Annotated in this window: 48 protein-coding genes; 30 read left to right on the top strand and 18 right to left on the bottom strand. The window is 63.3% G+C overall.

What is annotated here, in order from left to right; genetic code table 11:
* Window positions 1-186: 186 nt before the first annotated feature.
* Window positions 187-3,597, bottom strand: coding sequence for an aminotransferase class V-fold PLP-dependent enzyme (locus G3480_RS09545; RefSeq protein ID WP_164653644.1), 3,411 nt, complete (start codon window positions 3,595-3,597; stop codon window positions 187-189).
* Window positions 3,598-3,820: 223 nt separating this feature from the next.
* Between G3480_RS09545 and aspS the strand changes: the two genes are divergently transcribed.
* The 18 genes from aspS to G3480_RS09455 all read left to right on the top strand — a co-directional run bounded on the left by aspS (window position 3,821) and on the right by G3480_RS09455 (window position 25,603).
* Window positions 3,821-5,599 carry an aspartate--tRNA ligase gene (aspS, locus tag G3480_RS09540; protein ID WP_164653643.1) on the top strand — a complete coding sequence of 593 codons (1,779 nt, stop codon included), beginning with the start codon at window positions 3,821-3,823 and terminating at the stop codon, window positions 5,597-5,599.
* Between the two features lie 7 nt (window positions 5,600-5,606).
* Window positions 5,607-6,254, top strand: a complete 648-nt coding sequence (gene nudB / locus G3480_RS29235; RefSeq protein WP_338114104.1) for a dihydroneopterin triphosphate diphosphatase — start codon at window positions 5,607-5,609, stop codon at window positions 6,252-6,254.
* 198 nt (window positions 6,255-6,452) lie between these two features.
* Window positions 6,453-7,856 carry a 3-isopropylmalate dehydratase large subunit gene (gene leuC / locus G3480_RS09530; RefSeq protein WP_164653642.1) on the top strand — a complete coding sequence of 468 codons (1,404 nt, stop codon included), beginning with the start codon at window positions 6,453-6,455 and terminating at the stop codon, window positions 7,854-7,856.
* Window positions 7,856-8,494, top strand: a complete 639-nt coding sequence (gene leuD, locus G3480_RS09525; protein WP_164653641.1) for a 3-isopropylmalate dehydratase small subunit — start codon at window positions 7,856-7,858, stop codon at window positions 8,492-8,494. The genes leuC and leuD overlap by 1 nt, the downstream gene beginning before the upstream one ends.
* A gap of 52 nt (window positions 8,495-8,546) precedes the next feature.
* Window positions 8,547-9,623, top strand: coding sequence for a 3-isopropylmalate dehydrogenase (gene leuB, locus G3480_RS09520; protein WP_164653640.1), 1,077 nt, complete (start codon window positions 8,547-8,549; stop codon window positions 9,621-9,623).
* Window positions 9,624-9,750: 127 nt separating this feature from the next.
* Window positions 9,751-10,872 carry an aspartate-semialdehyde dehydrogenase gene (gene asd / locus G3480_RS09515; protein WP_164653649.1) on the top strand — a complete coding sequence of 374 codons (1,122 nt, stop codon included), beginning with the start codon at window positions 9,751-9,753 and terminating at the stop codon, window positions 10,870-10,872.
* Window positions 10,873-11,248: 376 nt separating this feature from the next.
* A complete protein-coding gene (locus G3480_RS09510; protein ID WP_164653639.1) occupies window positions 11,249-14,092 on the top strand; it encodes a FimV/HubP family polar landmark protein in 2,844 nt (947 codons plus the stop codon).
* A gap of 136 nt (window positions 14,093-14,228) precedes the next feature.
* A complete protein-coding gene (gene truA / locus G3480_RS09505) occupies window positions 14,229-15,011 on the top strand; it encodes a tRNA pseudouridine(38-40) synthase TruA (protein ID WP_164653638.1) in 783 nt (260 codons plus the stop codon).
* Window positions 15,012-15,038: 27 nt separating this feature from the next.
* Window positions 15,039-15,671, top strand: a complete 633-nt coding sequence (locus tag G3480_RS09500) for a phosphoribosylanthranilate isomerase (RefSeq protein WP_164653637.1) — start codon at window positions 15,039-15,041, stop codon at window positions 15,669-15,671.
* Complete coding sequence (gene trpB / locus G3480_RS09495) at window positions 15,652-16,902, top strand: tryptophan synthase subunit beta (protein WP_164653636.1); 1,251 nt, start codon at window positions 15,652-15,654, stop codon at window positions 16,900-16,902. Before G3480_RS09500 ends, trpB begins: the two co-directional genes overlap by 20 nt.
* A complete protein-coding gene (gene trpA / locus G3480_RS09490) occupies window positions 16,899-17,705 on the top strand; it encodes a tryptophan synthase subunit alpha (protein WP_164653635.1) in 807 nt (268 codons plus the stop codon). The genes trpB and trpA overlap by 4 nt, the downstream gene beginning before the upstream one ends.
* A gap of 162 nt (window positions 17,706-17,867) precedes the next feature.
* Window positions 17,868-18,761 (top strand): acetyl-CoA carboxylase, carboxyltransferase subunit beta, encoded by an 894-nt coding sequence (accD, locus tag G3480_RS09485; RefSeq protein ID WP_164653634.1) that lies wholly within the window; start codon window positions 17,868-17,870, stop codon window positions 18,759-18,761.
* An 81-nt stretch (window positions 18,762-18,842) separates the two neighbouring features.
* On the top strand, window positions 18,843-20,117 hold the full coding sequence (gene folC, locus G3480_RS09480) for a bifunctional tetrahydrofolate synthase/dihydrofolate synthase (RefSeq protein ID WP_164653633.1): 1,275 nt from the start codon (window positions 18,843-18,845) through the stop codon (window positions 20,115-20,117).
* 100 nt (window positions 20,118-20,217) lie between these two features.
* On the top strand, window positions 20,218-20,940 hold the full coding sequence (locus G3480_RS09475) for an SPOR domain-containing protein (RefSeq protein WP_164653632.1): 723 nt from the start codon (window positions 20,218-20,220) through the stop codon (window positions 20,938-20,940).
* 133 nt (window positions 20,941-21,073) lie between these two features.
* Window positions 21,074-21,565, top strand: coding sequence for a CvpA family protein (locus tag G3480_RS09470; protein ID WP_164653631.1), 492 nt, complete (start codon window positions 21,074-21,076; stop codon window positions 21,563-21,565).
* A gap of 252 nt (window positions 21,566-21,817) precedes the next feature.
* The gene (gene purF / locus G3480_RS09465) at window positions 21,818-23,332 is read left to right on the top strand and encodes an amidophosphoribosyltransferase (protein WP_164653630.1); all 1,515 of its coding nucleotides are present in this window, start codon (window positions 21,818-21,820) and stop codon (window positions 23,330-23,332) included.
* A complete protein-coding gene (locus tag G3480_RS09460; protein WP_420824616.1) occupies window positions 23,310-24,539 on the top strand; it encodes an O-succinylhomoserine sulfhydrylase in 1,230 nt (409 codons plus the stop codon). Before purF ends, G3480_RS09460 begins: the two co-directional genes overlap by 23 nt.
* A gap of 8 nt (window positions 24,540-24,547) precedes the next feature.
* Window positions 24,548-25,603, top strand: coding sequence for a phosphoglycerate mutase (locus tag G3480_RS09455; protein WP_164653629.1), 1,056 nt, complete (start codon window positions 24,548-24,550; stop codon window positions 25,601-25,603).
* A 70-nt stretch (window positions 25,604-25,673) separates the two neighbouring features.
* On the opposite strand, the gene ybaK is transcribed toward G3480_RS09455, so the two are convergent.
* The 8 genes from ybaK to G3480_RS09415 all read right to left on the bottom strand — a co-directional run bounded on the left by ybaK (window position 25,674) and on the right by G3480_RS09415 (window position 31,450).
* Complete coding sequence (gene ybaK / locus G3480_RS09450; RefSeq protein WP_164653628.1) at window positions 25,674-26,156, bottom strand: Cys-tRNA(Pro) deacylase; 483 nt, start codon at window positions 26,154-26,156, stop codon at window positions 25,674-25,676.
* A gap of 34 nt (window positions 26,157-26,190) precedes the next feature.
* The gene (locus G3480_RS09445; RefSeq protein WP_164653627.1) at window positions 26,191-26,574 is read right to left on the bottom strand and encodes a DnaJ family domain-containing protein; all 384 of its coding nucleotides are present in this window, start codon (window positions 26,572-26,574) and stop codon (window positions 26,191-26,193) included.
* 204 nt (window positions 26,575-26,778) lie between these two features.
* Window positions 26,779-27,237 (bottom strand): hypothetical protein, encoded by a 459-nt coding sequence (locus G3480_RS09440; RefSeq protein WP_164653626.1) that lies wholly within the window; start codon window positions 27,235-27,237, stop codon window positions 26,779-26,781.
* 6 nt (window positions 27,238-27,243) lie between these two features.
* Window positions 27,244-28,662 carry a PhoH family protein gene (locus tag G3480_RS09435; RefSeq protein WP_164653625.1) on the bottom strand — a complete coding sequence of 473 codons (1,419 nt, stop codon included), beginning with the start codon at window positions 28,660-28,662 and terminating at the stop codon, window positions 27,244-27,246.
* A gap of 82 nt (window positions 28,663-28,744) precedes the next feature.
* Window positions 28,745-29,218 (bottom strand): peroxiredoxin, encoded by a 474-nt coding sequence (locus G3480_RS09430; RefSeq protein WP_164653624.1) that lies wholly within the window; start codon window positions 29,216-29,218, stop codon window positions 28,745-28,747.
* 110 nt (window positions 29,219-29,328) lie between these two features.
* A complete protein-coding gene (locus tag G3480_RS09425; RefSeq protein WP_164653623.1) occupies window positions 29,329-29,868 on the bottom strand; it encodes a glycine cleavage system transcriptional repressor in 540 nt (179 codons plus the stop codon).
* Between the two features lie 110 nt (window positions 29,869-29,978).
* On the bottom strand, window positions 29,979-30,539 hold the full coding sequence (locus G3480_RS09420) for an FmdB family zinc ribbon protein (RefSeq protein WP_164653622.1): 561 nt from the start codon (window positions 30,537-30,539) through the stop codon (window positions 29,979-29,981).
* 236 nt (window positions 30,540-30,775) lie between these two features.
* Window positions 30,776-31,450 carry a Fe2+-dependent dioxygenase gene (locus G3480_RS09415; RefSeq protein ID WP_164653621.1) on the bottom strand — a complete coding sequence of 225 codons (675 nt, stop codon included), beginning with the start codon at window positions 31,448-31,450 and terminating at the stop codon, window positions 30,776-30,778.
* 194 nt (window positions 31,451-31,644) lie between these two features.
* Between G3480_RS09415 and G3480_RS09410 the strand changes: the two genes are divergently transcribed.
* Window positions 31,645-32,223: a hypothetical protein gene (locus G3480_RS09410; RefSeq protein ID WP_164653620.1), complete on the top strand. Its 579-nt coding sequence runs from the start codon at window positions 31,645-31,647 to the stop codon at window positions 32,221-32,223.
* A 73-nt stretch (window positions 32,224-32,296) separates the two neighbouring features.
* On the opposite strand, the gene G3480_RS09405 is transcribed toward G3480_RS09410, so the two are convergent.
* The gene (locus G3480_RS09405) at window positions 32,297-32,509 is read right to left on the bottom strand and encodes a YgaP family membrane protein (RefSeq protein ID WP_164653619.1); all 213 of its coding nucleotides are present in this window, start codon (window positions 32,507-32,509) and stop codon (window positions 32,297-32,299) included.
* 202 nt (window positions 32,510-32,711) lie between these two features.
* On the opposite strand from G3480_RS09405, the gene G3480_RS09400 reads away from it, so the two are divergent.
* Window positions 32,712-33,200 (top strand): hypothetical protein, encoded by a 489-nt coding sequence (locus G3480_RS09400; RefSeq protein ID WP_164653618.1) that lies wholly within the window; start codon window positions 32,712-32,714, stop codon window positions 33,198-33,200.
* Between the two features lie 349 nt (window positions 33,201-33,549).
* On the opposite strand, the gene G3480_RS09395 is transcribed toward G3480_RS09400, so the two are convergent.
* Complete coding sequence (locus tag G3480_RS09395; RefSeq protein ID WP_164653617.1) at window positions 33,550-34,035, bottom strand: cyclic nucleotide-binding domain-containing protein; 486 nt, start codon at window positions 34,033-34,035, stop codon at window positions 33,550-33,552.
* A gap of 205 nt (window positions 34,036-34,240) precedes the next feature.
* Here G3480_RS09395 and rpsF point away from each other — a divergent pair, with 205 nt between their 5' ends.
* The 8 genes from rpsF to G3480_RS09355 all read left to right on the top strand — a co-directional run bounded on the left by rpsF (window position 34,241) and on the right by G3480_RS09355 (window position 42,618).
* Window positions 34,241-34,639, top strand: a complete 399-nt coding sequence (gene rpsF / locus G3480_RS09390; protein ID WP_164653616.1) for a 30S ribosomal protein S6 — start codon at window positions 34,241-34,243, stop codon at window positions 34,637-34,639.
* Between the two features lie 50 nt (window positions 34,640-34,689).
* Complete coding sequence (rpsR, locus tag G3480_RS09385) at window positions 34,690-34,914, top strand: 30S ribosomal protein S18 (protein ID WP_164653615.1); 225 nt, start codon at window positions 34,690-34,692, stop codon at window positions 34,912-34,914.
* A gap of 76 nt (window positions 34,915-34,990) precedes the next feature.
* Window positions 34,991-35,902 (top strand): YybS family protein, encoded by a 912-nt coding sequence (locus G3480_RS09380; RefSeq protein ID WP_164653614.1) that lies wholly within the window; start codon window positions 34,991-34,993, stop codon window positions 35,900-35,902.
* Window positions 35,903-35,949: 47 nt separating this feature from the next.
* Window positions 35,950-36,399, top strand: a complete 450-nt coding sequence (gene rplI / locus G3480_RS09375) for a 50S ribosomal protein L9 (protein ID WP_164653613.1) — start codon at window positions 35,950-35,952, stop codon at window positions 36,397-36,399.
* A 466-nt stretch (window positions 36,400-36,865) separates the two neighbouring features.
* Window positions 36,866-38,272, top strand: a complete 1,407-nt coding sequence (dnaB, locus tag G3480_RS09370; RefSeq protein ID WP_206171629.1) for a replicative DNA helicase — start codon at window positions 36,866-36,868, stop codon at window positions 38,270-38,272.
* Window positions 38,273-39,296: 1,024 nt separating this feature from the next.
* Window positions 39,297-40,769 (top strand): circularly permuted type 2 ATP-grasp protein, encoded by a 1,473-nt coding sequence (locus tag G3480_RS09365; protein WP_164653612.1) that lies wholly within the window; start codon window positions 39,297-39,299, stop codon window positions 40,767-40,769.
* Window positions 40,769-41,731 (top strand): alpha-E domain-containing protein, encoded by a 963-nt coding sequence (locus tag G3480_RS09360; RefSeq protein WP_164653611.1) that lies wholly within the window; start codon window positions 40,769-40,771, stop codon window positions 41,729-41,731. The genes G3480_RS09365 and G3480_RS09360 overlap by 1 nt, the downstream gene beginning before the upstream one ends.
* A complete protein-coding gene (locus tag G3480_RS09355; protein ID WP_164653610.1) occupies window positions 41,728-42,618 on the top strand; it encodes a transglutaminase domain-containing protein in 891 nt (296 codons plus the stop codon). Before G3480_RS09360 ends, G3480_RS09355 begins: the two co-directional genes overlap by 4 nt.
* Window positions 42,619-43,033: 415 nt before the next feature.
* Here the strand turns inward: G3480_RS09355 and G3480_RS28940 are convergent, their stop codons facing one another.
* The gene (locus G3480_RS28940) at window positions 43,034-43,594 is read right to left on the bottom strand and encodes a hypothetical protein (protein WP_276611689.1); all 561 of its coding nucleotides are present in this window, start codon (window positions 43,592-43,594) and stop codon (window positions 43,034-43,036) included.
* Between the two features lie 490 nt (window positions 43,595-44,084).
* Window positions 44,085-44,258: a hypothetical protein gene (locus tag G3480_RS27640; RefSeq protein WP_167752462.1), complete on the bottom strand. Its 174-nt coding sequence runs from the start codon at window positions 44,256-44,258 to the stop codon at window positions 44,085-44,087.
* Between the two features lie 505 nt (window positions 44,259-44,763).
* Here G3480_RS27640 and G3480_RS09345 point away from each other — a divergent pair.
* Together G3480_RS09345 and G3480_RS09340 are read left to right on the top strand one after the other, a co-directional pair.
* Window positions 44,764-46,452 (top strand): ATP-binding protein, encoded by a 1,689-nt coding sequence (locus G3480_RS09345; RefSeq protein WP_164653609.1) that lies wholly within the window; start codon window positions 44,764-44,766, stop codon window positions 46,450-46,452.
* 175 nt (window positions 46,453-46,627) lie between these two features.
* Window positions 46,628-47,119, top strand: coding sequence for a hypothetical protein (locus G3480_RS09340; RefSeq protein WP_164653608.1), 492 nt, complete (start codon window positions 46,628-46,630; stop codon window positions 47,117-47,119).
* Between the two features lie 73 nt (window positions 47,120-47,192).
* Here the strand turns inward: G3480_RS09340 and G3480_RS09335 are convergent, their stop codons facing one another.
* The 5 genes from G3480_RS09335 to G3480_RS09315 form a co-directional block, all read right to left on the bottom strand.
* Window positions 47,193-47,966 (bottom strand): energy-coupling factor ABC transporter ATP-binding protein, encoded by a 774-nt coding sequence (locus G3480_RS09335; protein ID WP_164653607.1) that lies wholly within the window; start codon window positions 47,964-47,966, stop codon window positions 47,193-47,195.
* Complete coding sequence (gene cbiQ, locus G3480_RS09330) at window positions 47,963-48,721, bottom strand: cobalt ECF transporter T component CbiQ (RefSeq protein WP_338114102.1); 759 nt, start codon at window positions 48,719-48,721, stop codon at window positions 47,963-47,965. The genes G3480_RS09335 and cbiQ overlap by 4 nt, the downstream gene beginning before the upstream one ends.
* Window positions 48,718-49,419: a carboxypeptidase-like regulatory domain-containing protein gene (locus G3480_RS09325; RefSeq protein ID WP_164653606.1), complete on the bottom strand. Its 702-nt coding sequence runs from the start codon at window positions 49,417-49,419 to the stop codon at window positions 48,718-48,720. The genes cbiQ and G3480_RS09325 overlap by 4 nt, the downstream gene beginning before the upstream one ends.
* Before the next feature lie 157 nt (window positions 49,420-49,576).
* A complete protein-coding gene (cbiM, locus tag G3480_RS09320) occupies window positions 49,577-50,206 on the bottom strand; it encodes a cobalt transporter CbiM (RefSeq protein ID WP_164653605.1) in 630 nt (209 codons plus the stop codon).
* A gap of 13 nt (window positions 50,207-50,219) precedes the next feature.
* Window positions 50,220-51,002, bottom strand: coding sequence for a DUF4198 domain-containing protein (locus G3480_RS09315; RefSeq protein ID WP_164653604.1), 783 nt, complete (start codon window positions 51,000-51,002; stop codon window positions 50,220-50,222).
* Window positions 51,003-51,446 lie beyond the last annotated feature (444 nt).

The raw sequence follows: 51,446 nt of genomic DNA, 5'->3' as shown, positions 1-51,446 counted from the left end.
GACCTTCACATAAACGCGGTTATGTGAAGGTTCACATAACCGCGTGATGCCGTCGCAGAGATTCCAAGGCCGGGCGGACGGTTCTGACCGGCTGCTGCAACTGCGAAGACCCAAGAAGGGCATCGTCGTGGCTCACAAGCCTCGACAACAGCGCTGCGCCCGAACCCATGATCGATGCCACACCGCCTAGCGACAGGCTACGAAGCGAATCCCCTCGGCCCCACCGGTCGCGACCTGACCGAAGCGCTCGATCGCCTGATCGATGTCGGCGGCGGTTGTCTCCGGGCTCAGCGAGAGACGAATCGAGCAATGGGCGTCCGCCGGGCTCAACCCCATCGCCAGGAGTGCGTGCGAAGGCTCGGGCGAGCCGGAGCGGCAGGCCGATCCGGACGAGAAGGCGACGCCGAGACGGTCCATCGCGAGCACCAGCGATTCGCCGCGCACGCCCGGAACACAGAGGTTGAGCGTATTGGTTAGGCGCTCGCTCGGGTGGCCGTTCAACCGCGCCTCTGGGAAGACCTTCGCCAGACCCGCGCCTAGCCGGTCACGCAGGGCGCGGATCTCATCGGCATGCTCCAGCCCGCTCGCGGCCAGCTCGGCCGCTGCTCCGAGCCCGACGATGCCGACGGTGTTCTCAGTGCCCGCCCGCAGCCCATGCTCCTGATGGCCGCCGTGAATCAGCGGGTCCAGCTCGACGCCCTTGCCGAGATAGAGCGCGCCCACGCCCTTGGGGCCCCGGATCTTGTGTGCGGAGAGCGTTAGCAGGTCCACCCCGAGGGCCTCGACATCGAGCGGTCGCTTGCCCAGCGCCTGCACGGCGTCCGTATGGAAGAAGGCCCCGCGCCCATGGGCGATGGCGGCGAGTTCCGCGATGGGCTGCAGGCTGCCCGTCTCGTTGTTGGCGGTCATGATGCTGACCAGCAAGGTGTCGTCGCTCAGCGCGTCCGCCAGATCATCCGGGTTGACCAGGCCCTGTGAATCCACTGGCAGAGAGGTCAGGCGCCGGCCCATGCGCGCTTCGAGCCAGCGACAGGTCGCCAGCACCGACGGATGCTCGATGCTGCTCGTGATGATGTGGCCGCGCTCGGGATGGGCGAAGGCGAGTCCCTTGATGGCGAGGTTGTTCGCCTCGCTCCCGCCGCCGGTGAAGTGGATGCGCCGCGCGGTGCAGTTCAGCAGACTGGCGAGCTTGCGCCTGGCCTCTTCGATGGCCTGGCGGGCGGCCTTGCCCTCGCGATGGATGCTGGAGGCGTTGCCGTCGAGTCCATCGAGTGCGTCGCGCATGGCGTTGCGCACCGGCGCTGCGATCGGCGTGGTGGCGTTGGCGTCGAGATCGATGCGGCGGCTGGAACTGCCGGTCACGGCTTCTCGCTGACTTGCCGCCGAGGCGCGCTCGCCGCTGTCGATCTCGACTCGGTCCGTCACGCCGGCTGCCAGCTCGACCTCGCACAGCAGCGTCTTGTAGATCGGGAAGCCGCTGATGGGGTCGTGGCGGCTGATGTCGGTCAGCACGTTGATGTTGGCGTTGCGCCAGGCATCCGGCCCCACCGGCGTGCCGCCGCCCATGTTGGCGTCGATGGCGCCTTGCACCATGTCGTCCGTGACCAGGGCACGCATCTCGACGGCGCCGCGTGGCGAGCGGATGCGCACCTTGTCACCCTTGGCGATGCCGCGTGCGGCGGCGTCGCGGCTGTTGATGGTCACGGTCGGCTCGGGGCGCTTCTTGATCAGTCCAGGGATGCCGCGGTGCTGGGAGCGGAAGTCGGTGGTGACGCGCGCGCCCGAATTGAAGACCAACGGGAAGCGCTCGGCCAGGTCCGGGCGGGCCAGCGGGCCTTCGGCGGGCTCGGTGTAGACGGGCAGGGCGTCGTAGCCGTGCTCGGCGAGGATGCTTGAGGCGATTTCGAGCTTGCCGGAGGGGGTGTCGAAGCCCGGCTTGCCGTCCGGCCTGAGGAGCCCCTTCTCCCATTTCTTGTATTCCATCATGGCCGTGTCGCGCTCCACCCAGCCGCCCGCGTCGCGTACCTCTTCCAGGCTGTAGCCGCTGCCCTGGAGCGCGAAGCGCTGGATCGACTCCTCGTCCTGTGGGAAGCGCTCGCCATAGCCGAGCCGCTGGGCCAGTTCGGCGAGAATGAGGAAGTCGTTGCGGGCCTCGCCGACCGGCTCGATCACCCGATCGCGCAGCCGGAAGATGGGGCCGTAGTGCATATAGCTGTCGATCTCGAAGCCGGTGGTCGCCGGCAGCACCAGGTCGGCGTAGGCGCAGTCGGCGGTCAACTGACGGTCGATGCAGACCAGGAAATCGAGCGCGCCGAGCGTCTCTTTCCAGATTTCGGGCTGCGGCCAGGCGGTGATGAGGGAGCCGCCGAGGACGATGAGGCCGCGAATCCGGTAGGGCTTGCCCTCCAGGATCGACTCCGGCAGGGCGATGGCGTGGGATTCGCCGCGATACTGGCTGTAGACGGGGAAGCGGTCGCGGCCGAGCGCCTTGTTGAGATCCGGATTGGCGATGAGCCCGCTGCGGTTGATCGGGAAGTCAGTGTTCGGCATCGCGAAGCAGCGCCCGCCCGGCACATCGAGCTGGCCCGCCAGCGCCCAAAGCACCATGGTGGCGCGGATCGCCTGCACGCCGGAGTCGCTGTATTCCAGCCCGGTGTACATGACCGGGCTGGCGCCGTCGGCCCCGGCGATGCGGCGCGCCAGTCGGCGGATGGTCTCCGCCGGAACGCCCGTGATCGCCGCCGCTTCCTCGGCGCGGAAGTGCTGGACGTACTGGCTGAAGTCGTCGAAGCCGAGCGTCCAGTCGCGCACGAATGTCTCGTCGTAGAGCTCCTCTTCGATGATGACGTTGGCCATCGCCAGGGCCAGCGCACCGTCCGTACCGGGCCGGATCGGCACCCATTCGGCCTCGGCGAGCTTGGCGGTGCGCGTGCGGCGCGGATCGATCACCACGACCTCAGCCCCGCGTCGCCGAGCCGCGAGAATGCGTTCCAGATCGCGCGGCGGGCAGTCTGTGGCCGGGTTGGCGCCCCAGACGACGATGAGATCCGCGTTCTCCAGATCCGAGAACATGTTGATGAACATGCCGCCCATGGTGACGTGCGGCGCGATCATAGCCATGGAGACATAGCAGAGGGCGCCAACGCCCAGGGTGTTGGGCGAGCCGAAGGGGAAGAGCACGCTGGAGGCGGAGGAGACCGCGACGCCCTTGGGCTGGTAGAGGTCGCACATCGCCAGCTCGAAGCTGCCGCGCCCGGTGTAGATGGCGGTGGCCTCGGGGCCGGACTCGGCCTTGATCGACGTCAACCGCTCGGTCATCAGGGCGAAGGCTGCGTCCCAGCTGATGGGCTCGAAGTCGAGTGTCCCTTTCGGTCCCTTGCGGCGCATCGGCTGCTTGAGCCGATGCTCGGAATAGACGATCTCCTTGGCGTGCTCGCCCAGGGTGCAGATGGCGCCCAGCGGATGGTCCCTGTCCGGGCGCAGCCGGTCCAGGCGGCCCTCGGCGTCGTAGTCGACCTCGACCCAACAGCCGGCCGGGCAGATCCCGCAGATGGCCTTGCGTCCGGTTCGTGCTTTTGTTGTGTCTTCGACCGACATTGGATCTCCTTCCTGTCCAGGTGGGCGGCGTTGGTCCAGTTGACTCGACCGCGGATTGTACAGGCAGGCGCGCGCTCCGCCGCCCGTCGTCGCGCCGAGATTTCGGCTCCATCCACTTGCGGCGATGAGAGACAGCACGTTAAGCTTGCTGGCTTTTTCATGACGGACCCAGCCCGCCGCGAAGGCAGGTCCATCTACCGCTAAACGATGGGGCTAGACACCGATGCGCACGCATTACTGTGGAGACTTGAACGACAGCCATGATGGCCAGGAGGTCGTGCTCTGCGGCTGGGTACAACGGCGACGTGACCATGGCGGCGTGATCTTCATCGATCTGCGCGATCGCGAGGGGCTGGTGCAGGTCGTGTTCGATCCCGACCGCGCCGAGGTCTTCTCGCGCGCGGAGCAGGTTCGCAGTGAGTACGTTCTCAGGATTCAGGGCCGGGTGCGTCCGCGTCCCGAGGGCACGGTCAATCCCGATCTGCCGACCGGCATGGTCGAGGTGCTCGGGCTGGAACTCGAAATCCTCAACGCCTCCGAGACGCCGCCGATCCAGCTCGACACCCATTCGGCCGACGCCTCCGAGGAGATCCGGCTGCGCTACCGCTACCTCGACCTGCGCCGCCCCGAGATGCAGGCCCGTCTGCGGGTCCGCAGCCAGGTGACCCAGGCCATGCGCACCTTCCTCGATGGACAGGGCTTCCTGGACATCGAGACGCCCATCCTCACCAAGTCCACGCCCGAGGGCGCGCGCGACTACCTGGTTCCCAGCCGCACCCATCCGGGCGAGTTCTTCGCCCTGCCGCAGTCGCCGCAGCTCTTCAAACAGCTGCTGATGATGTCCGGCATGGACCGCTACTATCAGATCGCCCGCTGCTTCCGCGACGAGGACCTGCGCGCCGACCGTCAGCCCGAGTTCACCCAGCTCGACATCGAGGTCTCCTTTATGTCGGAGGACGAACTCATGGGGCTGATGGAGGAGATGATCCGCGCGCTCTTCCAAGAGGTGAGCGGCGTCGAGCTGCCGAACTCCTTCCCGCGCCTGTCCTATGCCGAGTCCATGCGTCGCTTCGGCTCCGACCGCCCGGACCTGCGCGTGCCGCTTGAGCTGATCGATGTCGCGGATCTCATGGACGAGGTCGACTTCAAGGTGTTTGCCGGTCCGGCCAAGGATCCGGAAGGCCGCGTGGTCGCGCTGCGCCTGCCCAAGGGCAGCGAGCTGACCCGCAAGGAGATCGACGGCTACACCCAGTTCGTCGGCATCTACGGTGCCAAGGGGCTGGCCTACATCAAGGTCAACGAGTGGTCCGCCAAGGGCCGCGAGGGGCTACAGTCGCCCATCCTCAAGTTCCTGCCGGACTCTGCGGTGCAGGGGATCATGGAGCGCACCGGGGCTGAGGACGGCGACCTGGTCTTCTTCGGCGCCGACAAGGCCACTGTGGTCAACGAGTCGATCGGCGCGCTGCGGGTCAAGCTGGGTCAGGATCTCAATCTCATGGAAGAGGGCTGGCGTCCGCTGTGGGTCGTCGATTTCCCCATGTTCGAGCACGATCCCAACAGCAACCGCTGGGTCGCGCTGCATCACCCCTTCACCGCCCCCAAGGAGGAGCAACTGGACACCTTGGAGCAGGATCCCGGTGCCTGTCTCTCGCGTGCCTACGACATGGTCCTCAACGGCACCGAGATCGGCGGCGGCTCCATCCGTATCCATCGCGAGGCGGTCCAGCGCCGCGTCTTCAAGCTGCTGAACATCAGCGACGAACAGGCCGAGGACCGCTTTGGCTTCCTGCTCAAGGCGCTCAAGTTCGGCTGCCCGCCGCACGGCGGTATCGCCTTCGGTCTGGATCGCCTGGTCATGCTCATGACGGGTGCGACCTCTATCCGTGATGTCATGGCCTTCCCCAAGACCCAAACGGCGGCCTGTCTGCTCACGGACGCGCCATCCGCGGTCGACGAGAATCAGCTCAAGGAACTGGCGCTGCGGATTCGGCCGCGGGCCTGATCGGCCGATGCCGACCCCCGAGGGTCGCGACGGTCTGGCGGCTCCGGGACCCGAGCAGCCGCAGTTGACGGCTGGCGGAGATGCGGTGGTTCAAGAACGCGAGGGGCCGATGTCCAAAGGCGAACTCAAACGGCCTCAGTCGGTCCTGGTGGTTGTCTGTACCCGCCAGGGCGAGTTTCTGCTGATGCAGCGGACGCGCCCGAAGGGTTTCTGGCAATCTGTGACCGGGAGCCTAGATCCGGGCGAGACACCGCGGCTGGCTGCGGCCCGTGAGGTCTTCGAAGAGACGGGCATCCGCGCCGGAGGCGGGCTGATCGACCTGCACCAGTCCGTCCTCTTCCCCATCATCCCCGCTTGGCGTAGGCGCTATGCGCTCAATGTTTGCTTCAACCGGGAATACTGGTTCGCGCTGGTGCTGGATTCACGGCGGCACGTTCGGCTGAGCCAGCGGGAGCACCTGACGAGCCGTTGGCTCTCAGCCCCAGAGGCCGTTGAGCTGACTGGCTCCTGGACCAATCGAGACGCGATTCAGCGGGTTGCCTGCGTGCTCGATCCCATGGGCGGATGCGGTACGACGGGGCAGGGCGGGCGATCGATCCGGCGCACGTCGCGCGTCATCGACTCGCGCTTTCGGCGGGCTTTGTCCAAGACCTAGCGAGGCTTCGCCTCAGACCGACGAGTCATGCCATCGGGATCGGGATCGCTATCGTCGGTTCGATCCCGATCCCGACGGCCTTGGATGGTCGGGCGCCTTCGGGCAGTCGTCGAAGCGCTGGACGCCCGCGGCTGGAATTGCAACTCCCAGGCGCGCGGACTATTCTACGCGATTGTATTTTTTTAGCTGAGGTGGGCCATGGTCGCCAAGACCCTCTACGACAAACTCTGGGACGAGCACGTCGTCCGTGTCGACGACGATGGCACGGCTTTACTCTATATCGATCGGCAGCTGATCCATGAGGTGACTTCGCCGCAAGCCTTCGAGGGTCTGCGCCTGGCGGGCCGCAAGCCGTGGCGAACGAGCGCGAACCTTGCGGTCCCGGATCACAACGTCCCGACGACAGATCGCGCCAAGGGCATCGCGGACCCCGTGTCCCGGATCCAGGTGGAAGCGCTTGGTACCAACTGTCTGACCTTTGGCATCACTGAGCTTGGGATGGGCGACAAGCGTCAGGGCGTGGTCCACGTCATCGGCCCCGAGCAGGGTTTTACCCTGCCGGGCAGCACCGTTGTGTGCGGCGATTCTCACACGGCGACGCATGGCGCCTTCGGCGCTTTGGCATTCGGCATCGGTACCTCCGAGGTCGAGCATGTGCTGGCGACTCAGACGCTGATCCAGCGTAAGTCCAAGTCGATGCTGGTCAGCGTCGATGGCAACCTGGGTGCTGGCGTGACCGCCAAAGATGTCGTGCTCGCGATCATCGGCGAGATCGGCACGGCGGGCGGTACTGGCTACGTCATCGAGTTCGGCGGTGAGGCGATGCGCGATCTCAGCATGGAGGGCCGGATGACCGTCTGCAACATGGCGATCGAGGCCGGTGCCCGCGCTGGGTTGGTCGCCGTCGACGAGAAGACGGTCGACTACATGCGCGGACGCCCGCTCGCACCTGCGGGTGAGATGTTCGACCGCGCCGCCGCGCACTGGCGCACCCTGGTGAGTGACGAGGGTGCCCAGTTCGATAAGGTGATCCGCATCGACGCGGCCAGCATCAAGCCGCAGATGACCTGGGGCACCTCGCCCGAGATGGTGCTGCCGGTGGACGGTCGAGTCCCGACCCCGGATGACGCAGGCGATGAGGTCAAGGCGAATGGCATCCGCCGCGCGCTCGAATACATGGGGCTAACCGCTGGTACGCCGCTGACCGAGATCCGTCCGGACAAGGTCTTCATCGGCTCTTGCACCAATTCCCGGATCGAGGATCTGCGCGCCGCGGCCGAGATCGCCAAGGGCCGCAAGGTCGCTGACAGCATTAAGCTCGCCATGGTCGTCCCAGGCTCCGGCCTGGTGAAGGAGCAAGCCGAGGCCGAGGGGCTCGATAAGATCTTCGTCGAGGCCGGCTTCGAGTGGCGCGAGCCTGGCTGCTCCATGTGTTTGGCCATGAACGCCGATCGACTCGAGCCCGGCGAGCGCTGCGCCTCGACCTCGAACCGCAACTTCGAGGGTCGTCAGGGGCAGGGTGGGCGCACCCATCTGGTCAGCCCCGCGATGGCTGCCGCCGCGGCGGTGACTGGGCATTTCGTCGACGTGAGGGAGCTGTGATGGACGCGTTCAAGAAGGTTAGCGGTGTGGTCGCCCCGCTCGACCGGGCAAATATCGACACCGACGCCATTATTCCCAAGCAGTTCCTCAAGAGCATTAAGCGGACCGGCTTCGGTCCCTTCCTGTTCGACGAATGGCGCTATCTGGACCATGGTGAGCCGGATATGGACTGCACCAATCGTCCGCGCAATCAGGGTTTCGTCCTGAACGATCCACGCTATGCCAAGGCGCAGATCCTGCTGACGCGCGAAAATTTCGGCTGCGGCTCCTCGCGCGAGCATGCCCCTTGGGCGCTTGCCGACTTTGGCTTCAAGGTGATCCTGGCGCCGAGCTTCGCCGATATCTTCTTCAACAACTGTTTCAAGAACGGCCTGCTGCCGATCGTGCTCGAAAAGACCAGGATCGACACCCTCTTCGCCAAGGCCGTGGGTGAGACGCCACTGAGCATGAGCGTGGATCTTGCCGCACAGACGCTGTCGCTCCCCGATGGGACCCTGATCACCTTTGACGTCGACTCTGGCAGCAAGCACCGCCTGCTCGAGGGGCTGGATGACATCGGACTGACGCTGCAAGAGACCGACGTTATTCGCGCCTACGAGGAGCGTCGCCGCCAAGAGGCGCCTTGGCTGTTCATCTAGGCCTGAGCGGCCTGTGGACGCCAATCGCGCCAATGCATTTGGAGACTGAGATTTGAGCAAGAAGATTCTGGTCGTTGCTGGTGACGGCATCGGCCCCGAGATCGTCGCCGAGGCAATGAAGGTGCTGCAGGCCTTGCAGGCGGACGGCAGCATTGATGTGAGTATCGAGGACGCCTTGATCGGCGGCGCGGCCTATGATGCCGCCGGTGATCCGCTCCCGGCCGAGACCTTGGAGGCAGCCAAGGCCTCCGATGCAGTCCTGCTCGGCGCGGTCGGCGGTCCCAAGTGGGAGCCCTTGCACATCTCCAAGCGTCCGGAAAAAGGCCTGCTCGGACTCCGCGCCGGTCTAGGGCTTTTCGCCAATCTGCGTCCGGCCATTCTCTATCCCCAGCTCGCCGACGCCTCGACGCTGAAGCCCGAGGTCGTTGCAGGGCTCGACATCATGATCGTGCGTGAGCTGACCGGTGGCATCTATTTCGGCCAGCCGCGCGGCATCGAGACGCTGCCCTCCGGTGAGCGCAAGGGTGTCAATACGCTTGTCTATACTGAGTCCGAGGTCGATCGCATTTGCCGCGTCGCCTTCGATATCGCCATGAAGCGTGGCAAGAAGGTCTGCTCGGTGGACAAGGCGAACGTGCTGGAGTGCACCGAGATGTGGCGCGAGGTCGCCGTCAAGGCCGTTGCCGACTATCCTGAGATTGAGCTGAGTCACATGTATGTCGACAACGCGGCCATGCAGCTGGTGCGCGCGCCCAAACAGTTCGATGTCATGGTGACCACCAACATGTTCGGCGACATCCTCTCGGATTGCGCCGCCATGCTGACCGGATCCATCGGCATGCTACCCTCCGCATCGCTGAACGCGGACGGCCAAGGCATGTATGAGCCGATCCATGGCTCTGCGCCTGATATCGCCGGCCGTGGCGTCGCCAACCCCTTGGCGACCATCCTCTCGGTGGCGATGATGCTGCGCTATTCGCTGGATGCGCCGGCGGCGGCCGAGCGCATCGAAAAGGCGGTTTCGCAGGTCTTGGATCAGGGGCTGCGTACTGCCGACATCATGTCGGAGGGCATGCGGCAGGTCGGCACTGCCGAGATGGGCGATGCCGTGGTCGCAGCCCTAACGTGAGGCTGAGTGGCTGTCATCATGGCAGCGATGCGGGCGGAGCGTCCCTGGCTTGGCGGGAAGCGCTGTGAGTGAAGGTTCTCCTGAGCCTGTGCTGCTGAACGACGACTGGACTTTGTGGGGTTAGATGATGACGCGGGTGGGATTCGTCGGTTGGCGAGGCATGGTGGGCTCCGTGCTCATGGAGCGGATGCGCGCAGAAAATGATTTTGCGCGGATCGCCGATCCCGTCTTCTTTTCGACCTCACAGGCCGGTCAGCCCGGTCCGGATGTTGGGCGCGGGGCCAGCCCCTTGCTGGATGCGGAATCCGTCGAGGCGCTTGGCGAGATGGATGTCATCCTTACCTGCCAAGGGGGCAGCTACACGAAGGCTGTCTACCCCGAACTCCGGGCCGCTGGTTGGGATGGCTACTGGATCGATGCAGCATCCGCGTTGCGCATGGACCCTGATGCGACCATCGTGCTGGATCCGGTCAATCGCCCGGTCATCGATGCCGCCCTCGATGCCGGCAAGCGCGACTTCATCGGTGGAAATTGCACCGTGAGCCTGATGCTCATGGCGATCGGTGGGCTCTTCAACGCGGGGCTCGTCGAATGGGTCAGCGCCATGACCTATCAGGCGGCCTCGGGCGCCGGGGCCAAGAACATGCGCGAGCTGCTGTCCCAGATGGGTGCGCTGCACGGATCGGTTGCGGGGCTGCTGGCGGATCCTGCGGCGGCGATTCTCGAGATCGATCGTCAGGTGACCGACTGCATGCGGGCACCTGCCTTCCCGACGGCGAATTTCGGCGCGCCCTTGGCCGGCAGTCTCATTCCTTGGATCGATACGCAGCTTGAGAACGGTCAAAGCCGCGAAGAATGGAAGGGCTATGCCGAGACCAACAAGATCTTGGGGTTGAGCGATGCGCCGATTCCGATCGATGGCATCTGCGCACGGGTCGGAGCCATGCGCTGCCATAGTCAGGGGTTGACGATCAAGCTCACCGAGGACGTCGCGATCGCTGAGATCGAGCGCATCATCACAAGCTCCAATGATTGGGTGAGGCTGATTCCCAATGAGCGCGAGCAGACGATTCGCGCGCTTTCTCCCGCTGCCGCGACCGGCATGCTGCAGGTTCCGGTGGGGCGTTTACGGAAGATGAATTTGGGTAATTCCTACGTTTCCGCCTTCACTGTGGGTGATCAGCTCCTCTGGGGTGCGGCAGAGCCGCTGAGGCGCATGCTTGCAATCCTTGATGAGCGCTCGTCTTAGGCGCAATGCGTGCCCGCTGCCTTGGTGAAAGCATGCCAATCGGCTATAGTCTTCTACCGCTTGAGGTGATCCGCGAACGAAATTATGGTGACCCAAGGCTCAAAGTTGGCGATCCGGATCGAGTAGGATGCGGGACGAAACCGGCTCGATGACTGGGGCTGGTGACAGGATCACGGGCTGAGGAATAGCTGATCGATCCCTTTTTCTGGCGATTGATGAGTGCGGTTCTGCGCCAAGGCAAGCGATCAAAGGCGAGGTTCCTGTGCTCTCCAGAACAGCTTGAACGGCCTGAGGGAATAACGAGCTTACTCTCAATGAGGCGAGCTCCCAGGACTTGGTTGGAATCATGTCATTGCGTTGTGCACGAGGGAGGAGGATGTCTCGCAAGCTCATTTTAGCGTCGACCATCACCATGGTCTTGGCCGGCACCGATGTTTCCGCCCTGGGTCTGGGTGGCCTGCGTCCTCAATCAGCCCTCAATCAGCCATTCGTTGGCGAGATCGAGCTAAGGGATGTGCGTGCCGACGAGCTAGACTCGGTCAGCGCCTCGCTCGGCTCGCAGGTTGCCTTCTCCAAGGCGGGTATCGAGCGCTACTACTACCTCACCCGCCTCCAATTCACTCCTGATATCAATGCTCAGGGCAAGCCTGTCGTGCGGATTTCCAGCACGGATCCGATCCGCGAGCCCTACATGGATTTCTTGGTGGAGGTGGTTTGGCCTTCGGGTAAGCTCCTGAAGGAGTACACCGTTCTGCTCGATCCGCCGGGCATGTCTCAGCGCACAGCCTCGCCTTCCGTGCGCGCTGCCCGCGCCGGCAGTGCGGCGGCTGGCGCTGACAGGGCGGCTTCCGTTGCCGCCTCGAGCGGTCGCTCCAACTACATTTCCGGTCCAGGCGATGGCTTCCCTGTCTACGTCGGCCCCGTTGGTAACGGCAATGGGCTCTGGGTCTTGGCACGCAGCCAGGCCCCAGCGGGGGCGACTGTCGCTCAGACTGCGATGGCGCTCTACCGCAATAACCAAAACGCCTTCATTCGCGGCAACATCAATCGGCTGATTGCGGGGAAAACACTCGTCATCCCGAGCAAGGCGGAGCTGTTCGCCCTGGATCCCGCAACAGCGGAGCGCGAGTATGCCGCTGCCTTGCGTGGTCGGGCCCAATATCGCGCGCCCCTGACGGATGTGTCTCAAGCCATGGCCGCCTCGCAGTTGCGCGTGACGGGGGCAACCCAGCCAACCGCTGCGGCAGCTGCAGCTGCGCCGGCGGCAGGGACTCAGGCGCCTCCTCCAACGACTTCGCCAAAGGTCCAGCAAGACGTCATGCTGGCGCTGGAGACCTCTGAGAGCACCCGCCAAGAGACGGTCGAGTTACGTGATCGTATTCGCGAGCTTGAGACTCAGCTCGCGGACATTCAGACCCTGTTGCAGCTGCGCAACGCCGAGCTTTCTCGGCTGCAAGACGTCAAGGACGTCCCCGGCACCCTCGGCGAGCCCAGGCCCCCAGTTGCGACGGAGACAGTCACCACGGAGACAGTCTCGGCGGAGCAGTTGCCGACCGAAGGCGAGGCGACGCTTGAGCCGGTGGTTGAAGAGGTCGCGACCGAGGAGGTTGCGGTCGTGCCGGAGGAGGCGGGTGTCGAGCCCGCACTCGAAGAAGCGGTTGAAGTGGCCGAGACAGCGGGGGAAGCGCTGGATGCCGCGCTCGCCGAGGAAGAGGAGTCGGTTTCGGAGGAGCTGGGCTTGATTCCTGTCCCGACACCGACGGAGCCGCTGGTGGTCGAAGAGACGGCGGAAGCAGTGGTCGAGCCGCCACAGCCTCCGGCTGCGGACCAGTTGCCAACGCCGGTTGCGGAGCAAGAAGAGTCCTCGACCTGGCACGCGCTGCTGCTGCCGCTGGCGGGACTCGCAGGCCTGACTGCCGTCGGCATTATGGTCTTCTCGTGGATCACGATGCGCCGCCGTCGCGAGGAAGAAGAAGCCTTCGACGAGGATGAAATCGGTCTCGAAGACGCGCGCGACGACACCTTGGATGTGACGACCGAGCCGCGCTCCTCCGTCGTCGGTGACGATGACGAGACCATTGCCGCGACCTCGCGGGCCGCCAATGAGCCGCTTTCCGAGCAGGCGTCGCTGCAGACGAACGAGGGCGATGGCGAGTCGGGCGTGACCATGATGTCCTCGTTGAGCAACTTCGACGCGGAGACCGACGAGGCCGATGTCCTCTCCGAGGCCGACATCTACATCGCGTACGGCCGTTACAGTGAGGCGCAGGATCTTCTCAAGAATGAGCTGGGGCGTTTTCCGGAGCGGTTGGATATCAAGTACAAGCTCGCGGAAGCGTTTGCCGCGTCGCGGGATCTCAACTCCCTGGCGGCGATCATGGAGGAGATCCAGTCGGCGGGCGGTGATCAGCAGGATGCGGCGCAGTGGAATAAGCTGCAGAGCCAGCGCGAGCAGCTGCAGTCGAGCGGCGGTGCCGGTGCCGTTCCGGTGGCGCCGACGCCAGGCAAGGAGCTTTCTTGGGGGCGCGAGGACTCCTTGGATCTCGGCTTGGAAGATTCGCTCTCGCTGGATCTCAGCGACGTCCAAGGTTCCTCGGGGCAGGACGACGATAGCTCAGACTTGCTCGACGAGCTGGAGTTCGAGCAGGAGGGTGAGTCGGACCAGGCGAGCGGGGCGAAGCGTGCCGTCATCGACGTTGGACTCGACGACTCCGAGCTGGACATCGACGCCTTCGGCGATGCCATGACGGTCGCCGTGAATCAGGCTGACAAAGACCAGCATGACACTGGCGCGGACACTGACGACACGGAGATCGAACTCAGCCTCGAAGAACATCGGGTCGAAGACGTCGACGACCTGGACTCTATCTTCGACACCGAGACGATCGACGAACCAACGCTCGCACGCGATGAGATGGAGGGTGCGCGGCCTAAGGATGTTGACCTCGGCCTGCTTGGCCAGTCGACGAGTGGATCCTCGGAATCCTCCGGGCCGGGCCTGCCGCCCGATCAGGAGAGCGTTCCGAGTGATCTGCTCTCTTCTCAATGGCAGATCGACTCAGGTATCTGGGACGAGACTGCGACCAAACTCGATCTGGCCCGCGCCTACATCGAGATGGACGACAAGGAGGCCGCGCGCGAGATCTTGCAAGAGGTTATGTCAGAGGGGCGTGATGAGCAGAAGGGCGAGGCGAAGTCGATGCTCGAAGGTTTGGGCTGAGACGAGACTCAAGCGATGATAGCGGGGCGAGTTCGAGCGACTGTTCGGGCTGGTGCTGCCGCCTGAAGCCGGGCCGCGAAGCGGCCCGGCTGCCTTTACCTGAGGTGGTGCTGATTTGAGGCCAGGCAGGATTGCCATGGGTGTCGAGTATGACGGTACCGACTTCCATGGGTGGCAGCGACAAGTGGACACGCGCACGGTTCAGGCCAGCCTTGAAGAGGCGGTGGGCCGTGTTGCCAATCACCCGGTGACCTTGCATTGCGCAGGACGAACGGACACAGGCGTTCACGCGCTTGAGCAGGTCGTCCATTTCGACACGACCGCGACGCGCAGTGAGCGCTCTTGGGTGCTCGGCGCCAACGTCAATCTGCCGCCGGATGTTGCGGTGCGCTGGGCGCATCCGGTCGACGAAAGCTTCCACGCGCGTTTTAGCGCCTTCGCGCGGCACTACCGTTATCAGATCATGGTGCGCCGAACACGCTCTCCCTTGCAGCGCAACCGCGCGGTTTGGGTTCATGAAGCCCTTGATCTCGAGCGCATGCGGAGCGCGGCGCAGCACCTCGTCGGCGAGCATGATTTCTCCAGTTTCCGGGCCATCGGCTGTCAGGCCAAGAGCCCAGTTCGCCGCGTTCACTACTTGGACGTCGCTGAGCGGGATGAACTCATCACCCTCGGCATCGGGGCCAACGGCTTTCTCCATCACATGGTCCGCAATATCGCGGGTGTTCTCATCGCGATCGGTCGCCGCGAGGCCGAGTCTGATTGGACCCTGGAACTGCTGCGGGTCAGGGACCGCACCCTTGGGGGCGTTACCGCGCAGCCTCATGGCCTGTCTTTCTTGCGGGCTGACTATCCTGAGACCTTCCATCTTCCGCAGGTCGCCCATGTCGATCCCTTGCAGCCATTGGCTGCCGATTGAGCGATCTCAGTCTAAGTGCGCTCGCCTATGACTCGAACCCGGGTTAAGATCTGCGGTCTGACCACTGCGTCCGATATCCAGGCCGCTGTGGCGGCTGGAGCAGACGCCGTTGGCTTCGTGCTCTATCCGCCCAGCCCGCGCGCCGTGACTGCGGAGCAGGCCGCCGCGCTCTGCAAGCTGTTACCACCTTTCGTGACCGCCGTGGGCCTCTTCGTCGATGAGGACCCGAGCGTCGTCGAAGCTGTGCTCGAGCAGGTCCCGCTTGATCTGCTGCAGTTCCACGGAGACGAGGATCCGCGCGCTTGCGCCGCCTTTGGCAGGCGCTGGATCAAGGCGTTGCGAATGCGGCCGGGGATCGATCTGCGCGCGCAGCGCGAGCGTTACGTCGGCGCCGATGGGCTCTTGTTGGATACCTTTCAGCCTGGCCGCGCTGGCGGTACGGGTGCGCGCTTCGATTGGGAACGCATCCCTTCCGATCTGGCGCCGGAGATCGTCTTGGCTGGGGGCCTCGACGCCGCCAATGTCGCCTGTGCGATTGAACGGGTCAAGCCCTATGGTGTCGACGTTAGTGGCGGCGTCGAGGCGACCAAGGGCGTCAAGGACGCAGCTCTCATTTTTGGCTTCATGCAAGGGGTAAGAGATGGCGACAAGCGCCGATAACAGCCATGCCGAGCGCATGGGGTCGGGTCGGGAGGCGGCCTACAGTCTGCCGGATGCGGTTGGGCATTTCGGGCCATACGGAGGCATGTTCGTTCCCGAGACGCTGATGCATCCGCTCGATGAACTCAAGCAGGCCTATGAGCGCTGCAAGTCCGATCCTGAATTCCTGTCTGAGCTGGATGCGGATCTGCGCGACTATGTCGGCCGTCCCTCGCCGATCTATCACGCCGAACGCTGGAGTCGCGAGGTCGGCGGCGCCCAGATCTTCCTCAAGCGTGAAGATCTCAATCATACGGGTGCGCACAAGGTCAATAACACCATCGGCCAGGCGCTGCTTGCACGCCGCATGGGCAAGACGCGCATCATTGCCGAGACGGGTGCCGGTCAGCATGGTGTCGCCTCGGCCACCGTGGCCGCGAGGCTGGGGCTGGAGTGTGTCGTCTATATGGGCGAGGTAGACGTCGCTCGGCAAGAGGCGAATGTTTACCGTATGCGTCTGCTGGGCGCCGAGGTGGTGGCGGTCAAGTCGGGCTCGCGGACCCTCAAGGACGCCCTCAATGAGGCGATGCGTGACTGGGTCACCAACATCGACAACACCTTCTACATCATTGGCACGGTGGCGGGACCCCACCCCTATCCCATGATGGTGCGCGACTTCCAGACCGTGATCGGTCGCGAGGCGCGCGCGCAGATGTTGGAGCGTACTGGGCGGTTGCCGGATGCGCTGGTCGCCTGCGTCGGCGGCGGCTCGAACGCCATTGGACTCTTCTATCCCTTCCTCGACGACGCCGATGTTGCCATCTACGGGGTCGAGGCCGGTGGCGAGGGTTTGCAGACCGGCCATCACGCCGCGCCGCTTTGCGCCGGCAAGCCGGGCGTTTTGCACGGGAACCGCACCTATCTCATGGAGGACGCGAACGGCCAGATCATCGAGACCCATTCCATCTCGGCCGGTCTCGACTATCCCGGTGTCGGCCCCGAGCACGCTTGGCTGAAGGACAGCAAGCGGGCGCGTTACGACTCGGTCACCGACGACGAGGCGCTTGCGGCCTTTCACCACCTCACGCGCACGGAGGGCATCATCCCGGCGCTGGAGTCGAGCCACGCCTTGGCCTATGCCCACAAGCTGGCGCCGACGATGCGTAAGGATCAGAGCATCCTGGTCAACCTCTCGGGACGTGGCGACAAGGATATGCACACGGTTGCGAGTCACGATGGACTGGTCCTATGAGCCGTATCGCCAAGAGATTCGAGCAACTGAAGGCGCAGGGCCGCACCGCGCTCGTCCCCTTCGTGACGGCGGGTGATCCGGAGCCGACGACGACAGTGCCCTTAATGCACGCCATGGTGACCGCGGGCGCGGACATCATCGAGCTTGGCGTGCCCTTTTCCGATCCCATGGCCGACGGCCCGGTGATTCAGCGTGCCACCGAGCGCGCCCTCGCCAAGGGCGTGCGGCTTGCCGACGTCCTCGACATGGTGCGCGAGTTCCGCACGCAGGACGCGGAGACGCCCGTGGTGCTCATGGGATATCTCAATCCTATCGAGATCATGGGCTATGACGCCTTCTCCGAGCGGGCTCGGGACGCGGGTGTCGACGGCGCCCTCATCGTCGACGTCCCGCCGGAGGAGGGCCACGACCTGGTCGCGACCATGAAGGCGCAGGGTCTCGATCTCGTCTATCTGCTTGCGCCGACCTCGACGCAGGACCGCATCGCGCGTATTGGTGAGGTTGCCTCGGGCTTCGTCTATTACGTCTCGGTCAAGGGCGTGACCGGAGCGGCCAATCTGGATGCTGGGGATGTGGCAGAGCACGTCGAGGCGATCCGACGCACCATTGCGTTGCCCGTCGGCGTGGGCTTTGGGATCAAGGATCCCGAGACGGCGGCCAAGGTGTCCAAGGTCGCCGACGCTGTGATCGTCGGTAGCGCAATCGTGAGTCGCATCGAAGCGCTTGCGGAGCGCCCGGCGGAGATCCCTGCGACCATCGGGGACTTTCTCTCCAGTCTCCGCGCCGCGATCGACGCGGCCTGAACGCGGGGCGTCGTTAGAAAGGCGGAGAGCCTTCAGAAGGACGAGACCCAATGCCGACCTGGCATTCAGTGAGTTCATCACTCCAGTGCGGCCTTTCCGCCGACGCGCGGAACTCAGATATAACAAGACCAGACCCAAGCAGGTGGCACATTGAAACAGGCGATGGACAAGGGTAAGAGTTGGTTCGAGAAGCTCATCCCGAGCCGCATTCGAATCGAGGCCAGCACCAAGCGGGCTGTCCCAGAGGGCGTTTGGGCCAAGTGCCCGGGCTGCCACGCCATCCTCTATCGCGCCGAACTCGAGCGGAATCTCGAAGTCTGCCCGAAGTGTGGCCACCATAGTCGGCTGACCGCGCGCAAGCGTCTTGAGGCCTTCCTTGATCCCGAAGGGCGCCAGGAGATCGGCGAGAGCCTCGAATCGCTAGACCCGCTCAAGTTCAAGGATCTCAAGAAGTACAAGGACCGGATCAGCCAGGCGCAGAAACAGTCCTCCGAAAAGGAGGCTATGGTCGTGATGCGCGGTGCGCTCAAGGAGACTCCCATCGTAGCCGCGGCCTTCGAGTTCAGCTTCATGGGCGGCTCCATGGGCTCCGTCGTCGGTGAGCGCTTCGTGCGCGGCGTGGAGGCCGCATTGGAGCAGAATTCGGCCTATGTGTGCTTCTCGGCCAGCGGTGGTGCGCGCATGCAAGAGAGCCTCTTCTCCCTGATGCAGATGGCCAAGACCAGTGCGGCGCTCGGCAAGATGCGCGAGCGGTCGCTGCCCTTCGTCTCGGTGATGACGGACCCGACCATGGGCGGCGTCTCCGCGAGTCTCGCCATGCTCGGCGACATCAACATCGCCGAGCCCAATGCACTGATCGGCTTCGCCGGTCCGCGAGTGATCGAGCAGACGGTGCGCGAGAAGCTTCCCGAAGGCTTCCAGCGCAGCGAGTTCCTTCTGGAAAAGGGCGCGCTCGACATGATCATCGATCGCCGCGATCTTCGCGAGCGTATCGCCGACCTGCTGGCGATCCTCTCCGCGCGGCCGCGCTATTGCCGCACGGTCGTTCCGGTCTGACCGCGAGGCATGGTGAGCAGGGGGCAGGGCGATTCCGACAGCCAGGGCGCCGGATCCGACGGAGACCCTGAACGGGTGCCCATGAGGGCAGGCCCGGTCGGTTTGCAGGCTTGGTTGGAGTGGCAGCTTTGCATCCACCCGCAGCACACAGCCCTTGGGCTGGAGCGCGTCAGCCAGGTCTGGCGGCGGCTCAGGCCGGAGCCGCTCGGGTTTCCCGTCATCACCGTCGGGGGCACCAACGGCAAAGGTTCCTGCGTTGCGATGATCGAGGCCATGGCGCTCGCCGCCGGCTATCGCTGCGGCAGCTACAGCTCGCCCCATTTGGTCGATTACAACGAGCGCGTCAAGCTCGCGGGCAAGCCCGTCTCTGACGAAGTCCTTTGCAGTGCCTTCGAGCGTGTTGAGGCAGCGCGCGAAGCCGTGGCGCTGACCTATTTCGAGTTCGGCACAGTCGCGGCATTGGACATTTTCGCGCGCGAGCAACCGGACCTTGTGGTGCTCGAGGTTGGACTCGGGGGGCGCCTGGACGCGGTCAACATCAGCGATTCCGACGTATCCGTGGTTACCAGCATCGGCCTCGATCACACCGCCTGGCTCGGCGAGAGTCTGGATGCGATCGCGCGCGAGAAGGCCGGGATCTTTCGCCCCGGGCGTCCGGCGATCATCGGGCAGCGCGATGCCCCGGCGGCCTTGAGGCAAGCAGCCGAGGACGCTTGCGCCCAGCCGATTCAGCTCGGTCGGGAGATGGTCGTCGAATCGGCCGATGCCGGTTGGATCCTGCGCGGACTTGGTGGCAGGCGCCTCGCGCTGCCGCTTCCGGCCATGCGTGGCGGCTTTCAGCTCGACAACGCGGCGAGCGCCATCACTGCGCTGCAGTGCTTGGCGGAGCGCCTGCCCATCTCCGCGGCTGCGCTCCGTGCTGGTCTCGGACGTGCCTTGCTGCCAGGGCGTTTCCAGATCGTGCCCGGTGAGGTGACCTGGATTCTGGATGTCGCCCACAATGCTGAGGCCGCCGGGGCGCTGGCGGCCAACCTGAGCGGTTTTCGCTGCGACGGCTCCTTGCGTGCGGTCTTGGCAGTCCTTGGCGACAAGCTCCCGGAAGCCATCGTCGAGCCGCTGCGCCCCTTCGTCGCTGATTGGTATCTGGCGCAAAGTGACGACGCGCGCGCCATGCCCGTCGATGAACTCGGGCAGCGGCTCGAAAGCCTCTTGGGCCGCTCAATCGCGGGCGGCTTCCTGGGCGTCGACTCGGCCATCGAGCATGCGCTCGCGGCTTCGAGGCCGGGCGATTGTCTCTTGGTGGTCGGCTCCTTTACGACCGTGGGTCAGGCCTTACGCCGAGCAGGCGGTATCTGAAGCCATGGCTCACGGGTTATACTGGCCGGCGCCCTCACGCGCGGGGCTTGACTTCAAAGCGTGGGCGACGAGACAGCCCTAGGCAATTCGGTGAGGATCTATGCGAGAAGGAGCCAAGAGACGTTTGGTCGGTGCGGTCGTCATCGTCGCTCTGGCGGTGATCTTTGTGCCTATGCTGTTCGAGGACGAATCGCTGGCACCACCCCTGAGCCAAGCGCTGCTTCCTGATGAGCCGGGCTTTGACACCCCGTTCGAAGCGGACCTCGACATCCCGCTGTCTGATCAGAGCGGTGAGGACTCGGTCACCGATTTAGGTGCCGAGAGCGCACCGCTCGACCTGCCTCCTCCGGACTCGCTCCCGCGACCGGAAACGGATTTTGACGGCCTGCAGCCTGGCCAGATTGGCAATACCGATGTGCCCGAGCCTGCGCCGGCCGAGTCGGCTTCGCGGGCCTCATCCACCGAGAGACCGGCAGCGCCGGCCGTGACAGCCGCGCCCGAGCGCGCTGCCCCAACGCCGCGCGCCAAACCTGAGCCGAAGCCGGCAGCGCCCCCAGTTCCGCCTCCGCCGCCCCCAGCCGAGGGGGTGCCGTCTTGGGTCGTGCAAGTGGCGAGCCTCGGGTCGTCCGCCTCGGCGACCAATCTTGCCGATAAGCTCAAAGCAGCCGGCTTCACCGCCTTCGTCGAGAAGGCCGAAGTCCGCGGCAAGACCTTTTATCGAGTGCGCGTTGGTCCAGAGGTCAACCGCGACGCGGCCGAGCGGGCCGCCGCAATGCTTCGTCAGCAGCAGAAGCTCGATACCTTGATTCAACGCTACCCGTAGCTCGGCTACCCATAGCTCGGCGGCCTTCTTGCCCGCTCTCCTCGTCAGCCCATAGATGGCGCCGAGAGCGCGCCGGCGGTCCCGTCCAAGAGTCCATGCTTCAAGCCAGCGCAGTCAATTTTCAGGAGTCCGAATGAACTGGGTCGACTACAGCATCATCGCCATTATCGTGCTGTCAGCTTTGGTTGGGCTCGCCCGAGGCCTGGTTCGTGAAGTGGTTTCCCTCGGGGTTTGGGTCTTGGCGTTGGTTGTCGCCTGGGTCTTTCATGCAGACGCTGCCGATCTCCTGACCGCCCAACTTTCACAGCCGGAGTTGCGCGTCGCGGTCGCCTTCGTTGGGCTCGTGCTGCTGACGCTGCTCTTTGGCGCGCTCTTTGGCGCGCTCTTGACGGCACTCGTCGACAAGGCGGGCCTCACCGGCACCGACCGGCTCTTGGGTCTCTTCTTCGGCGGTGCCCGTGGGGCCGTCATTGTGGCGATGGCGGTCTTCCTGGTGGCGCTAACGCCTCTGCCTTCGGAGCAGTGGTGGGGCGAGTCTGGGCTCATCGACGATTTTCAGGGGATGGCCGGCTGGATGCTGAGCATGGTGCCTCCGGAGCTGCAGGTCAGGCTCAAAGAGATCTGAGCTGATCGCGCGATGCCGATTATCCTCAACACCTATCGGTTTCCCGAAATCAACCGGAACAGCCGCTCCAAGCCTGCGTAGCCAGGCCATCCTGGCCTGGTTTGCCAGGGCTGGAAGCCCTGGCTACATAAAACCGATAGGTGGTGAGATTATCTGAACGAGTTGATGGCTCGGGCCTGCGTAGGTTACCCTGCTTCGCTCTCGATCAATTGCGTCTGACCGCCGGGTGAGGCGCAGGCGAGGGTTCTCTTCATGTGCGGTATCGTCGGAATCGTCGGCAAAAGTCCGGTCAATCAATCCCTCTACGACGCGCTCTTGGTGCTCCAGCATCGCGGGCAGGACGCGGCGGGGATTGTGACCTGCCATGGTGACAAGCTTCATCTACGCAAAGACAACGGCCTCGCGCGGGATGTCTTCCAAACCCGCCATATGATCCGCCTGCTGGGGGCCATGGGTGTCGGCCACGTGCGCTACCCCACTGCGGGTGCATCGAGTTCGGCGGAGGCGCAGCCCTTCTACGTCAATTCGCCCTATGGCATCGTGCTGGCGCACAACGGCAATCTCACCAACGCCGAAGACCTCAAGCGTGACCTCCTCGTCGACGATTTGCGCCACCTGAACACGGAGTCTGACTCCGAGATCTTGCTGAACATCTTCGCCCACGAGCTGCAGATCCAGGGTAAGTTGCGGATCAATGAGCAAGATGTCTTCCGTGCCGTGGCCGGGGTACATCGGCGCTGTCGCGGGGGCTATGCCGCCGTGGCCATGATTCCAGGCTTTGGCGTCTTTGGTTTCCGCGATCCGTACGGGATTCGTCCGCTGGTCTATGGGCGTCGCGAGACGCCTGATGGGGCGGAGTACATGATCGCCTCGGAGAGCGTCGCGCTGGATACCATTGGCTTCAAGCTCGTTGGTGATGTCGCGCCGGGCGAGGCGGTGTTCATCTCGGTCGATGGCGAGCTCCATACGCGTCAATGTGCGGCTCAGACGCAGCTCTCGCCTTGCATCTTCGAGTTCGTCTATTTCGCCCGCCCGGACTCCATCATCGACAACATTTCAGTACACAAGTCACGCTCGAGAATGGGCAAGAAGCTCGCGGCCAAGATCAAGCGCGAGTGGTCGAATCTCGACATCGACGTCGTCATCCCGGTGCCGGACACCAGCCGCACTGCCGCCCTGCAGCTCGCCAATCAACTGGGAATCAGCTACGCCGAGGGCTTCATCAAGAACCGCTATATCGGGCGGACCTTTATCATGCCGGGACAGAAGGTGCGCAAGAAGTCTGTGCGGCAAAAGCTCAATGCCATCGATCTTGAGTTCCGCAAAAAGAGCGTGCTCTTGGTCGACGACTCCATTGTGCGCGGGACGACCTCGCAGCAGATCATCCAGATGGCACGTGATGCCGGGGCCCATCGCGTCTACTTTGCGTCGGCCGCGCCGCCCGTGCGATTTCCCAACGTCTACGGCATCGATATGCCCGTTGCGAGTGAGCTGATCGCCTCTGGCAGATCCGAGGACGAGGTCGCGCGCGAGCTTGGTACGGATGGTCTGATCTTTCAGGACCTTGACGACCTCATCGAGGCCGTGCAGAAGAAGGGCAAGTCGCATGTCGACCGCTTCGATACCTCTGTGTTCGACGGTGAGTATGTGACGGGAGACGTGACGCCCGAGTATCTCGAAGCGCTCGAGGCGCGTCGCAACGACTGCGCGAAAGAGAGCCACAAGTGCGCCGACGAGGCTGCGATTGACCTTTACAACTCAGAGTGACGACGCGGATTTGAGCGCACCCGAGGATTTCGACGCCAAGTCCGGTTTCGCCACGCGCGCGATTCGGACAGGCCATCTGCGTACCCCCGAGGGTGAGCACAGCGAGCCCATCTTTGCGACCTCCAGCTTCGTCTTCGACAGCGCCGCCGAGGCTGCGGCCCGCTTTTCCGGCGATCTCCAAGGCAACATCTATTCGCGCTTCACCAATCCCACGGTGCGTGCCTTCGAGCAGCGGCTCGCGAGCCTGGAGGGTGGAGAGGCTTGCGTTGCGACTGCCTCCGGCATGAGTGCGATCCTGGCGACCTGCATGGGTCTGCTCAAGACGGGCGACCGCATCCTCTCCTCGTGCAGTCTCTTCGGCAGCACCACCATGCTGTTCAACAAGTATCTGGCACGCTTCGGCATCCAAACCAGCTATGTGCCGCTGAGCGAGTTGGATGCCTGGGAGGCCGCCATGGATGCGCGCACGCGCATCCTCTTCTGCGAAACACCCTCGAATCCGCTGACCGAGATGGTCGATCTGCGGCGGCTCGCCGAGATCGCGCATCGCCACGGCTGCCTGCTCGTCGTCGACAACTGCTTCTGCACACCGGCGTTGCAGCGCCCTCTGGACTTGGGAGCGGACATCGTTATCCACTCGGCAACCAAGTTTCTGGACGGCCAGGGACGCTGCGTGGGCGGGGCCGTCGTGGGTGATAAGAAGCTGGTCGGCGAAGAGGTCTTCGGCGTTCTGCGCACGGCTGGCCCGACCATGAGCCCCTTCAACGCCTGGGTCTTCCTCAAGGGGCTCGAGACCTTGGAGCTGCGCATGCTGGCGCACTCCCGAGGTGCCGCCCAACTCGCTGATTGGCTCTCGACCCAGGCTGCCGTCGAGCGGGTCTATTACCCAGGTCGCGCCGATCATCCGCAGCATCGGCTGGTTGGCGACCAGCAACGGACCGGCGGCGGCATCCTTGCCTTCGATGTCCGCGGCGGACAGGTGGGCGCTTGGCGTGTGGTCGACGCCACCCGCATGATCTCAATCACCGCAAACCTCGGGGATGCCAAGACGACCATCACACACCCGGCGACCACGACCCATGGCCGGCTGTCACCTGAGGAGCGCGTTACCGCCGGTATCGCTGACGGGCTCTTGCGCGTCGCCGTCGGACTGGAGGACGTCTCCGACATCCAAGCGGATCTCGCCCGCGGCTTGTCCGGGCTCTGATCGACGGCATGTCTCAGTGCACGAACGGCGTCACGGTCATCTGCCCCGGCTTGGTTGGACCGCTGCCCTGCATTCCCGAGAGGCTTCCGCGAACGCCCGTGCTGGATCTTTGGCTGGGTCGGGGGCAGGTCTCCCATGGTGAGAGACGCGACCCTGACCACGCGGTTCTAGAGGCATTCGGGCTGCATTCGACCCCCGACCAAGCCCCGCCGACCGGCCCCATTTGTCTCCTCGGCGATGACCCAAGCGCGGATCTCGGCGGCTATTGGATGCATGCCGACCCGGTTCATCTGCGTCCGGACCGTGATCAGCTCTTGGTCTTTGCGGGCGATGACCTCCAGCCGTCCCAGGAAGAAGCGCAGGCACTCGTCGAAGCCTTCAACCTGCACTTCGCGGATGACCACCTGTTGCTCGTCGCGCCCACGCCCGGGCGCTGGTATCTGCGTGTGCCGAAGGATCCGGGGTTGCGCACAGTCCCGCTCCATCAGGTGCAGGGGCAGCCGATGCTGGCGCACCTGCCTGAAGGACCGAGGCTCTCCGAATGGATGCGGCTCATGAACGAAGTGCAGATGCTCTTCCACGCGCACCCCGTCAACGCAGTGTGCGAGTCGCGTGGCCGCCCCATGCTCAATGGCCTCTGGGCCTGGGGGGGAGGGCGGCTGCCAGCGCCCCCGGTGAATCCGCCGTCCCTTCTCATCGGCGACCACCCTCTGATTCGCGGACTCTCGCGGCTGGGCGGTGGTCAGCAGCTCCCGGCGAGCGGCGGCACGGGTGCGTCGATCTTGGGTGCGGGCAATGCGCTGGTCTTCGAGGATGCCCTTTGGCGGGCGCTTCGCGATCGGGATCTCGATGCCTGGCAGCTGGGTCTAGAGGCCCTCGAGGCGCGCTGCGCGGAGATCGACGCCCAGCTGCGCGGTGCTGGTCTGTCGAGTATCCAGCTCGATCCCTGCGACGGACGCTGCTGGAGCATGACGCCAAGTCGCCTGCGCCGCTTCTGGCGCCGCGGCGGACTGCGGCGTCTCTTGAGCGCGCGGGCAGCCCAGGTCGCGCCGCTTTCGGGCTGACAGGAGGGCGGGCTCGAAGGCTCGCCGGCTACGGCCAAGGTCGTGCTTCCCTGCCGATGTCCAGCGTGACCTAGGCCGCCATGCTGACCAGTGTCGGCTGCAGGATGCGGAATGCATCCGCCGTTGCCAGCCTGATGATGTAGCCGCGTTTGCCGCCGTTGATGTAGATCCGTGGCAGCTCGGCGATGCCCTGCTCGCAGTAGACGGGCATGCTGCGACGGGTGCCGAAGGGCGAGGTACCGCCGACCTGATACCCTGAATGTTTGTCCGCCACGTTGGGATCGCAGGGTGAGACGCGCTTGACACCGATGGCACGCGCCAGCGCCTGTGTCGAGACCTGCCGGTCGCCATGCATCAGCACGATCATGGGGCGCTTGGTGTCATCCTCCATGATGAGGGTCTTGATGACGCTGTGCTCATCCACGTCGAGCTGGCGTGCAGAGTCGCTGGTTCCTCCGCCATCGACGTAGTCGTAGAGGTGTCCCTCGAAGGGGATCTTGGCGCTGCGGAGGACGCGGATGGCTTGGGTGACGGGCGCTTTGGCGGGTTTCATTGGGGCGACTTGGACTGATCTGGATCGCACTTGTTCAATCGGAGTCGGTGTCGGGCGCCAAGGCTTGGCTGAGTCGGTCCTGATACTGCTGCTGGACGACCTGCCCGAGGCCATGCCCCCGGCTTTCTTGGAGCCGCAGCTCCAAGAGGCGCAGATGTCGCAGCTTGCGCTCACGCGCTTCCGGCTCATGAATCCGGGCCAGCAGCGCCTCCGTGTCCTTGATGGCGCGCAGTGTCTCGAGTTCGGGCGGCAAATAGCCCGCGTTCTTGAGCAGACGATAGCCGGCGCGGAGGTGCTCTGGCACCATCGAAAGATCCTCGTCCGGCAAGGGGCGGCCCTCGCCGGACAAGCCGCTCAGCTCACCACGCTCAATGGCGGCTTTGATGTGCTGCTCTGCCAGCTGGTCGATGATGTCCATGGAGGGCTCTTTGTCGGGTCTCTGGCGTTGCGTCGTGCGTCGTGCGTCGATGAGAGAGATGGATCCTCGGGCATCTTGATAGGGGGCGCGATCTGTCTTTCGCTCTCTTTTCCGGCGCGCTGAAAGGCAAGGCCTCGTTGCGCAGCACTATTGCGTCAGTAAGAAAGCGTCCATCAACAACTTCCCCCCTTTCGCAAAGGGGGGCTAGGGGGGATTTCGGGCGGCATCGCTCGCATCGGGAAACAATTGATGGACACTTGCTAAGTCGGAAGCGGATGCGGTGTCGAGAAGATGCAGATGGACGCGGTCGTCGGTCTCCGCGATGAGGCGCTCAAAGGTTGCTTCAATCGCTCCTTGCTCCTCCCCTGTGAGTTCATCCATGACAAGGACGAGGCGGAGTCTGTTCATGCCCAGGGCGTCGCGCTCGGCGAGTCCCGCGCGGATCCAATCCGCCATCTTGGAGTGCGCTGCGCGCTCGCTGGCCGCCGCGACGATGTAGATCAGCAGGCGACCGCCAATGGCGATACGCCGGTCGATTCCCGCGGTGCGCGAGGGCGCTGAGGGCGCGTCGTCGACCTGCTCGAAGACCTCGGCGGGGCAAGTACACCCCAGCCTGTGGCGCACGAAGTGTTCAAGCTCAGGGGTGGCCGGCCGGGTGCTCATCTGTGCTTAGAGTTCCTGCGAGGCGAAATCCGCGAGGCGCGAGCGCTCGCCGCGCATCAGGGTGATGTGCCCGCTGTGCGGCCAGTGCTTGAAGCGATCGACGACATAGGTCAGACCGGAGGTGGTCTCCGTCAGATAAGGCGTGTCGATCTGGCTGATGTTGCCGAGACAGACGAACTTGGTGCCGGGTCCGGCGCGGGTGACGAGCGTCTTCATCTGCTTGGCGGTGAGGTTCTGCGCCTCGTCCAAGATGATGTACTTGTTCAGGAAGGTCCGGCCGCGCATGAAGTTGAGCGAGGAGATGCGGATGCGGCTGCGGATGAGGTCGTTGGTTGCGGCCCGGCCCCAGTCGCCGCCCTCGGGCTGCGTCAGGACCTCCAGGTTGTCCATGAGCGCGCCCATCCAGGGCGTCATCTTTTCTTCTTCCGTCCCCGGCAGGAAGCCGATGTCCTCACCCACGGGTACAGTGACCCGAGTCATGATGATCTCGCGATAGAGATTGCGGTCCAGTACCTGGGCCAGCCCTGCCGCCAAGGCGAGCAGCGTCTTGCCGGTGCCCGCGGCACCGAGCAGGGTGACGAAATCCAGCTCGGGATTCATCAGCATGTTCAGCGCGAAGTTCTGCTCGCGGTTGCGCGCGTTGATGCCCCACACGTTGCGACGCGACTGGCGATAGTCGTCTACCAGCTCGATGATGGCCTCGGTCTCGGAGCGCTTCTCTCGCACCATGGCCTCGAAGGCGCCGTCGTCACCCAGGGCGATGCACTCAGCCGTGTACCAGTCGACGAGATCTGGGCCGGCGACTCGATAGAAGGTTCGGCCTTCCTCTTTCCAGGCGTCCACGGTCTTTTCATGGCGCTCCCAGAAATCATCGGGCAGCACCTCGAGCCCGGTGTAGAGGAGGGCTGCGTCATCCAGGACTTGATCGTTGGAGTAGTCCTCGGCGGGGATCCCCAGCACCGCCGCTTTGATGCGCAGGTTGATGTCTTTGGAGACGATGATGACCTGGCGGTCGGTGCGCGCCTCGCGCAGCGCCTGCGCGGTGCCGAGGATGTTGTTGTCCGCGATGGTGCCCGGCAAGGATTGGGGCAGCTTGAGTGTCAGAATCTCGGTCTGGAAGAAGAGACGCCCGCTCGCCGGGGCGATGATGCCGCCCCCGGTGCTGGAGGCTGGTCCGATCGGCAGCCCGGCGTCGATCTCCTCTTTGTCCGCATTGCTCATGAGTTGGTCGAGGAAGCGGCTGACCTGGCGGACATTGCGGGCGACCTCCGACATGCCCTTTTTGGCCCGGTCGAGTTCTTCGAGAACCACCATCGGCAGAAAGACGTCGTGCTCCTGGAAGCGGAAGAGGGCGGTGGGGTCGTGCATGAGCACGTTGGTGTCAAGGACGAAGAGGCAGGGCTTGTCGTTTTCGCGTTTGATCATTGGGCTTCTGGGCAGACGCTGTGCCGGGCGGGGTGGGTGGGCCGGGGTGCCAGGCCGGCCATGTTGTGACGCTGGACTGGAGCTAGCCGGTGCTCAGCGCTTGAGCGGCCGCGAGGACTTCCTCCACGTGCCCCTTGACCTTGACGCCACGCCACTCCTGGCGCAGTACGCCGTCCGCGTCGATGAGGAAGGTGCTGCGCTCCACGCCGAGGCTCTCCTTGCCATACATCTTCTTGAGCTTGATGACGTCGAAGGCCTTGCACAGCACTTCTTCCTTGTCGGACAGGAGGTCGAAGGGGAAGGCCTGCTTGGCCTTGAAGTTCTCCTGCGCCTTGATGCCATCCCGGGAGGCGCCGAGGATCTGGGTGTTCGCGGCGGTGAAGGCAGCCATGGCATCGCGGAAGTCCTGTCCTTCCTGGGTGCAGCCCGGGGTGCTGGCCTTGGGGTAGAAGTAGAGGACGAGGCACTTGCCGCGATAGTCCGAGAGCTTGACGGTCTTGTCGCCGGTAGCGGGGAGTTCGATGTCAGGAATGGTCTCGCCGGTCTTCAATGTCATGGTCATTGTCTCCGATGCAGTCGACTGTCGAACAGCGATTGAGGGTTCGCTGAATCGATCTCCAATGTGGGGACGACCAGGGTTTTTCTAAGGAAGACCGATGCGCTGACTCAGCTCTTGAGCGGCTCCAGGACGGCATCCAGGTTCAGGCCGTCGCAGTAATCCATGAACTCCTCGCGCAAGGCCGCGATGTGCACGTCGGCTGGAATGCCGATCGTCATGTGCACCGAGAACATGGGGGTTCCCGTGTGGGCTGCGGCATAGGTGCTGGTGGCCATGTCCTCGATGTTGATGTTGCGCTCGGCGAAGAACCCAGCCAGGTTGTTGACGATGCCCGGATGATCCATGGAGACGACATCGATGGCGTAGGGCAGCAGGTTGCCCTCGGTCGTGCGCTGGCCGGTGCGCTTGGAGACGATGATCATGCCGAGCTGGCGTTCCAGCTCGGGCAGCGCATTCTCGATCTTGGCTAGGGTGTTCCACTTGCCCTCGACGAGCAGCATCGCGGCGAACTCTCCGCCCAGGACCGCCATGCGGCTGTCCTCAATGTTGCAATCGTGCTCGAGCACGGCCTTGGAGAGCTGGTTGACGATGCCCGGATGATCTTCACCCAGTGCGGAGATCACGAGATAGGTCTTCTGCCTGGTCATGTCCTTGCCGATGGTCGGAGGTGTGGAGGTCTGGATCTGTTGACCACCGAGTGTAGCACGGAGACAGCGGCGGCCGTATTGGGCGGAGCTGCTCGCGAGGTTGGCGTGACTCAGTCCCGGGGTGCCTCTTGAGTGGGCTCCTGGCCGTGGAGTGGATACCAGGCGCTGTCGCGTTGGGGTGGCAGCAGGTCGCGACGCATCTGCTTCAGCGCTTCGACACTGGTGCGGCTGCCGCCGGCCGAGAAGGGGGCTTCCTCCTCGAGCACGTCGCCGAGTTCGGCATCGATTTGATCGGGGTCCTCGCCTGCCTCCATGCGCCGGATGGCCTCGGACATGGCGTCCCCCATCTTGAGGCCGCTGGCCTGGAAGAGCTTGCGCATGACCTGAGCGGCCTGCTTGGGGTCTTCATCGTCGAGGTGCTCGAGTTCGCCGGCCATGGAGGCCATTGCGCTCATCAGCTTCTCCTCGTCCATGCCGGCCGGTAGGGCGTCGTCTCCGGCCGCGTCGTCGCTTTCCGCGCGTCCTGAGCTGATGGCAAAGAGGCTTGCCTGGCGGTCCAGCTCGGGTTTGCCGCAGCTGGGGCACTGGGGGCGTGTTTCCGTGTCGACGCGGCGCGAGAAGAAGCTGTAGATCCTGTGACAGTCGGGACAATAGAACTCGTAGACAGGCATTTTGCAGACCTCCGAATCAATGATCCGCGGATTTTAGCCATACAGTGGCTGGCCGGGGAGATGGGCGCGGAGGCCGGGCGAGCCATGAGAGGGCGCCGGGCTTGGTGTCTCCGCCAGTCGTTCCTCGAGCGCTTGTTCAGTCGGGTGACGCCTGCCGTCTTGGCTCCGATTGCTCTGGTGCTTGGCATGAGCCAGCTTGCTGGCGGCCTGATCTGCCGGCCTCGGAGTGTCGCAGCTCAGAGGTCGCTCCACATCCTCAGTAGGTTGGCGTAGGAACGGTCGACATAGCCGCTCTTTGCGGTCCCGGCCGCCTCCTTGAGCAACTGCTCCCGCGCAAGGCCCAGCTCATAAAGCAGCTCTCGACGGGCGGGGTCACGCACATAGCTCTGAATCCAGGCAAGCGCGACCAACCGCGTGCCGGACCGAACCTCGGCGACCTGGTGCAGGCTTGAGGAGGGATAGACGACCGCATGCCCGGGGGGCAGCTTGACGCGCTTGTCACCAAACGTCGTGCGAATGACCAGCTCGCCGCCCTCGTAGGTGTCCGGGGCGTTGAGAAAGACGGTCATTGAAACATCCGTGCGAAAGCGTGGCCCGCCCGCGCCCATGATGGGATCGTCGACGTGCTCGCCATAGGCCATGCCAGGCGTGTAGCGGGCAAAGATGGGGTCGGACACCCTGTGCGGTAGCACGCCGAGGCGGAAGTGCTCGTTGTGGCCGAGACTCGCCATGAGGATGCGGATCAGGCGCTGCATGCGCTCCGGGTCTGGACGCAGCTCTTCGTTGCGCTTGACGCGTGAAGCCGCGAAGCCGGCGGTGGCCTTGCCGTCGATGAAGGGGGCGTCGGCGAGGGTCTCGTGGATCTTGTCGAGCTGTGCGGCGTTCAGGAGATCTGGGATGGTGAGCAGCATGACTTGAGTCTCCTAGGTTGGGCGGGACGGGCCTGCGATGCGCGGCAGTTGCTTCGGTCTCCGCGCCGAACCATAGCGTCTCTGCAGAGAGATGCGGTCCGCAAGGCGGACCCGGTCTGGAGAGGCTTGACGTAACATAGGAGAATCGGAATCTACTGATACATGTCAAGACAACCAGGATTTGGAGGCGCCACATGATCCTCAACGCGATCATCGACGATCAGGTCTACCAGCTCAACGTGCCGGATTCGCTCGTCGCGCAGGCGGGCGGGTACTTCGATCAGCTCGACAAGGATATGGATGCCGGCTGGCAGATGAGCCGTGAGTGGGTCGATGCGCCAGATCGCATGCAGCGCTGCCAGATCGTGGCGGACAAGCTGCTGACCGCGCTCGAGACCGAGAATGAGAAGCTCGGGCTGCTCATGGCGGGTTATATCCTGGCACGGCTGCCTGGGGTCGAGTCAGTGGAACTGGACGTCCAAGGTGAGATTCAGAATAACGCCTTCATCATTGCCGAGTCCCGGCCGAGCCCTTCGCGCGCAGCTCAGTCGAGTTCTGCGGGCATGAGTAAGCTTGAGGCTATGGAGCGGGCGGGGCAGGATGTGACCCAGGTCTTCAAGGTGGGTCGGGGCTACCGCTTTTCTGTGCTCGACCAGGCTTCGGGTGCTTGGCGGGACTCCCCGACGCTCGGCAGCGAGGAAGAGGCATCGCGGTTGCGCCAGCAAGCCTTCAAGGCGCGCTACGAGGAACTCCTTGGGTCGTTTGCAGGTTGACGTTCGAATCTGCGGAGGCCTGGGGCTCGCGTCGTTGAGGGGGGTGGGGCGCAGGGCGCCCCAGTAAGCCAGGTCAGCTGTCCGCGTCTTTATTGGTGTTGATGCTGAAGGGGATGTAGGCGAGGCAAACCCCCAAGATGGCGGTTGCGAGGACGATCAGGCCGGCGACCGTTAGCACCACCTTCATGGTGACGGAGGACACCATGAGACCGGCCAGAATGAGCACGCCAGCGGCGGCCAAGCGGATGTTCTTGTCCATCGGGCCAACATTCTTGTTCAGGGCCATAGATTAGCTCCTCTCGATAAGGCTAGGATTCGGGGCGGGAGACGCGCTTGGCTCGTCTCGGAGGTCGGCAGCCAATCTGTGGGATGACTGCCGTCGTCAAGTGCCCGCGCATTATACTCAGGGTCGCCGTCGTGGAGATTGCGATATGTTGTCGGTCGGCAGCCTTGGTTTGCTCGCCGGCGCCTTGGGAATGGGAGTGAAGATGGCTTCAAACAAGACCTGGTCGAAGGCGGCAAAGCGGCTCGCCGTTGTCTTGGCGGTGACCTTGCTGGCGCTGGGGTGCTCGGGATCCGGCGAAGATGTCCGTATCGGCTTGTGCAAAGACTTGGTGGTGACTCTGCTACCGAGCGGTGCGGCTCCGGTTTGGACGGAGGCGCGTCCAGAGATGCGGCGGTCGGAAGAGCTGATCGTGCATTTGCGCTTCGATGCCGCGGGAACTGGGGGCGCGCGCAAGGCGATGCAGGCGGCCTGTCATTATCGGCACGATGCTGTCGATGACACCGCGCTCACGCTGGCCAATCCCATGGCGGCCTATTCGACATCGCCTTACCGTATGAGTCTGAACGGCGAGGTCATCGGCAATCCGCGCCTCGCCCAGGCGATCAAGCAAGCGATGATGAAACAGGGGCGCGAACTCCTCGAGCGCGCGCAGCAGGGGCTGGAAGGTGCGGCACGCGCGCTCCAGAACTAGCTTCCGTTAGGAGATGCCTTGGCTCAGGTTGCCCGCGCCTCAGCGTACCTTGCTTTCTTTAGTTTCGGGCCCGGGGTTAGAACCCCGAGCCCAGGCGATTGTCGGGAAATCCCACACCCAGGCGCCGAATCTGAGGTTCACCTTCAAGGAGCGCCGCCGGTGCGATACGGAAGGCGGGCCTCCAGACAAGTCAGCTGGTCAGCTGGCTCACCACCTATCGGTTTTATCTAGCCCTGGCAAACCCGGCCAGGATGGCCTGGCTACGCAGGCTTGGAGCGGCTGTTCCGGTTGATTTCGGGAAACCCATAGGTGTTGAGGTCAGCTGGTATGAGCTTTGACAGAAATCGGCTTAGTAGAGTGCGTGAGAGCGGCTGACGTACTTGGTGAGTTCAACGTGTTGGGCGTTCATCCGCCTCAAGATGTCCTGTCCCACCTTCACGATATTCTGCATGACGTGGTAAACCAGCCAAGGATGGTCGGGCAGCAACTGCTCGAATGCCTCCCGCTCGAAGCTGCAAACCTGGGTGCGCCCAAGCGATCTCAGGGTCGCCGTATGCGGCTGACCGCTGATGAAGCCCATTTCGCCGGCCAGATCGCCAGTCCTGAGGACGTGAATGGTGGTGTAGTCGCCCTTGCCCATCTCGCGAGTGACGGCGATCGCGCCCTCTGTAATGACGTGGAGGCTGTTGTCGATCTTGCCCTCGTGGATCAGGATCTCTTGGTCCGCAAGCCGCCGGCAGCAGGCGATGCCGGCGAGTGCGGACACCTCTTCGTCGCCTAGGCTGGCGGTCAAGCTAGAACGGCGCAGCGAGTCGAAGTCTTGCTCTATGCTCATTTGAGTCCTCAAATATTCTAAATTGCTGATGTACCCGTGAGTGTGGTCCAGAGGCGCCTCCAGGGCAAGCCGGCGCAACTGGCCTGAGTCAAGACTTTGCATTTCTGTCGTTTGCAATAGATAATGGGCGATTACCCCTTTAGCGAGGGGTTACTCCTTGCCTCACCGTCTTGCGCGGGAGGCTGCCAATCCGAAGGGAGCAGCAATGCGACACTACGAAGTAGTTTTTCTGGTGCATCCGAGCCAGAGCGAGCAGGTGGCCGGCATGGTCGAGCGTTATCAGGGCAGTCTGGAGAAACGCGGCGGTGTGGTCCATCGCATCGAGGATTGGGGGCGGCGTCCGCTGGCTTACCCGATCAACAAGGTGCACAAGGCCCACTACATTCTGATGAACGTCGAATGTGATCGTGAGGCGATCGACGAGCTTGAGAATACCTTCCGTTTCAACGACGCAGTCCTGCGCAATCTGATTATCCAACGCAAGAACGCTGTCACTGAGCCGTCGCCGCTCGCTAAGAGCAACGACGAGCGTGAGCGCTCCGAAGGGAGCGACGGCGATTCGAGTGAAGGTCGCGAGTCCAGTGCCAGGAACGACAACGACTGACGCGTCGTTGGTCGAGTGCAACACCTCAAGCTCTATCCACGGAGAGAACCATGTCCCGCTTTTTTCGCCGCAAGCGCTACTGCCGCTTTACCGCCGAAGGCATTACCGAGATCGACTACAAGGATCTCAACCTACTGAAGGCCTACGTCAGCGAGTCCGGCAAGATCGTGCCGAGCCGTATCACGGGGACCTCGGCAAAATATCAGCGCCAGCTCGCACAGGCCGTCAAACGCGCCCGGTATTTGGCGCTTCTGCCTTACACCGACGGTCACTGAGATCCAGCGTCGAGACGGGAGCGGTCCGCCGCTCGGGTGCTTTGAGTAGACCGTCTCTCGGCCGTGAGTCACGACCATGAAGCCGATTGCCAGCTTCATCATGCGGGGCTACTCGCAGGCGACTTTGGTTGTGACTGCGAGCGCGCTCTTGTCACTGCTGTTCCCGCTCTTCGGTCTCATCAGTTCCGGGGCGGTGGGCCTGGTGACACTGCGCAACGGCCCCAGAGCGGGAGGCGTCGTCGTCGCGCTTGCCGCGCTGGCGACGGCCCTGATCTCGACCCTTGCGCTTGGCGCCCCCCTCGTTGCCATTGGCGTTGCGGTCGTCCTCTGGATCCCGATCTGGGGGCTCGCGGCCATCTTGCGCGCCACGCGAGCACTGGGCTTTACCGCGCAGCTCGCTGGCTTGGGCGGCCTGGTGATCGTGATGGTCGTGCACCTGCTGGTCGGAGATCCCTCGGTCTACTGGCAGCAGCTCATGGAGCCCTTGCGCGAGTCCCTGGTCAAGGATGGCTTGATCGAACTCGATGCCAGTCGAGCCGTGTTCGAGCAGTTGTCCAAGTGGATGACCGGGGCCTTTGCGGCCGGACTGGTGCTGCAGTACCTACTGAGTCTCTTCATCGCCCGCTGGTGGCAGGCACAGCTCTACAATCCCGGTGGCTTTGGGCAGGAGTTTCGCGGCCTTTCCATCGGTCGCCTTGCTGGCCTGCTCTTCCTGATGCTGCTGGCATGGGTCATGGTCGCGGGGGGCGGGGGCGCAGCTGCAGACCTCATGCCTGTGCTTGGCGTGCTCATGCTGCTGCAGGGATTGGCGGTCGTTCACTGCCTCGGCCGGTTCTGGGGCCTACACCATGGCTGGCTCGCGGGGCTCTACGTGCTCTTGGTCTTCTTTATGCCGCAGGTCAGCTTGCTGCTGGCCAGCGTTGGCCTGGTCGACACTTGGGCGGACATCCGCACCCGCATCGCGCACCGCGCGCCAGGCGGGGACTGACCGCTTGCGCGACGGCAACCAGATAAACTCTTGAGAGGAATGCGAAAGTGGAAGTAATCCTGCTGAAAAACGTGAGCAACCTTGGCGTGCTTGGCGACAAGGTCAAGGTCCGCGCCGGCTATGGCCGTAATTATCTGCTGCCGGGTGGCTTCGCCGTTGCGGCCACGTCAGCCAATCTTCAGGCCTTCGAGGAGCGCCGCGCCGAGCTTGAACGCGCTGCCGCAGAACTCTTGGCGGCCGCCGAGGATCGTCGTGCCAAGCTTGAGGGTGTCAGCTTGACGATCGCCCGTAAGGCGGGGGATGAGGGCCGGTTGTTCGGCTCTGTCGGCACGGCGGATGTTGCCGAGGCTGCGGTCGACGCCGGCTATGAACTCGACAAGTCGGAGGTGCGATTGCCGCAAGGGCCGTTCCGCGCAGTCGGTGAGTATCAAGTCGCCGTGCATTTGCATCCCGAGGTCGATGTCGAGATCACGGTGGACGTGGTCCCAGGCGACTGAGATCCCTTCAGCCCCGACATCCGTCGGGGCTCTCGTCTGGCGGGCTGCTAGTCTCCTCGTCCACACCCTTTGTGACGCTGCCGGACGATCAAGCTCCTTGATCATGTCTAGCTTTCGCCCTGGTGCGGTTGCGCCCCAGTTCGGGTCGCCGCAGAATCGAAGATTGCAAGCCGTCCGAATCCAGGTCGCATTGCACCTAGGTTCGGTCATTTGAACCGCAAAGGCGCCCAGGACATCAAGAAAAACAAGGGTTTGATTCTTGCGCAGTGCTCAGGCTCTCGATGAGTAGCGTCAGCTGCGCAACGCATTGATTCTCTTTCTTGCGATTTGTTCTCTTTCTCCGCTTTGTGGTTCGGTTGCACTGTTTGAGAGTTCAGACTTCGGGCATCGCTATCGATGCGTCGAACTGCCCGATGCCTTCCCGTCAATCGCTGGCTAAGCCCGCTCTCGCACTGCTCGAGGAGTCATGTTCGAATCAAGCCCGGATGAGATGGTGCCCATGGGCCTCGACGGCACGCCCGATGAGCTGCGCGTGCCGCCACATAACATCAACGCCGAGCAGTCTCTGCTTGGTGGACTCATGCTAGACAACAGTGCCTGGGACCGTGTCGCGGACATGGTGACTGAGGGCGACCTCTATCGCCGCGAGCACAGACTGATCTTCGGTGCCATTGTTCGCCTGGCCGAACAGGATCAGCCATTCGACGCGGTCACCCTCGCGGAGACGCTCGAGCGTACCGAGCGCCTCGAGGATGCGGGGGGGCTGCCCTACCTGGGCATGCTGGCGAACGAGACGCCGAGCGCCGCCAACATCAAGGCCTATGCGCGCATCGTCCGCCAGAACTCGGTCCTGCGCCAAATGATATCCGCCGGCACGGCCATCGCGGATAGCGGCTACAACCCGCAAGGCCGCGACGCAGCGGAGCTTCTGGACGACGCCGAGCGACGGGTATTCGCGATCGCCGAGCAGGAGGCCCGTGGAGGAGGCGGCTTCCAGCCGATCAAGACGCTGTTGGGGATGGCGGTCGAGCGGATCGAGCTGCTCTATCAGCGCGATGAGCCCATTACCGGTCTCGCGACTGGCTTCTCGGACTTCGACATGATGACCTCGGGGCTTCAGCCGGCCGACCTCATCATCGTTGCGGGTCGGCCCTCCATGGGCAAGACCAGCTTCGCCATGAATATCGCTGAGAACGTCGCCATCCAGTCTCAGCGCCCGGTCGCGGCCTTCAGTATGGAGATGCCAGGCGACTCGCTTGCGATGCGCATGATGTCCTCGCTGGGTCGGATCGATCAGCACCGGGTGAGAACCGGCAAGCTGGAAGACGATGAATGGCCGCGCCTCACGTCAGCGGTGAATATCCTGGCGGGCGCCTCGATGTTCATTGATGACACCCCCGCGCTCTCGCCGACCGAGGTGCGTGCCCGGGCACGGCGTCTCAAGCGCGAGCAGGGCGACCTGGGGCTCATCGTCTTGGACTATCTCCAGCTGATGCAGGCGCCCGGCGTGGGCGAGAATCGTGCGACCGAGATCTCAGCCATCTCCCGATCCCTCAAGGCTTTGGCGAAGGAACTCAATGTGCCGGTGATCGCGCTCTCTCAGCTCAACCGCAGTCTGGAGCAGCGTCCCAACAAACGCCCCGTGATGTCGGACTTGCGTGAGTCGGGCGCGATTGAGCAGGATGCCGACCTCATTGTCTTCATCTATCGGGATGAGGTTTACAACGAGGACAGCAATGACAAAGGTATTGCCGAGATCATTATCAGCAAACAGCGTAATGGCCCCATTGGAACCGTCAGGCTCACCTTTCTCGGCAAGTACACCAAGTTCGAGAACTATATCGGCAACTACTATGGCGAGGGAGGCGATTGATCTCGGTGTGTCAGGCGCCTTTGCGGCTAGGCACCCAAGGGTCGCGGCAGGCTGTGCTTGAAGAGGCGCGATCGGCTGTTGGTGAAGGCGGTTTGTGACAATAGGCTGTGATCCGAGCGTCCGTCCGGACCGGCGCTCGGCCCCTGATCGAGCCGAGTCATAGAGTGGAGCCTGATGGCGTGTCGCGCATTTCGAGCATGTGGTCCGCCTCCTGACCTGTCTTCCGTCGGATTCGACGTGCCTGGTGATGGTCATGCGGGCGAACCGCGTTGCGCATCCGCGTTGGAGGTCGGAACAGCCTGACTCCGCCAATGCAGCATTGCGTGCGGCTGCGGTGCTTTGCTGAACCTGTCCCGCTGACGGGGACACGTATTGACCTCCGAGCAGGTAACTGCCCCCGCTATTTCTTGAGTTCGAAGCGCCGAATGGGCGGCGGCTCGTCGCCGGCCCCTTGAGATATTCGGAGCCGATCGTTGGATCGCTCAGTCGGTTGCAGGGGCATCGCGCAGCGGACCGGCGGTGCGACCTGGAAGCGGCGTCCCGCCGTGATCGCGCGCCCTTCGCGGCAAGGGTTCCGCTCCCACCAACCTTGAGGTCTTTGTGAGGCGTGCGACCGCGAGCTTGCAGGTAAGGAAGTGTCCATCAACAACTTCCCCCCTTTCGCAAAGGGGGGGCAGGGGGGATTTCGGGCGGCATCGCGCGCATCGCGAAACAAATGATGGGCATTTTCTAAGGGTGTTCGTTCGTGGGGTCTCAGGGGCGCGCTTGCGATGCTCTATGGGGCCTGCCTTCGAGGTCAAGCCTCTTGCTTCGCTAAGCTCAAGGATGGGGCGTTGCAGTCTTGGCTGCACTCTTATTGTGCGACTCGGATCAAGTATTGTGCGGCTGGGATTATGCGTATGATCCTTGCTAAGGATAATATTTTATAAAACATAGGCTTGTATTTTATGTTCTGACTCCGTGTGGCGGTGTGAATTTTGCATTGCACTATTAACACAGGCCGCGTTTCAGGAGCCGCTTTGCCATGTTTAGACAGTTTCAATCCAATGGCGGCGCACCGTTGCTGGACCGTTCCGAGGGTCCACCCATGGCCTTCCATGAGTTCTACCGAGACGACTTCCGTCCGCGCGAGCACTATCTCCCCATGTGGGAGCACCTTCAGCGTGTTGGCCAGAAAGGTCTGGCCAACAAGGCTAGGGACGCGCAGCTGGCGCTGCACAACGAAGGCGTGACCTTTACCCTCTATTCGGACGAGGGTAAGGGGATCGAAAGGGTCTGGCCTGTCGATATTCTTCCGCGCATCATCACGGCGCAGGAGTGGCACCCGATCGAGGCGGGGCTCAAGCAGCGCGTGCGTGCCTTGAACCTCTTCCTCAAAGATCTCTATCACGGGCAGCATATCTTGAAGGACGGGGTTGTGCCGCCCGAACTCATCTATCGCGGCAAGGATCTGTGCCGCGAGATCATGGATGTCGATCCGCCGGGTGACATCTATATCCACATCAGCGGCGCTGACCTGATTCGCGACGAGGAAGGGCGCTATCTCGTCCTAGAGGATAACCTGCGTACGCCGTCCGGCGTCTCCTACATGATCGAGAACCGCGTCATCGAGCGGCGCATTCTGCCGGAGCTGTTCTCGAGCTATCACGTCCGACGGGTCGAGCACTATCCGGATCTCTTGCTGCAGTCACTGCGCGACCTCTCGCCGCGCGGCCCAGAAGAGGCGGTCGTGGTCGTGCTGACGCCCGGGATCTTCAACGCGGCTCACTTCGAGCACAGCTTCTTGGCCCGAGAGATGGGCGTCGAGCTGGCCGAGGGGCGCGACTTGGTGTGCAAGAACGACAAAGTCTATCTCAAGACGACTTTGGGCTTGCGCCAGGTGGATGTCGTCTATAGACGGATCGACGACGAGTACCTCGATCCCTTGGTGTTCAGATCGGATTCGGTGCTTGGGGCGGCAGGACTCATCAACGCCTGGCGGGCCGGTCATGTCGCCCTGGTGAATGCGCCTGGGACAGGAGTCGCCGACGACAAGGCCGTCTACGCCTATGTGCCGGACATCATCCGCTACTATCTCGGAGAGGCCCCCATTCTGCAAAGCGTGCCGACCTACCAGATGACGGATCATCAGGATCGCACCTATGTGCTCGACAACATGGAGAAGATGGTCGTCAAGGCCGTTGCCGAGTCCGGTGGCAAAGGGATGCTGATGGGACCTAACTCCACGGCGGCGCAGCGCGACAAGTTTGCCAAGAAAATCGTCGAGGATCCTCGCCACTATATTGCGCAGCCAGTCGTGCAGCTCTCCCGACACATCTGCTACCTGGACGGAGAGCTGGAATCACGCCACCTTGATCTGCGGCCCTTCTGCATCTATGGCAGCGACATCGAGGTGGTCCCCGGCGGCCTCACGCGCGTGGCCGTGACGCGCGGCTCCCTGGTCGTCAATTCCTCTCAGGGCGGCGGCAGCAAGGATACCTGGGTGCTCGCAGACTGATGTTGAGCCGAATTGCCGAGTCCCTCTACTGGATGGCGCGCCACCTGGAGCGCGCCGACAACACTGCGCGGGTATTGGACATCAATGTCGTGCACATGCTGGAGTCCGACGAGGGGCTAACGGAAGACGCGCAGTGGCGGCCGTTGCTCACCATCGTCGGAGCCGACGAAGTCTACCAAGCCCTCTATCCGGACGGGCGCGCTACGGTTCAGCGCGTCATCCATCTGCTCACGCAGGATCCGAGCAACCCGGGCTGTATCCACAACTGCTTGAGGCTGGCGCGTGAGAATGCGCGCGCTGCGCGTGATCGTATCTCCAAGGCCATGTGGGAGAGCCTCAATGAGTTTTGGCTGGTCGCGGACGAGCATCTTGGGGCCAAGCTTCCACCCTGGCGTGCCGCCGAGCTTTACAGCTTTATTCATCGGGAAGTTGCGACCTTTCTGGGTCTAACCGAAACGACCATGATGCGCGGCGAGGCGCATAGCTTCGTGCGCTTAGGCTGTCTGCAGGAGCGGGCCGACATGACCGCCCGGATCCTGGACGTACGTTATCATCTGCTGCTCCCGGATTTGAGCCTGGTCGGATCACCTCTGGATTACTATCAATGGGGCGCGCTCCTCAAGTCGCTGTCTGGCTTCGAGTCCTACCGCCGCCGCTATCAGAACGGGATCCGTCCCATCGATGTGGTTGAGTTTGTGATGCTCAACCCGGATTTCCCTCGCTCCATCACCTACTCTGTGAATGCGCTTGAGCATGCCCTGACGCGGATTGGCTATCCGCCCGATGGCGCGACTCCGTCCGCCATTGCGGCACTGCGTCAGCAGGTCGTCGGGGTGGAGCCGGGTGCCATCATCGAGTCCGGTCTGCATCAATACCTAGAGGAACTGCTCGAGCGTTTGTCAGTGCTTGGCGATGCCCTGCAAAGCGACTATTTCGAGGCCCATCCGGGGGATGTTTCGTGAGGTATCACATCGAGCGCGCTCATTACATGCGATTCAGTGCCCCAGCGCGCGAGCATCACATCCAGATTCGGCTGGCCCCGTGGCACGATCAGACCCAGTCCGTCATTCGAATGGGGCTGAAGGTGGATCCGGAGGTGCATGCTGCTGCCGCCTATGATGGTTTCGGCAACCTCTTTCATCACTTCGCCATCTTGGCGGCTCACGACGAGCTGAGGTTCAAGATCGAGGCCGAGGTCGAGACGCGTTGCGCCAACCCATTCGATTTCGCGCTGATACCAAGCGAGCGGGAACTGGCTTGGATTACCGAGCGTTTGCACCAGGCACCGCGGCTTTGGGATCTGATCCTGCATCGCAGCCTAATGACGCCAGCGCTCCCGGGGGAGATCGACGGCCATCCTGTGCCTCGCTTGCAGGAAGGTCAGCAGTTGATCGACCAGGTCCAAGCCCTGATGCGCTGGACCCGCGACCTCATCGCCTACGAGCCAGCTAAGGCCGAGCGGGCAGCTGAGCTTGCCTCGGCGCTGGATGCCGGAGCTGGCAGCGCCGAGGATCTCGCGCATCTGCTCATCGCGGTCACTCGCCAATGGCAAATTCCGGCTCGCTTCGTTTCCGGCTATCTGGATGCAGCCTATTTCGAGTCGGGCACCTGCGAAGACGGGGACCCGCCCCCTCAGCAGCTGCATCACTGGGCCGAGGTGCTGATCCCCGGCACTGGCTGGATCGGCTTCGATCCTGCCTTGGGGCTTCTGGCCGACGCGACCTATGTGCGGGTGGCGGTCGGTCGGGACGCGCAAGACACGCAGCCGATCAAGCAGAGTTGCCGTAGTGAGGGGATGGCCGCGGAGGTCGACGAAAGGCTTAGCGTTTCTCGCCTCGGCGCGTCCTAGAATGCCTGAGCTGTCGGCCTAAGGTCTTGTATTCGAAGCGTCTGCCTAAGAAGCTGTCTGGAAACTCGTAGGGGCGAATTCATTCGCCCTCGATACCTGCGCGGGTGGGTGACTGAACTCAACACCTATCGGTTTCCCGAAATCAACCGGAACAGCCGCTCCAAGCCTGCGTAGCCAGGCCATCCTGGCCTGGTTTGCCAGGGCTGGAAGCCCTGGCTACATAAAACCGATAGGTGGTGAGGTGACTGAAGTCGCCCCTTGTACCCGTCCATTTAGGCCTCGACGATGGTTTGCAGACAGCCTCTAAGAGTCGCTGCGCGCGAGCAATCACCAGATCGCTCATGGTCGAATCGCTGAAGATTGGCAGAACCGCATTGCAGCAACTGGTGCGGCGCGCTGCTTGACAGTCGCCGGACTAGTTCTCCACCTTCGATGCGCCTGTGAGTTCCGCGAAGCGCACGCCTCTGAGACCGCCGATCTCGAGACTGAGCCGCTCGGTCTCGGTCGGCATCCCGCGAATGATGATGGTTTCCAGGCAATCGTGGTGGTCCATATGGACATGCGTCGTCGCGACCACATGCACATACTGTCGATGCTGGATGTCCAGGATGTGCTGAGTCAGCTCGCGCTGATGATGGTCGTAGACGATCGTCAGCACACCGGCAACTTCTTCTTCTCCAGGCTCCCAAAGATCCTCGACGACTTGATCATCCTTTCGTTGCGCCAGGCAAAGCCTGGAAGGAGAGGAAGATAGCGGACGGATAAGCGAATCGGAAACTCCTTGTTGCGGCCCACCGGGTGAAAGTCCCGAGCCGGTAAGGATTGGCCATCCACCGGAACCGAGTGTGGCGTGGTTCGGGAGTGATCCCGGCTGCGAAGCGAACACAGGGGGCGTGTAGGCTGTGTGATGGAGCCCCGAAATTGATGCCAGCGGAGCCGACGCATTCGGAACAGCGGAAGGCAACAGTCTCGGCATTGTAGTGGCCTGATGTCGAGACTCCGCCGGGGTCTGAGAGCAGGGCATGCACGCACGGGTCGCCCAGGAACCTGGGAGGGCTCAGTCGTTCCTTGTCAGTGACGCGGTGCGGGCGCCGCCTAAGAAGCCGCCCGGTGCCGATCGCTTGTGCCTATCTGTAGTCAGGGCTTCTAGCCCTGAGATCGTCAGGCCAAGATGGCCTGACTACAGAGTCAGCTTTGCAGCCGGCCGGAACGATGATCAAGGCTATCCTCGACGATGCGCTCTCGGATCAGGTCGCGGACCAGTTCGGAGCGCGAGGCCATAGCCCTTATTGACGACGCGCGCATCAAGCGCCTCGAGGAGCGGCTTGGGTAGGGAAAGACTGAAACGGATGGTTTCGTCCGCGCTCGGCATGGGGGGCAGGTGTAAGTCTAGAACTCAGATCCTTCTACAAAAAATGCCTCGACGCAACGGCGACGAGGCATTTCACTGCGGCTAGTGACGACAATCAATGCGAGAAGGCATCGATGTCAGCATGGTTGTCTTGCTGGACCGCTTGTACTTCAACGATCGGTTCTTTGGTCGCTTCGGCCGCGAGCCGATCTTTTTCTGGCATCACCATGGTCGTTTGAACGCCACCGACCAGAACTGCTACTGCTGCGAGGATTCCTAGAGCACCCATGTTACTTCTCCGTTCAGGTGTGTTGACTTCATGGTTTGTTATTATATAAGCAATTTCTAATTTAGCAAGCGACTTTATGTGGCCGAGGTCGCGTTTTCGGAACACTGACTGAGGGGGTGCGGGTTGACCCAACCCGATCGCTGGCGCATGTGGACCTGGTGCTTGTTTCTCCGCTCAGGCGCTTCGGCAAGAACCTGGATAGCGCGCGCCTTTGCGTGACGCGTTCCGACAGGCGTCGAGGAGGTATCGCGTCTGTGATCTGCGTCCTGCCGTCCGCGCAGGCTTTGGCGGACAATAGTGGACGATCATGTCGGATGAGGCCATCAACTCAGATCCGGCAGCTGGAATCGCAAGTGCACCAAGGACGCTAAGAAACACAAAGATTTCTTGCGTGCGGGCGGTTCACCCCGCAGGTGAGTCCGGTGCCGAGACGAGACATTGAGATCCTCGCTCTTCGCGGTCTAACTGATTATTTTTGGATCAATCACAAGGAGTTCTGAGCGTCATGACCACAGCGCCCGAGTCTACCCTGGTTGGCCGTATCGTCGACATTACAGGTGGCTGCCTCGTCGCCACCTTGTTCCCTGGCGAAGAAGGCTTCGAGTCCGCACGGACGCTCGGTGACGAAAGTCTGCCGATCGGGCAGTTGGGCAGCCTCTTTGAGATTAGGGACCGCTCGGGTCATGTCTTGGCTGAGGTGTCTCGAATCGTCGAGGATACGCGGATCACGCGCACCACCAAGGACAATGGCTCGGGCGGGCCGCGCTCGGCGACCGCGCGCGAGCGGCGATTGGAGCTGACGCCCCTCGGAGAGATCAACCCGGATGGGCGACTGGAGCCTGGCGTCGCCCGTTATCCGGTAATCGGTGCCGCGGTTCACCTCATTCCGAGCAATCGGTTGGCTGCGCTCATCTCGCGCAAGACGGAGGGCGCGCTCGAGTTGGGGCGTCTCTCGGTGCGGCCGACGCTGAAGGCCTCTCTAGACCCCTCGGCCTTGTTCGGCCGGCATCTCGCCATCTTGGGCCAGACCGGTGCTGGTAAGTCGTGGACACTCTCCAGTCTCATGCAGAGCGTCGTCAAGGGCATGCCGCGCTCCCACATCGTCATGCTCGATCTCCACGGTGAGTATGGCTGGAAGAACAAGGATGGCATCAAGGAGGGTATTTTTCCTCCTGGTTCGGCACGCTATATCGACGCCCAAGAACTCGAGATCCCCTATTGGCTGCTCACCTATTCCGAGCTGGTCGATCTCTTCGTCGACCGCACGGATGCCAATGCTACGGTCCAGATCGCCTTCCTGCGCGAATCCCTCTACAGCCTGCGTAAACAGTCCAACCAACACATGGGGCTGGATCGGCTGTCGGTCGACTCGCCGGTGTACTTCCCGATCGAAGAACTCTACGCCAAGTTCAAGAAGGCCAATGAGGAGAAGCTGGAGTTCGGTAAGATCAAGGGCCCGCTCCATGGCGCCTTCGACGATTTCCTGGTCCGTTTCCAGTCGCTATACAACGACGGCCGCTACGACTTTTTCATGCGGCCGCGTAAGCACAACAGCTCGGCGACCCTGGAGAACTTGCTGCGCAACTTCGTCGGTCTGGGTGAGCAGAAGAGCCAGGTGACGGTGGTGGACCTGAGCCCTGTTCCCGTCGATCTGCGCCCCGTGGTGTCCGCCCAGATCGGGCGTCTGGCGTATGAGTTCAATTACTGGAATCCTCGTCGGCACGAGTTCCCAATCCTGCTGGTCTGCGAGGAGGCGCACCAATATATCCCGAACGATGCGGATACTCGATTCGTCGGCACGCGACGCGCCATGGAGCGTATCGCCAAGGAGGGGCGTAAGTACGGCGTCACGCTTTGCATCGTCAGCCAACGTCCGACCGAGCTGTCGCAAACCGTGCTCTCCCAGTGCGGCAACTATCTCTGTTTGCGTATCTCCAATGCCGATGACCAAGAGTACGTGCGGCGGCTCTTGCCTGAGGGCGCCAAGAATCTGGCCGACATGCTGGCTTCCTTGCGACGCGGCGAGGTGCTCGCGGTCGGCGATGCCTCGCTGTTGCCAGCGCGCATCTTGGTTCATCCGCCCGAGCCGGCGCCGGCCAGCAATGACGCGCCGCTCTCCAAGAGTTGGCGCGAGGGTCCGGATGATTTGGACGTCGCCGACATCATCAATCGGTGGTGGAGCCAGGTTCGCTAATAAGGGCGAGCGGCGCCGGCATCAGCCAGGCTCCCAGGATCCGATCCTCGCAGTCGGGCGGGATCGATCGGCGCGTCATCGTGCCTTGATAGCCAGCGGGCGTGGCTGCCCTTATGCTTGATGTTTTCTCGCCTCGGGCCTTCAGCCTCGGCGACTCGCAGGTTGTTCTCAAGCTATGGACGACGGGCGCTCAGCATCGCCAAATCCTTCGCCCTTTCTCTGGCTGGTCTTGGCCCTCCTGGTCTGTGGTGTCTTCGTCACCCTGGGCTATAAGCTCTGGCCGTTGCTCTATCCCGAGGTGGCGGAAGTCGCCGAGATCAATAGGGGGTGCGATCTGCGCCAGGGGGCCTGCGAGGTCGTCTTCGGCACTGGCGGCAGCGTCGTGCTGGATATTCGGCCGCGGGGGGTTCCTCCGGCCGTCCCCTTGAGTCTGAGCCTGGAGGTGCAGGGGCTTGAGGTCGAGTCCGTCGAGGTCGATTTCGCGGGCGTCGATATGTACATGGGCTTCAACCGGATCGCCCTCAGCGAGCGCTCACCGCGTCACTATGAGGGGCGGGGCATGATCCCGGTGTGCGTGCGCGACCGCATGACCTGGGAGGCGCGGGTGCTGCTGCTGACGCCCAGGGGGCTGCTGGCCGCACCCTTTCGCTTCGATACCGTGCGCTGATTGGGCCGCAAAGGCTGGCGCTGAATCGTTACCAACTGAGTATGCGACCGCAGGCAATGCGACCGCTTGGTCGCTACTCGAGATCATGGTCCCCGTGCGGCAATTCCGATGGGGTATGCGCGTGGTCGACTGGCGTGCCTGGGGCATGCAGATGCACATGGGTGTGATAGTGGCTATGGCCATGCCTGTGCAGGGTGGCTTCGCACAGCCGGCCGTCGGTCAGCTCGAGGGCACGCGTCGAGAGGCGCTCGAGGAAGCGCCGGTCGTGCGAGACCATGATCATCGCCTGAGGTAGGGCGGCAAGATGGTCGATGAGGCGCTGCTCGGTCGCTTCGTCCAGCCCGTTTGTCGGCTCGTCGAGCAGCAGCACCGCCGGATGCATCGCCAGCACGGTTGCCAGGGCCACCATGCGCTTCTCTCCCGCGGAAAGCCGATGGGTGACGCGGTCCGCGAAGCCGGACAGTCCAAGCTGCTCGAGGGTGTCTAGCGCATCCTGCCGCGCCTCGGCCGCCGAGCGTCCAAGGTTCAGCGGGCCGAAGGCGACGTCTTCCAGCACCGTTGGGCAAAAGAGTTGATCGTCCGAGTCCTGAAACAGCAATCCGACGCGTGCGCGCACCGGGTGAAAGTCGCGCTCGGTGCGGCGCTCGGCATCGAAGACGCGTATCTGCCCTGAGCTGGGACGCTTCAGCCCGACGATAAGCTGGAGCAGGGTCGTTTTGCCTGCGCCGTTTGGCCCGATCAGGGCGACGCGGTCCTCGGCATGGAGCTTTAGGCTGAGGTCGTTGAGGACGCGGCGATCCGGGTATTCGAAGGTGATGTGGCGGAGTTCGATCAGTGGGCTGCTCATCGCTGCACCAGGTCCAGGAGGGGAAGGGCGAGGAGCAGGACGGTGAAGCCCAGGGCCGCGATCGTATCCTTGGTCGCCCAGGCCGTCGAATCCAGCAGATAGAGTCGACCATCGAAGCAGCGACAGCGCATGGCGGCGAGCACCCGCTGGGCGTGGTCGAGGCTGCGCACCAGCAGCATGCCCATGAGCCAGCCGTAGCTGCGCCAGGTATGGCTGTCACTGCGCGGGACGAAGGCGCGCGCGCGCATGGCTTGACGCAATCGTCCGAGTTCCGCGTGCAGCAGATGGATCTGGCGCACCGTCATCAGCAGCAGGTGCGCCAGCTTTTCCGGAGCCCCCAACCGGGCGAGCGCATGTCCAAGCACGATCGGCTCCAGGGTCCCGACCAGCGCCAAGAGCGCGAGCACCACGGCATTCGCCTTGAGCAGGATGAGGGCGGCGAGGTGCAGGCCTTCGGCGCTCGCCGTCAGTGGGCCAAGCCGGAGCACTGTGGTACCGGGCGTCGTAAAGGGCAAGGTGAGGAGCAAGATGAGGACAAAGCCTTCCAGCGCGAGCAGGCGTTTGCCGAGCGCTCGCGGCTGCATGCCGGCCGTCATGGCGAGCGCAGTGGCGCAGACTAAGGCGGCTGCTGCGCCCGCGATTGTCGCTAGGCTGACCGTAACCAAGGCGAAGGCGATGGCGGCGACGATGCGCAGGCGCGGATCTCGCTCGCTCATCCAGCCCTTGGCCTGCGGCGATAGCAGGAGCGCAGTCACGGCTTTCGCTGTCCCTCTTGGCGGCTGCGCCACCAGAGCGCCAGGCCCGTGATTCCCAGGATGTAGCCGATGCCGCCCAGGACGTCGGTCAGACGGGCGGAATCCGCCGACGCTGCGAGCTGCTCGCGCAGCGGACGGATTTGGCGGGCGACGGCCAGCTCAATGGCCGAGACCAATCTCGGGTCTAGGGGCGCACTGCCGGGCTGATCCGTGCCCGATGATGTCGAGGCTGCCTTGTCTGCCGCCGCCTCCTTCGTGTCTGGCGGACTGGGGATCTGACTTTGCTCGCCCGCCGGTCCAGCTCGATCGATCTCCTGGTCGGCTCCAGTGGCGGACCCTTGCGGAAAGGCGGGGGCGAGTTCGGCCGCAGAAATGCGCCATTCTGCTTGGTGTCCGTCCGCAGACTTGGCGACAACGACGTAATCGCCGGGTTCACGGGCGACATAGTTGAAGCTGCCATTCTCATCGGGCAGGAGCGTGGCGAGTGTTTGCCCCGCAATGTCTTGGATCAAGATGGTCGCGCCGCTTGCCTTGGCCCCTCCGGCGAAATAGGCGCTGCCTTGGATGCGGTCCCCGACCGCAGAAGCGAACACCTTCAGCTTGTGGGCGCTTGCCGTCTCAGGTGCGCTCAGGCCGCCGAGGACGAGCGCCGACGAGAAGACGGCCATGCGGACGGCTTGGCGCTTAGCGCGGAGCATCTGTCCATGAGCCGCACCCCCAGATCGGGCGCGGCGCTGTCGGGCGCTGGGGGCGTCCAATGAGCGCCCGGTCCGTGATGCTTGGAGGTGTCCGCGCTCATCCCGGTTTCTGAATCCTGACCAGATGCTGTCAGATGTTGTCGAACTCATGGAGTCTTCAAGGTGCGGCATGATGCCTTCCCTCGCGGTCTAGGAACTCGGGGGCGACACGGCTCAGGAAGGCCATGATCGTGGCGGTGATCAGGCCCTCGACGAGGGCGAGCGGGATATAAACGGCGACGAGGATTTTTGCCGCTGGCACATAGGCTTCGCCGCTCAAGCCCAGACTCATGGCAACCATGACGCCGGTGAGCAAGACCCCGAGCAGACCCGCCAAGAAACCGATCCAAAAGGCGCGTCTTGGCGTTGCCCGACCCTTGAGCCGGGGAGCTAAGAGGGCGGCGCAAAAGAGTGCCGGAAGGGCGACATTCATAGTGTTGACGCCAAGCACCAGCACCCCGCCAAACCCAAAGAAGGCCGCTTGCAGGATAAGCGCGACAAGCAGGGCGGGCACGGCGGTCCAGCCCAGCAGAAGACCCATGAGGCCGTTCAGCAACAGATGGGCGGTGCTTGGACCCAGAGGGACATTGATGAGGGATGCGACGAAGAAGGTCGCGGAGAGCACCGCTGCTTGCGGCAGCCGGTCATAGTCGAGCTGGCGCAGCGCAAGGCCGATGAGCCCCAGACTGACCACGCCGCCAGTGATGAGAACCGGGGCCGAGAGAACGCCATCGGGAATATGAGCCAAGTTTGCCGCTCCGCTAACGCATGTCTCTAACCTGCACCCACATCAAGGCGCCAGCCTCGACTGGAACGCTATCCCCGTCCGGGCTCTTGAGCGGCGTATCGCCTTCCAGCAAGGCGGCGAAGCCCCACCAGCCAGAGCGCGGCATGGCATAGCTGAAGACACCATTGGCGTCGGTCTTCACGACCTGGGTGATGTAGGGATCCGAGGGCGGCGTGACGCTGCCGTCATTGCGCCATTCGACCTCCACTGCGGCAAAGGGCACGGGCTTGCCGTCTTGCTTGACGATGCCGCGAAAGAGGTTTCCTGTCCAAAGTCCATAGGGCCTGACCAAGGGGATGATCTCGACCGGCAGCCCGATCTCTTGATCCCAGCCCTGCTCCGCGCCAAAGGCATCCACAATCACCTTGGTGTAATGGACGATCATGACGCCCTCGGCCGGCTCCCAGTAAGGGGCAGGCTCCACGAAAAAGATATAGTCGCCCGGCAGCTCGGCCCGATACGTGGCTTGGAATGTCCGCTTGCCGTCGGTGCCGCCTGGCCGCAGCCGGTCGATCAGGTCTTCTTGACCACGCGGACCCATGACCCCGAAACGCCTTGGCGCCGCCATGGACATGACCGGACCTTGCTCCATGGGGTGGGTGAACTTCAGGCTCAACGCCAAGGTGTTTCCGGTCTCGGCCGTGAGAATGTCCGTGGACGGGATGAGTTCCTGGAAGTGCGCTTGGGCGCCGCAGGCGGCCATGAGAAGTAAGCTGAGCAAGGCCTTGCTCAGCAGGGCGCGCGTCCCGTATCGCATACCGTCGATCCTCGTCGTTCGCTCAATGAGTATGACTGGATTCTTCTAGGTAATACTCGGCGCTGTCAAGCCGGGCGCGCGATGAGCGTGGCAAATTCACCGCGTCGCATGAATTTCGTGCTCCGCAGTATCAGAAGAGTGGCCGGATTTGGCGGGCTAGCCGAGAGCACTCTGCGCCGTCCGCGGCCGGATGAGCCTGAAAAGCGCCGTGTTGCGTCCAGCACTATAACGTCACGAACCCCGTGTAGCTGGACGATCCTGCTCTGTGAATCTTCAAATAGAGCCTCTTTGCTGCTACTACTCCTGGCCAGGCTCACGGTGATCGGATTTGTCGCAAAGCAGGCCTTAGAAAGCGTCCATCAACAATTTCCCCCCTTTCACAAAGGGGGGCTAGGGGGGATTTCGGGCGGCATCGCTCGCATCGGGAAACAATTGATGGACACG

This window comes from Thiorhodococcus mannitoliphagus (assembly GCF_010915725.1).
Classification (GTDB): domain Bacteria; phylum Pseudomonadota; class Gammaproteobacteria; order Chromatiales; family Chromatiaceae; genus Thiorhodococcus; species Thiorhodococcus mannitoliphagus.
This window is presented reverse-complemented; position numbering and strand designations above follow the sequence as displayed.

Coding starts and splice junctions, on each gene's coding strand:
- G3480_RS09545 (WP_164653644.1), bottom strand. CDS start 3,597: ATGTCGGTCGAAGACACAACAAAAGCACGAACCGGACGCAAGGCCATC.
- aspS (WP_164653643.1), top strand. CDS start 3,821: ATGCGCACGCATTACTGTGGAGACTTGAACGACAGCCATGATGGCCAG.
- nudB (WP_338114104.1), top strand. CDS start 5,607: ATGCCGACCCCCGAGGGTCGCGACGGTCTGGCGGCTCCGGGACCCGAG.
- leuC (WP_164653642.1), top strand. CDS start 6,453: ATGGTCGCCAAGACCCTCTACGACAAACTCTGGGACGAGCACGTCGTC.
- leuD (WP_164653641.1), top strand. CDS start 7,856: ATGGACGCGTTCAAGAAGGTTAGCGGTGTGGTCGCCCCGCTCGACCGG.
- asd (WP_164653649.1), top strand. CDS start 9,751: ATGACGCGGGTGGGATTCGTCGGTTGGCGAGGCATGGTGGGCTCCGTG.
- G3480_RS09510 (WP_164653639.1), top strand. CDS start 11,249: ATGTCTCGCAAGCTCATTTTAGCGTCGACCATCACCATGGTCTTGGCC.
- truA (WP_164653638.1), top strand. CDS start 14,229: ATGGGTGTCGAGTATGACGGTACCGACTTCCATGGGTGGCAGCGACAA.
- G3480_RS09500 (WP_164653637.1), top strand. CDS start 15,039: ATGACTCGAACCCGGGTTAAGATCTGCGGTCTGACCACTGCGTCCGAT.
- trpB (WP_164653636.1), top strand. CDS start 15,652: ATGGCGACAAGCGCCGATAACAGCCATGCCGAGCGCATGGGGTCGGGT.
- trpA (WP_164653635.1), top strand. CDS start 16,899: ATGAGCCGTATCGCCAAGAGATTCGAGCAACTGAAGGCGCAGGGCCGC.
- accD (WP_164653634.1), top strand. CDS start 17,868: ATGGACAAGGGTAAGAGTTGGTTCGAGAAGCTCATCCCGAGCCGCATT.
- folC (WP_164653633.1), top strand. CDS start 18,843: ATGAGGGCAGGCCCGGTCGGTTTGCAGGCTTGGTTGGAGTGGCAGCTT.
- G3480_RS09475 (WP_164653632.1), top strand. CDS start 20,218: ATGCGAGAAGGAGCCAAGAGACGTTTGGTCGGTGCGGTCGTCATCGTC.
- G3480_RS09470 (WP_164653631.1), top strand. CDS start 21,074: ATGAACTGGGTCGACTACAGCATCATCGCCATTATCGTGCTGTCAGCT.
- purF (WP_164653630.1), top strand. CDS start 21,818: ATGTGCGGTATCGTCGGAATCGTCGGCAAAAGTCCGGTCAATCAATCC.
- G3480_RS09455 (WP_164653629.1), top strand. CDS start 24,548: ATGTCTCAGTGCACGAACGGCGTCACGGTCATCTGCCCCGGCTTGGTT.
- ybaK (WP_164653628.1), bottom strand. CDS start 26,156: ATGAAACCCGCCAAAGCGCCCGTCACCCAAGCCATCCGCGTCCTCCGC.
- G3480_RS09445 (WP_164653627.1), bottom strand. CDS start 26,574: ATGGACATCATCGACCAGCTGGCAGAGCAGCACATCAAAGCCGCCATT.
- G3480_RS09440 (WP_164653626.1), bottom strand. CDS start 27,237: ATGAGCACCCGGCCGGCCACCCCTGAGCTTGAACACTTCGTGCGCCAC.
- G3480_RS09435 (WP_164653625.1), bottom strand. CDS start 28,662: ATGATCAAACGCGAAAACGACAAGCCCTGCCTCTTCGTCCTTGACACC.
- G3480_RS09430 (WP_164653624.1), bottom strand. CDS start 29,218: ATGACATTGAAGACCGGCGAGACCATTCCTGACATCGAACTCCCCGCT.
- G3480_RS09425 (WP_164653623.1), bottom strand. CDS start 29,868: ATGACCAGGCAGAAGACCTATCTCGTGATCTCCGCACTGGGTGAAGAT.
- G3480_RS09420 (WP_164653622.1), bottom strand. CDS start 30,539: ATGCCTGTCTACGAGTTCTATTGTCCCGACTGTCACAGGATCTACAGC.
- G3480_RS09415 (WP_164653621.1), bottom strand. CDS start 31,450: ATGCTGCTCACCATCCCAGATCTCCTGAACGCCGCACAGCTCGACAAG.
- G3480_RS09410 (WP_164653620.1), top strand. CDS start 31,645: ATGATCCTCAACGCGATCATCGACGATCAGGTCTACCAGCTCAACGTG.
- G3480_RS09405 (WP_164653619.1), bottom strand. CDS start 32,509: ATGGCCCTGAACAAGAATGTTGGCCCGATGGACAAGAACATCCGCTTG.
- G3480_RS09400 (WP_164653618.1), top strand. CDS start 32,712: ATGGCTTCAAACAAGACCTGGTCGAAGGCGGCAAAGCGGCTCGCCGTT.
- G3480_RS09395 (WP_164653617.1), bottom strand. CDS start 34,035: ATGAGCATAGAGCAAGACTTCGACTCGCTGCGCCGTTCTAGCTTGACC.
- rpsF (WP_164653616.1), top strand. CDS start 34,241: ATGCGACACTACGAAGTAGTTTTTCTGGTGCATCCGAGCCAGAGCGAG.
- rpsR (WP_164653615.1), top strand. CDS start 34,690: ATGTCCCGCTTTTTTCGCCGCAAGCGCTACTGCCGCTTTACCGCCGAA.
- G3480_RS09380 (WP_164653614.1), top strand. CDS start 34,991: ATGAAGCCGATTGCCAGCTTCATCATGCGGGGCTACTCGCAGGCGACT.
- dnaB (WP_206171629.1), top strand. CDS start 36,866: ATGTTCGAATCAAGCCCGGATGAGATGGTGCCCATGGGCCTCGACGGC.
- G3480_RS09365 (WP_164653612.1), top strand. CDS start 39,297: ATGTTTAGACAGTTTCAATCCAATGGCGGCGCACCGTTGCTGGACCGT.
- G3480_RS09360 (WP_164653611.1), top strand. CDS start 40,769: ATGTTGAGCCGAATTGCCGAGTCCCTCTACTGGATGGCGCGCCACCTG.
- G3480_RS28940 (WP_276611689.1), bottom strand. CDS start 43,594: ATGCCGAGACTGTTGCCTTCCGCTGTTCCGAATGCGTCGGCTCCGCTG.
- G3480_RS27640 (WP_167752462.1), bottom strand. CDS start 44,258: ATGGGTGCTCTAGGAATCCTCGCAGCAGTAGCAGTTCTGGTCGGTGGC.
- G3480_RS09345 (WP_164653609.1), top strand. CDS start 44,764: ATGACCACAGCGCCCGAGTCTACCCTGGTTGGCCGTATCGTCGACATT.
- G3480_RS09340 (WP_164653608.1), top strand. CDS start 46,628: ATGGACGACGGGCGCTCAGCATCGCCAAATCCTTCGCCCTTTCTCTGG.
- G3480_RS09335 (WP_164653607.1), bottom strand. CDS start 47,966: ATGAGCAGCCCACTGATCGAACTCCGCCACATCACCTTCGAATACCCG.
- G3480_RS09325 (WP_164653606.1), bottom strand. CDS start 49,419: ATGCTCCGCGCTAAGCGCCAAGCCGTCCGCATGGCCGTCTTCTCGTCG.
- G3480_RS09315 (WP_164653604.1), bottom strand. CDS start 51,002: ATGCGATACGGGACGCGCGCCCTGCTGAGCAAGGCCTTGCTCAGCTTA.